A 57671-nucleotide genomic window follows, 5' to 3' on the forward strand; every position below is an offset into this window, starting at 1 on the left:
GTAGTAAAACCTTCTTTGGCAAAAGGAACGCGTGATTTTTCGCCTTCCGAAATGATCAAACGCAACTATATTTTCGATACACTGAAAACGGTATTCAGAAAATATGGCTATAATGAAATACAGACCCCTTCATTTGAGAATTTGACGACCCTTACCGGTAAATACGGCGACGAGGGCGATAAATTGATCTTTAAGATTCTTAATTCGGGTGACTACCTGACAAAAGCGCCCGACAGCCTGCTTCACGATAAAAATTCCAATAAGCTCATTCCGCATATAACAGAGAAAGCACTAAGATATGATCTTACAGTGCCCTTTGCACGCTATGTTGTGATGCACCAAAATGATATTACTTTACCGTTTAAGCGCTTTCAGGTGCAACCTGTGTGGCGTGCAGATCGTCCGCAGCGCGGAAGATACCGCGAGTTTTATCAATGTGATGTCGACGTGGTCGGGTCAGAAAGTTTATTGAATGAAGCTGAGTTTATTTTGATTTATCAAGAAGCCTTCGAACGGTTTGGACTGAAAGATTTTAATATCAAAATCAACAACCGAAAAATTCTTTCGGGTATTGCTGAAATCATCGGCAAACCGCAGCTGATTGTGGACATGACTGTCGCGATCGATAAATTGGATAAAATCGGGTTGGAAGGTGTCAACAAAGAGTTGTTGGAAAGAGGTTTTACAGAAGCAGATCTTGCTATTTTGAAACCTATAATTTTATTGGAAGGCTCAAATGATGAGAAACTTGCTTCCTTAAAAACGATCTTAGCAACTTCTGCTGTCGGCTTAAATGGTATTGCAGAGATTGAGGACGTGTTTGACTATGTGGCCAAATTAGGTGCTGAAGAAAAGTTGCTTCATCAAATCATAGATCTGGATATTACATTGGCTCGAGGTCTCAATTATTATACGGGCTGTATCTTTGAGGTCAAGACGAATGAAGTTGCCATGGGAAGTATTGGTGGAGGTGGTCGCTACGATGATCTTACAGGTATGTTTGGTTTGAAGGGACTGACCGGGGTCGGGGTTTCCTTTGGTGCGGACCGCATTTATGATGTGCTGGAAGAGCTGAACTTATTTCCTGCTGGGAAAGCTGATTCTACCAAGCTCCTGATCATCAATTTTGACAAACAGCTGGAAAGTTATACCCTGAGCTTACTCAACAAACTTCGCAAGGAAAATATCGCTTCGGAACTCTATGCTTCTCCTGTAAAATTGAAAAAGCAAATGGGCTATGCGGATGGGAAAGGTATTCCCTATGTATTATTAGTCGGTGAAGAGGAGGCTGCATCGGGGCAATTGTCATTAAAGGACATGGAAAGCGGGGAGCAGGTAAAGGTAACTGAAAGTGAGCTGATCCAAAAACTTCGATAGCAAACAGTTTGCATAAAATAGATTAAGCCAAATGATTATTAAGTCCTTTGGCTTTTTTATTTTCATAAGTTTTTGATTTATTTGATTGTGCCGTTCATTTATTTGTAATCAAATGCTATATACTTTAAATCAAATGTCTTAGAAGTGTCTTAAAGTATAAATAAAATTGATTTTTGGGCAAGGAAATTCGTCCAAAATTATTAGATTTGTAGTCTAGAATAGTAAGAAAATCAAAACTTTGAAATGAGTTCAACACCTATAACAAAAGAGACATATTTGGAGTGGTATAAGTCTATGTTACTTATGCGTAAGTTTGAAGAAAAAGCAGGTCAACTTTACGGACAGCAAAAGATTCGTGGTTTCTGTCACTTGTACATAGGACAAGAGGCTGTAGTCGCTGGAACGATGTCAGTAATCAAACCTGAGGATTCTCTAATCACTGCTTATCGTGATCACGCCCACGCTTTGGCTAAAGGCGTTTCTGCAAATGCTTGTATGGCTGAATTATATGGAAAGATCACTGGTTGTTCAAAAGGTAAAGGAGGTTCTATGCACTTCTTCTCTAAAGAGCACAAATTCATGGGTGGCCATGGTATTGTTGGTGGTCAGATTCCTTTAGGTGCTGGTATCGCATTTGCTGAAAAATATCTTGGTACAGATAATGTAAATATCTGTTATATGGGTGATGGAGCTGTGCGTCAAGGTGCATTCAATGAGACATTGAACATGGCGATGTTGTGGAAACTCCCGGTTATCTTTGTATGTGAAAACAACGGTTATGCCATGGGTACTTCTGTACAACGTACAACGAACATGCAGGATATTTACAAAATGGGCTTAGGTTTCGATATGCCTTCTGCTCCGGTTGATGGAATGGATGTGGTTGCTGTACACAATGCGATGGACGAAGCGGTTCAACGTGCTCGTGCGGGTGAAGGTCCAACATTCTTAGAAATTCGTACATACCGTTACAAAGGCCACTCGATGTCTGACCCGGCTAAATATCGTACGAAAGAAGAGCTAGAAGCATATAAAGACCGTGACCCATTGTTGTCGACTAAACATGCTATTTTAGAAAACAACTATGCGGATGACGCTTGGTTTGCAGAGGTTGAGGCTGATGTGAAAAAGGTCGTTGAAGAGTCTGTAAAATTTGCAGAGGAATCACCTTATCCAACTGCAGATGAATTGTACAAAGATGTATATGTACAACAAGACTATCCATTTATTTTAGATTAATACTCTTTAACTTGATAATATAATAAAGAATGGCTGAAGTAGTAAGAATGCCGAAAATGAGCGATACAATGACCGAAGGGGTCATCGCGAAATGGCACAAAAAAGTTGGTGATAAAGTAAATTCTGGTGATTTAGTAGCTGAGATTGAAACAGATAAAGCTACAATGGACTTTGAGTCTTACCAAGAAGGAACTCTTTTATATATTGGTCCTAAAGAAGGCGAAGCAGTAGCTATTGATGCTGTTATTGCTGTTTTAGGTGAGCCAGGTGAAGATTTTCAAGCATTGTTGAGCGGTGATGCGCCTGCTGCTGAAAAAGCACCGGAAAAAACAGAAGAAAAAAAAGCAGAAGAAGTTTCTGGTCCAGAATCTTCGGCTAGTACTGTAACTCCTGAGGAATTGGGATGTACGGTAATTACAATGCCTTTGTTAAGTGATACGATGAAAGAGGGTGTCATTGCGCAATGGAACTTCAAAGTTGGTGATACGATTAAATCTGACGATGCTATTGCTGATGTAGAAACTGATAAAGCGACAATGGAAGTTACAGCGTATGCTGATGGTACTTTATTATATGTTGGTCTTGAAGCTGGACAAGCGGCAAAGGTTAACGACATCATCGCGATCGTTGGTCCTGCAGGAACTGATATTACACCTTTGTTAAATCAAAAATCTGCACCTGCAAAGGCAGAAACTGCTGAAGCTCCTAAAGCTGACTCAGCTGCTGCTGTAACTGCCGCACCGGTAGCATCGACTTCAAGCGATGATTCTCGTGTGAAAGCTTCTCCTTTAGCACGTAAAATTGCGCAGGAGAAAGGTATCAACTTAAGTGATATCAAAGGTTCTGCAGATGGTGGCCGTATTGTGAAGAAAGACGTAGAATCATTTGTTCCTGTTGCTGCACAATCTGCGGAAACAAAAGCTGCAGCCGCTCCTGCAACAGAAGCAAAAGCAATCACTTTACCTACATTTGTTGGTGAAGAGCGTTATACTGAAAAACCAGTTAACCAAATGCGTAAAACTATTGCGCGTCGTCTAGCAGAGTCATTGTTTACAGCTCCACACTTCTATTTGACTGTATCAATTGACATGGACAATGCAATGGCTGCTCGTGCGCAGATCAATGAGGTTGCTCCAGTAAAAGTTTCTTTCAATGATATCGTTGTAAAAGCTGTTGCTGTTGCCTTGAAAAAACATCCTGCTGTAAACTCTTCATGGCAAGGCGATAAAATCCGTTTCAATGAACATACCAACATTGGTGTTGCAATGGCTGTTGAAGATGGTTTATTAGTTCCTGTTGTGCGTTTTGCAGATGGTAAATCATTGTCGCATATCTCTGCAGAGGTGAAAGACTTCGCTCAAAAAGCGAAGGCTAAAAAATTACAGCCTGCCGATTGGGAAGGATCTACATTTACAGTGTCCAACTTAGGTATGTTTGGAATTGACGAATTTACATCCATTATCAACTCACCAGATGGAGCAATCCTTTCTGTTGGTGCTATTCAAGCAGTTCCTGTTGTTAAAAACGGTGCTGTAGTTCCTGGTAATGTAATGAAAGTGACATTGGGTTGTGATCACCGCGTGGTCGATGGTGCAACTGGAGCTGCATTTTTGCAAACATTAAAATCTTTGGTTGAAAATCCAGTAAGATTATTAGCATAATCCTTTATTTGAGGAATTAAAAGCCACTTTAGTAATAAGGTGGCTTTTTTTATGGCCTTAATTGGTTAATCTTATGATAGGGAAAAGTTTTTTTACCTATAGTTTTCCATCGTTATCCATTTGTTTGAAGTAAGCCCAGGTTGTCCGTTGCTAGAGTGAAAGAGACTGCGCACATAAAAAAGGTAACATATCCGATGAATATCAATTATTGTGATAAAAAATTCGTTTTTTTATACTAAAATCTTCATTTTAGCATTATTATCAGTAGGCTGGTCCTTCTATTACGAGCTTCAATAATTTGATGTTGTTTAGAACAAAGGAAATAGGAGGTATTTATTGATAAACAATACATAAAACACAAAAATCCGGGAGACTTAGTATAGTGAAATTATTTTTTTTAAAGGGAATGGTCGCTCTTTTGATGGTATCTACAGTGGCTTGTAGTTCAAAAGAGAAAAAACAGAAGGAAGCAGCAATAGCGCAGGCAAAAGTAGATAGCACGAGACTCGTCTATAATCCAAATAATGCAGATCAGAAAATCGATGCTTTTATGAAAAACCTTCATTCAAAAGCTGCATTCAATGGGAACGTTCTTGTTGCTAAAGATGGGAAAATCTTATATCAGAATACATTCGGCTGGGCCAATTACTTAAAACGGGATAGTCTAAAAATAGATGACAAATTTGAACTCGCTTCAGTTTCTAAACCGTTAACAGCTGTCGGAATTTTGAAGTTAGTGGAGGCAGGAAAGCTACGTCTCGATCAAACGATCAATGACTTCTATCCGGATTTTCCTTATCCTGGTATTACCATAAAAATGTTATTGACACACCGCTCGGGATTACCTAATTACGTTTATTTTTCGGAGGAACATTGGCCTGATCGCAAGAAAGGAATGACAAATCAGGATGTGATGAAAATGCTGACCGAATTTAAGCCTAATCGCTATGGTGCGCCAGGAGGCCGTTTCTTTTACAATAATTCGAACTTTATGGTCTTAGGGGCCATTATTGAAAAGATATCAAAGCAAGATTATGCGACGTATATGAAAGATAGCGTATTCAATGTTGCCGGAATGACAAATACAGCCGCACTCTCTAAGGCCGTGTATGATAAAATTCCGACCAACGTTATCGGGCATGATAAGGTATGGCGAAGATCGGTGGTGCAAAATTTTCAGGATGGACCGCTTGGTGACAAAGGAATTTATAGTACAGTGCGTGACCTTTATCGTTTTGATCTGGCTTTGAGAGATGGACGATTGTTAAAGCAGTCAACATTGGATTCAGCATACCGAGGATATCCCGATGCCAAAAAGGGAATTTTTAGCTATGGTTATGGTTGGCGTACCTTTGAGCATGGTAATGATCATATCGTATACCATACAGGCTGGTGGCACGGTTTTAGACATATTTATGTAAGAGATTTAAAAAGAAACATTGTTATTGTTTTACTTTCTAATATGACCAATGGAAGCTTGGTCAAATTGGATGAGCTTTATAAAATCATGGGAATGCCCGTATTGCGTAAAAATGCCTATAGCACCCATGGTGATTTTATCATCGATGAGTAATTTCTGAGCGATGCTACCCGGAGCATTTAGATTATCTTTTTTATCGTAAACTAGAATGCAGAGAAGATAATCTAAATGCCTTGAGTGAGCGTGTAATAAGTAAATACAAAAGATATATAAAGGGATGAAAAAAACATTGATTTTGGGTGCTAGCACCAATCCATCACGTTATTCGAATAAAGCGGCAAATATGCTTCATAAACATGGGCATGCAATCGTCAATATTGGCTTGAGTGGAGGAGAAGCCGCTGGAGTTGCCATTGAAAAGAAAGGTGAGATCTATACAGATATTGATACGGTGACAATGTATCTTAGCGAGCCTAATCAGAAAGAATATTACGATTATATATTAGCGACGAAGCCAAAAAGAATAATATTTAATCCAGGGGCAGAGAATTCAGCATTGGAACAGCTCGCGATGGAGCATGGTATTAAGACAGAAAGAGCCTGCACTCTTGTTTTGTTGAGTACAGGGCAGTTTTAGATTTTGGATTTATGAAGCAACTCAACCGACAGATACTTCGTGATAAAATAATTTGTAAGTCCCACGGTATTGCTGTCAAGATTTAGGCTTGACACTTTTATGTCACAATGTTCCTTCAATATTGCCATGGTATAAGAATTGATGGCTTGCTGTATCGGAATCGTGATCAGTTCATTTGCTTTTGCAATTTTCCCCCCCAATACGATCAATTCGGGGTTGAGGAGCTGTATCAAGGATGCAAATGCTTTCCCTAGATTTGTCCCTAGTTTTGAAATCTGGTTTATTGCAAATTGATCACCTTTGTTTGCAGCTTCAATAATATGCGTTGGTGTTAAATGTTGTAATTCATCGGGTTGCAATTCGTTTAATTTAGTCAGCTCTCCTTTCTGGATTTCCTGTTTCGCATTGTTGACTAAAGCAATTCCGGAAGCTACGGTTTCCAAACAACCTCTTTTCCCACAGTAGCATAGTTCGCCATTATCGATAAAGGGCATATGTCCCACTTCGCCGGAGTAGCCATCACGTCCCAGATAGACTTCGCCATTGGACACGATTCCTAAACCAATCCCCCAATCCATTAGGATAATTAAACTGTTTTTTGTGTTTTTTGCCAATCCAAATTTCAATTCAGCATAAGCAGCGCCTTTGACGTCATTGAGAATGAAGACTGGTTTTTTATATATGCGCTCAAAATAATTTGTTATGGATTGATTGTCGTCATGTAAAAAAGTCTCGTTGGTACCTTCTTCAGCGTTGATTAGCCCAGGCATACCAATGATAATCCCTGTTAGGTTCTCGATATCAACTGATTTATCGATAAGATATTGATCAACGATTTGTGTGATAGCGGCTAGATTTTCTCCATTGCGAGATAATTCATTATCCAGCTCAACAGTTTCAGCAATAATGTTCTGGTTGTTGTCCATTATGCTCATCGTGATAGAGAAACGTTGGAGCTCAATCGAAAGCACCTGAAACAATCCATCACATAGCTTATATAAATTGGGTTTACGTCCGCCAATAGATTCTCCTTTGTCAAATTGACGGATAAAATCATCTTCCAGCAACTCTGCAATGAGGCTATTCACCGTAGGCAGGCTTAAATAGAGGTTTTTTACAATGTCATTTACCGATACAGATCCTAATTCGGCTATTAATTTTATAATGGAGATTTTATTGAACAGATTTTTCTTTTCAGGTTTACTCTCCAATTTTTTGTTAATCAGTAAGTTTACGGCTTTAGTCATAAAACATCATATTTTGAAATAGAATCCTCAGGGCTTTAATTTAGCAAAAGTTTTGGAATCATTTGGTTATTTTTCTCACTTGACAAACAAGTGGGCTAATTAGCAAAAAGGGGATAAGATTCCTTATCCCCTTTCTACGTATAAGTTAAGACTATTTGAGTTTTTTTACTCGAATATCTTTAAAGAATACTTCGGTACCGTGTCCAAGGAACCCGATATGACCAGAGGTTCGTTTAAGTCCAGGATGTTGTTTGCCATCCAAGGTTCCGTTTTTGCTTGCCTCGGCGATATCCGCATCAACAATAACAGCGCCATTTAGTGTAACTTTGATACGATTTCCTTTCACGACTATTTCCTCGGAGTTCCATTCACCTACAGGTTTTAAATGACCTTTTTTGGCAGGAACAACACCATAAATCGAACCGTGATATTGGTATTGCTTCAAGTCTTTATAAACATCTGCGCCATCATCAAGTACCTGGATTTCCATTGCCTCATATGCGGCGTCCCCCTCTAGAGGAGCCCTTATTCCCACACCATTGTTGGCACCAGGGGTCAATTTGAAGTCGAAGCGATAAATGAAGTCTGCGTATTCTTCTTTTGTGTAGAGGTTTCCACCAAATTTTGCATTTGGATACACCCAGATATAACCTTCGTCATTGATGACATAGGCTTGGTTTTCTGTCCACTTGTCGAGGTTTGTTCCATCAAAAAGTACTTCAAAACCTTCTTTTTTCTCTTGATCGCTCAATTTAAAGATTTGCTTTCTTGGGAATTCCTTGATAAAAAGATCTCTATAATAAACAACTGAACCATGCGCTTGTAACTCAATTTGTTCGGTAGGGAAAATGGATTGGTTTCTATCCCAATAGTTTTCAAGAGGAATATTATCAGTTACTAACTGTCCATTTAACCAAACCGTGACTTTATCGTCTACCATTTTGATTTTAAACGTATTCCATTCGCCGGTAGCATTGTCGGCAACCTTCAATGGTTTGCTTTCATTTTTCTGGTTGTTATATAATCCACCAGAGCCAACTTGGGCACCGACTCTTGTATTCGCAATATCCCAAATCTGTACTTGTGGAGTACCTCTCAAGTAAATACCGGCATCACCTTCTATACCACCATAGTTCTCCAATTTCCAATCTACAAGCATTTCAAAATCGCCATATTTTTTTACGGTAGCCAGGTTATCTCCTTTACCACTGAAGGTAATTTCGCCATTGGATGCTGTCCAGCCTTTGCGCATGATGTCATCGGCTTTAGCTTGTTCTGCTGCTAAAGTTTTCTCGTTCATCTTACTACGTTTGATCGGATCCGCTACCAAACCTTTCCAGCCACTTAGGTCTTTACCATTGAACATCGAAACGTAACCCTCTTTGATGGGCATTTCAGCGAGATAGCGAACAACGGCTTCTTTAAGGTATCCACTTTCACTACCCGACAATTTACCGATTACCTGTTCAAGAACCTCTCTGACCTTTTTTCCATAGAACTTGTTGTCCATTGCAATGTTCATTGCTACATTGGCAGCAGTTCCGCCCAGTTGTGCATCGTTCATTAAGTCGGCGGCAAAAACTAAAGACTGGTATGTTCCTGTAGGTTGTAACGCCGATAATGCTGCTTTTTTCTGATCTGCTGTTTTGGCAACGCTGAATGCATCTCTTAATAACAACGTTTTCTGTTCAGGCGTATTCGAAGAAGAAGAAATTGATTTAATTAATCCCCGGTATACCGTATTGAACAGATTATCGTCTTTTTCTGTTCGGGAAAGAGATACCAATTCTGGAAGTGCGTTGGAGGAAGACCAGCCAGCCAAAGATTCAATTGCTGCTGACCGTAGACTTGTATTATTATTGTTAAGGTATGCAGTTACAGCTTTCAATGACTGTGCGTCACCAAGCCCAGCAAAAATAGGGAAATATTTAGCGGTATTAGGCGCTGCTGATTTCGCTATATTAGCTGCTAGTTTTTCTGTTAATCCTTTTGAATTTGTGCTTGACTGAATCACATTGACAATGGCACGCTGCAATAGAACGGCAGATTTATTATCTGTCGTATTGTTTAGCCTATTGAATAGTTCTTCTAAATCCGACTCCTGGGCAACATTGGGAAGTGCTTTGTTGATCGCTTCTTCGACAGCAGGATTTGAACTCTTTATTGCTAATACAGCTTTGGATGATGCATTGTTGGAACGTTTACTTAAAATATCCAGTAATTGAATCTTTTTGTCGTCATCTACCGTGGCGAGCGCATTGTTGACATCGGTAACAACATTTGCATCTTTAGATGATAGGATCAACGCCTTTACCGAATTGTTGAACTGTTGATCTGTGTTGAGAGCCTGGATTAAAGTATTGGTTTCTTTTCCCTGTGATAGTGTATTTAGTGCACTTAATCCAGCTAATTTAGTTACTGGAGATTGTGTTTTATTTACTAACGCCTGGATTAGTTTTAAACTGCTTGCCGAACCATTGTGGGCTAAGTAGTTCAATACACTTTCTTGAACTTCAGGCGTACCCTTGCTTGCTAAAGCAAGCAAGCTTTTTGCGTCGCTGCCCTTTCCGTATTTTCCGAGTAATTGTAAAGCAATGTTACGGTAAGCACCATTATCGCTCTTAACTGCTGCTAATAAGTTCTTTTGTTGTTTCGCCGGGTCAAGAGTTGTCAATAATTTAAGCGATGCAATTTGACCGTTGATTGATTTGGCTTTTTGGGATTCTTGGAAAAATTTGTTCAGAAACTTGATTGCATCTTGATCATGCTTATTGTCGATCAATGCTTGGGCATAGTCGATACCAAGACCAACCGCATCAAATTTGTCGTAGCTGTAACCTGCAGCAGTTAGTTTTTCTTGGAATAGCGATTCAGAAGCTGTGCCACCTATTTTGCTTAATGCGATTAATGCTGTCCGTTGAAAACCGTCCGAATTATATTTTTTGGTCAATCCCAAAATAGCATTTTCAGCATTTTTATCCTTTAAATCTCCGAGTGCAGTAACTAAGGCAATAGCAGTTTTCTCTGTCGTTGACGCAGCTAAAGCTTTTTCTAATGCTGCTGTCGACTCAGGGGTACGAATAGATACCAGAGTTCTCGCTGCAGCATCGGCAAGATAATCGTTTGCCAAGCAAGTTGCGACAGCGGGTATAGCGGTATTATCTGCACATTGACGTAATAGGCGTAGGGCAAAGACCTGATTTGTTGGTTCACTCAATTGCGAGATGGATTTTGCCAAACCTTCAACAAAAACTCTTTTTTGCTGTTCTTTACCTGGTTGATTTACATAGAATGAATAGCTGTTTGCTGCAAATTCTATCGGAGCATTATTGCTTCCCGGTGCTTTAAGTCCCTTGAGGAAAGTGACAACGTCGTCAGACGAAAAACCTTCCAACTCATGCATGGCAAGCAAAAATTTTTCTTTTTCTTCGGCAGGCTGCTGTGCCAATACGTCTGCTATTTTGGTTGCAGTCGTTCTATTTTGTGGTTGCTGCGCGTAAGTTGCACTAGATATAAGAAGCAATACAGTCAGCGAATTGAATATTCTTTTCATTGGGATTTCTTTTTAAATAGACCAAGGGCCTCTCATTGGTTGGTGAATCAATCTATTTGCGGCGTCATCATTAATAAATAGCTCGTTTTGAGAGTCGTATTTTAATGATCTGTTTAGTCGCAATGCTGCTAATCCCATGTTGACCAAAGTACAAGAACGGTGTCCATTGATTTCATTCAGTGCAAACTTTTCTCTTGTGCGCACGGATTCCAGGAAGTCAGTAATCTGTGGTGCTGGTTCAGGGTACTGTGCAAGTTTCCTTTCCAAATCTGGTATATCTGATTGAAACCCTCGATATAATTTACCTTTTGGACCTTCAATATAAGCTGCCTTTTCATCTTTCGCTTCACCGTCTAGAATGATCTGACAACCATCGGCATAGGTAAATGTAATTCGTCTCCATGTGCCCACAGCATCCGGATGTTGCTGCGGAGCATCCACGTCGACAGTAACAGGACTTTCGTTGTCTTTACCTAAGAAGTATTGAACAGGATCCATATAGTGTTGTCCCATATCTCCTAAGCCGCCGCCATCATAATCCCAATATCCTCTAAAGGTCGTATGTACACGGTGCTTATTATAAGGTTTGTATGGTGCTGGACCTAACCAAAAATCGTAGTCAAGTTCCGCTGGTACTTTCTCTTCTGGTAAGTTTTCCTTTCCTACCCAATAGAATTTCCAGTCAAAGCCCGTATGTTTGCTTATTGTCACTTTCAACGGCCAACCCAACATCCCTGTATCAACCAATTTTTTGATTTTGCTTACGGGAACATTCATTCCATAAAAATCATCCTTAAAACGAAACCAGGTATTTAAACGAAAGATATTACCATGCTGTGCAATGGCTTCTTTCACTTTTTTACCTTCACCGATAGTGCGTGTCATCGGTTTTTCACACCAGATATCTTTTCCTGCTTTTGCCGCTTCAATGGACATCAGTCCATGCCAATGTGGGGGAGTAGCAATATGTACGATATCTACTTCCGGAGATTTAATCAACTCCCTAAAGTCATGGTATTCCTTCACACCACCGCCTAAGTCTGCTTGTGCTGCCGCCAGATGGGTTTTGTCCACATCACAAATAGCTACTGTTTTAGTTCCGGCGTAGCCAAAGTGCCCACGGCCCATATTGCCGACACCAATTACACCTTTGGTTAGATGGTCGCTCGGAGCAAGATAGCCCTGTCCTCCGAGTACAAAGCGTGGTACAATAGAAAATGCCGCAGCACCGACCACGGATTTTTTTATGAAATCACGCCTTGATGAATTCTGTTCTTTCATTTTGGTTGGATTAGTTGTTTTATAATTGATCCACTATTAGGCTGTTAAAAATAACGGCATTGGATATTTAATCTTAAAAATAGATAAAAAACTGATAAATGTAAACTGATAACTAAAATTTTACGTATTGTTTATTTGTGTTTTATTAAAAAATAACAAAAGAATACTGTTGAATTCATTTCTTTCATATATAGCCACCCCATTATTACCTATGCTTTGTTGTTTTATCTGCTAAATTGTTACATTTCAGTAGTGTAGCTATTCGATGTGATGGACAGATAAGAGCTTGAATCTAGATTTTTCTCAATCGTTTTCGTAAAAGGTGCTTGATTTCAGTCGAATAATCCAGCATCTTTATGGTCGCTCTGATAGCATTTAATCCTAAAGATGAATCTAAGAATACTATTTTTTCTCATTTGCGCGCTATTCCAGTCAATTTCTGGATCAGCACAATTTAGAATTCCCACACTGGGTCATACCATTTATGAAGGTGTATTTACCGGAAATGGTCTATTGGGAACAATGACTTATTTAGCCGATAAGAATTCCATGCGTGTTGATATTGGACGAACTGATGTGTATGATCATCGCGCGAATTCGACCGACAAATTGTTTGATCAGGCGCGTATGTCGTTAGGTCATTTTGAAATGGAATTTGAAAGCCCGATTGTACAGGCACAAGGAGAAATTTATTTAAAAGATGCTTATGCAGAGGCGAAAGTCAGCACGGATAAGGGCATGATGAGAATTCGGACGACTACCTTATCGAATGACAATATTATCTTGCTAGAGGTATTTAAAAAAGATTTTAAGGGAAATTACCAGCTTACTTGGAAACCCGACGAAGCCATCAGTCCAAGGATGGGATTCAGCTATGCGCAAAAACCGAAAAATTATCCAGCGAACCCAAAAGGCAGTTTTGGGACACAGGGCGGAACAAAATATTTTGACCAGCCTCTTCTAGCCGGGGGAGGGTATGTAACGGCTTATTGGAGCAAATCTGATAAAGACGTGGATACCTATTTAATTACTGTAGATTATAGCCAGCATGGGACCGCTTATGTCAAAAAGGCGATCAATTATGTTCAGAACTTTAATAAGCGAAAGTTAACGAAAGGATTGGCATCCCATCGCAAATGGTGGACCAATTATTTTAAGGCATCGACCCTAGAATTGCCAGATACGGTTTACCAGCAGTTTTATGATATGCAGTTGTATAAGCTTGCCAGTGCAACAAGGTCAGGTAAACCCGCTATGGATTTACAGGGGCCATGGACGAGTCCAACTCCTTGGCCAGCTTACTGGCTTAATCTTAATATGCAACTTGCCTATTCACCAGTATTCAAAGCTAACCAACTCGGTATCGCAAATTCTTTCATCCAGATGATTGATCGAAATAAAGATAAGCTAAAACAAAATGTTCCGGAACCTTATCGTTACAATAGTTTGGCTGTAGGCCGCTCCTCGGGACCATCTTTATGGAGCCCCGTTCTTTTGGCTAAGAATGTATCACTTGAAGGAGCTTCCGATGGTGAAAAAGAATTGGGAAATCTAGTCTGGCTCTTGCATAGCTATTATCAGTATTACCGAGCGACCCTGTCGCAAGACATATATAATCGCTTGTTCCCGCTGCTGAAGGAAGCGATAAATTATCATTTGCACTTATTGGAAAAGGATCAACAGGGGAAATACCATATCGGGGTAAAAACCTATTCACCAGAGTATCCTAAGGGCTACGCTTATGATACAAACTATGACCTTTCCATTTTAAGATGGGGGCTCAAGACACTTATTGAGCTGGATCAAGAAGGAGGCGGTAAGGATAAACTTCATGCTGTATGGAAAGACGTATTGGCCAACTTGATCGATTATCCGCAAGATACCGATGGCTTTATGATCGCAAAAGACCTTCCTTACGGCGAGTCGCATCGTCACTATTCGCATCTCATGATGATTTATCCGTTTTACGACATAAACTGGGATCAGGCAAATAACCAAGCGCTTATTGAACGTTCTATTGCACATTGGCAGAGCAAAAAGCAATGGTTGCAGGGCTATTCATTTACGGGTGCTGCCTCGATGTATGCCATGATGGGGAGAGGAGATGCGGCTTTGGCATCGCTGGATGTTTTATTACAGAAATATATTAAACCCAATACGCTATATGCCGAAAGCGGTCCGGTGATAGAAACCCCGCTCGCAGCGATGGCGAGTATTCAAGAATTGTGTATGCAGTATTGGAATGGCGTATTACGCGTGTTTCCTGCTATTCCTCATAAATGGGAGAATGTGTCCTTTTCCAATTTTTTGGCGGATGGTGGAAATCTCGTATCGGCACAGCGGAAAAATGGAAAAACGATCAGCATCCAGATCAAAAGTCAATATGGCGGTCGTCTACGATTAAAAGCTGGCATTGGGGCACCAGAGGTGAAGATACAGGGAAAAGGCACATTTGATATAGCGCAAGACGGAATGATTGATCTGCAGCTCGATAAGGGAGCAGTCGCTTTGATCAACACACATTAATAACCGAGATTAAAGAGAGGAAGGCAGGAAAAGCTGGATAGGCAGATGCTGTGAACCAACGCTCCATATTAAAATGGAGAAAAGAGCTGATTATTTAACGATAGAATTGACGCGCTTATGTGCTGACCAAATAAAAATAAACGAATAAAAAATAATGAAATTAAAACAACTTTCTGTGTTATTATTGGCCGTTTTGGGCACTTCGACTGCCGTTCAGGCCCAAACAGCAAAACCGAATCTATCCAAAGAGTTTATTCAGCAACAGTTAGATGCTGCAGCGAAGCAAATAAAAGTCCTGGCGAATGAAACGCCGGCAGAAAAGTTTCCAAAAACTTTCGAAAATGGAAAAGAGGTCTTTTCTTCATCGAGCTGGTGGTGTTCGGGCTTCTATCCGGGGACATTGCTGTATTTATATGAAGGCACCAAGGATGAGGGATTATTAAAGAAAGCAACCGAGAAATTGACGTATCTCGAGAAAGAAAAGAACAACAAGGGTACGCATGATTTAGGGTTTATGTTATTCTGTAGTTTTGGAAACGCGCTTCGTCTCACGGGCGATACGCAAAAGTATGAGCCAATACTCAGCACCGGTGCAAATTCTCTAGCATCTCGCTATAGTCCCGTTACTAAAACGATCCGTTCTTGGGATCACGGATCATGGCAGTATCCCGTAATCATTGATAACATGATGAATTTGGAATTTTTGACACAGGTATCTAAAATGACTGGAGATAAAAAATTCTATAATATTGCGGTAGCTCATGCCGAAACAACCTTGAAAAACCACTTCAGAAAAGATTATAGTTCTTACCATGTGATCGATTATGATAAGAACACAGGTAAGGCTATTGGAAAAAAAACACATCAGGGTGCATTTGATGAATCAGCATGGTCAAGAGGGCAGGGATGGGCACTCTATGGTTATACCATGATGTATCGTGAAACCAAGAAGAAAGAATTTTTGAAGCAGGCACAGCAAATCGCAAAATATATCTTAAGTAACCCAAATATGCCTGCTGATCTGGTTCCTTACTGGGATTTTGATAAAGATAAAATTGCGCAGTCGGACAAAATGTATCCAAATAAGGACCTGCGGGATGTGTCGGCGGCGGCATTGTATGCATCGGCCTTATTAGAACTTTCGCAATACACAAAAGGAAGTGAGGCTGTGAACTATTTTAACAAAGCAGAAATTATTCTTAAAAACCTGTCGAAGGCGCCTTATCTTGCTCCTTATGGTCAGAATGGCGGTTACATTTTACAACATAGTGTTGGAGCGTTGCCATTGAATTCCGAAATCGATGTGCCTTTGACTTATGCAGATTATTACTATGTTGAAGCCCTGGTGCGTTATCAACGCCTATTGTCAGGAGAGCCTATGATCAAAGAGATCGCGAAATAGGACCATCAAAGAAAAAGGGTGTCGATGATAAATTAACTCGATTTAAGTACACAGGCACGGATCAAAAAAAAGAGATGTTATGGACATCTCTTTTTTTTTATGGAACAGGATGTGGGTTATCTTCAAATATCGCTAAGTTTCAGTGGTCTGGCTAGCATTCGCCGTTTGTTCTGACGGATTGTATCCGAATTGTTTTTTAAATTCCTTACTAAAATATTTTCTATCGGAAAATCCCACAGCATAGGCGATTTCACTGATGTTCATGTCAGAATTCAGTAGTTCTTTTGCTTTGTTTAACCTATACGTTTTTACATAATTATTGAGCGATAAATTGGATATGGCCTTCAGCTTGCGATAGAGAATTGGAGCACTCATTCCCATTGTACGGGCTATAAAATTAACATCAAAGCCATCTGACTGGATATTTTCTTCGATCAACTGATTTAGGGATGAGATGAATTGCGCATCAAGTTCATTGTCGAATGAAGTTGTTTTGACTTGAAATCCTTTACTCTTTTTCTGGCTGATAGCCAAGAGATTTTGAGCAGAAAGGAAGAGCTGTTTATTATCGAAGGGTTTTGTTAAATAGATGTTTGCGCCATGCTCTAAGGCCAACGTTTGGGAATCGCTATCGGTTACAGCAGTCAGCAAGATGAATGGTATATGGCTGGTCGTCATATTTGTTTTAATGGCTTGGCATAGCTGAGCACCGTCCATGTAAGGCATCATCAGATCTGAAATAATCAGATCAGGGATATATTCCAATGCTTTAGAAAGGGCTTCCTCACCATTGACAGCAGTAATAATGCTGAAGCTCTCCCCAAATAGGCTAACAACGGCTGCTAATAATTCTTTATTGTCTTCTACAATTAAGATAGTTTGTTGCAAGGAGGTGTCGAATGTGCTGGAGCCTTGTATGTTAATGTCTTCTATTTCCTTTGCAAGGAGATCTATCGCTTGCGGCTCTATTTTCTCGCCAGCTTTTTTCGGTAAGGTTACCGTAAATACCGTCCATTTCCCTTTTTCATCTTCCTGTGAGAAACAACGAATATCTCCCTTGTGCTGCTGTACAATTTGTTTGGTCAGTGCCAATCCAATGCCTGTGCCGATGGCATCATTACCTTGCTCTTCACGATAGTATTCTTCAAATATTTTGAACTGATTGTCTGTGGCAATACCGATGCCGTTATCAACTATGTTTATGGAAAATGAGTCATCGCTTTCGATCAGCTCCAGGTAAACTGTACCATGTTCTGGTGTGTACTTGACCGCATTTGACAAGAGGTTAAACATGACTTTATCAAATTGTACAGTATCTATGGATTGTAGCCCTACGGCATCCAGCTGCCGGATATAGTAATTGAGGTGTTTTGCTTTGGCAAGGTCATTTAATAGGTAAAATGTATCTTCTATATATTCCCGAAAAGAGATGTCTGTTTTCTTCAGAACGAAGTGCTTGTCATCGAACTTTTTGAAGTCGAGCAGTTCGTTTATGACACCTAGGAGTTTACTGGCATTCTTTTTTATTCGTTTTACTTTGTTTTGGGTGGCGGAAAGATTGGCTGTTTCGGAAATAATTTCATCCAATGGAGCTGTTATCAAGGTCAGCGGTGTGCGAATTTCGTGGGATATCTGTGTGAAGAACTTTATTTTCTTTTCCTGTTCCCGTTCTGAATTAATCAGCATCTCACGTTCGACGACAAATTTAATGACCAGATGTACACCCAGGGTAAACAAAACTGCATAGAATAGATAGGCGCACCAGGTCCTCCAAAAGGGAGGTTTAATATCGATATTGATCCGCAGGGGTATGCTGCTCCAGATACCATCGTTGTTACTGGCAAATATGGTCAAGGTATGCATACCTGTAGGAATATTGGTATATCGTATTGAAGGAGTACTAGTTTCAATCCAATCTTTGTCAAAACCTTCAAGCTTGTATCGGTATTTATTCTTTTGCGGTTTGATGAAATTGGAACTGGAAAAATTGATCGTAACAAAGTTTTCGTCATGTCGGAGTTTGAGCTGATAACTGTTGGGATCTATCGTTTTCTGAATTCGTCCGTAGTTTAATGGGGCCTCTTCGAGAAATATATTTCGGAAGAGTACCTCGGGGATAGTCTGATTGAAAATTATTTTTTGGGTATTCAGGGCAACTACACCATTTAGTGTCGTGACGAATAGTGTTCCTGCTTTGCTGGCAAAGACTTTGGCACCAAGTAGATTTTTGACCGGTAAACCGTCATATTGATTCAGGAGGTAACGCTGTTTTGTTTTGGGATTGTAGCATATTAATCCATTTTTACTGGTAAGCCATACCTGATTGTTCACAATGATGGGCCAGCCTAAGGAATTGTTTGGAAAACGTGATACTTTGGTAAGCTTATCGCGCTGATCAAGATGATAGAGGTATTCTTTTGACGTCAGCCAGATGTCCCCATTCGGATGCACATAAAATCCACCCAGGGCTAATGTATCGAGCTGTTTAATTGGCTGTATGTCTGATTCATTCGGTTTTTTGCGAAAAAGTGTCCCGCCTCTAAGAAAATAGGTCTGCTGTTTATGATCGGCCTGGATATCATCAATTGTACCTGTTTTTAATGCAGCATGATACGTTGCAGGTTTTCCAGGCTCCACGATATAGAGCCCTTTGTTGGTTCCAAGGTAAATACGGTGTGTCGGATCGACGTAAATGCTGTAGATGTTGTTTTTGAGATTTAGGAGTTCTTTTTCGAGGTAAAAATGCTGTGCATTTCCAGATTGCGCATCGATAATGGAATAGCCGCCGCCATATTGCGCCGCGTAGATTTTATTATCGCGAACATAGAGGTCCTTGATCAGGTTTGACTGGGTTAAGTTTGATAAAGGTGAAGTTACTCCAGATATTTTGTCAATTTTGTTGATTCCTTCTTCTTCTGTTCCGATCCAAAACGCATTTTCTGACTCGGCGAAACTGCCGGTGATATCGCTACTGAGGCTGAGAGCAGTACGCGAACGTGTTGAGTAATGCTGTATGGGGATGAGATCGGGGTAGATGGCATTGATTCCTCCAAAATAGGTTCCTATCCAAGTGATCTGTTGTCGATCTATGAAGATATCATAGATGGAATTTTGACTCAATGAGTTTTTGACGGAGGTATTGTGTTTATAGTTTAGGAAATGTGACGAGCCGTTAAAGATGGAGAGTCCTTTTAGTGTACCGATCAAGAGGTCTCCTTGTTTGGTTGGGACTATTTTTCTGATGTTATTGCTGAGTAGGTTGCTGTTTGATTCTGTTAAGTTATTCCATTTTTTATCAATGAAGTTGTATTGGAATATTCCATGCAATTTTGTGCCAACCCACAAGATACCTTTATGGAGATAAAGAGCACTGAAAATACGCTCCTTTAATGGAAGCGGAGGAAACATCAGATTTTGGATATGGGACATCTGATTATTTTGCCATGAAAAAGACTCGATGCCCTTGTAACTTGCTATTGTATAGGTATTGGGGCTGGTTTGGATGATCGATTGCACCCGGGGGCGGTCAAGAATTTTTTTGAGATTGTAGGTTCCAGCAGTCGGGATGGCCTGATAAAGCCCCTTGTCAGTGCATAGAAATATCTGGTTTGATAAAAATTGGATGTCGGTGATGACAATTTTTTCCTGAAAAGGTTTTCCTTGTTTAAATACAGCTTTACGTTTGTTGATGTCGAAGATGAATAGTTGGGTTGCCGTAGCGATGAAAAGATGATTTTTTGCGTTGATGCCAATCTTATTAATATAATCTACCTTTTTAAAGACGGTATCCTGTACCAAAATATTGGTGATATTCTGGGAGTCATATACAAATAGGTTGGCGCCACCGCCGAACCAAAGTTTACCCTGTTTATCCTGCGCAATTGTTAATACCGCCTGTTTATCCAATACGTTCTCCTGGCTTAGCGTCTCAAACTTAAGATCCTGGGCATGACAAAGGGAAATGATGGATATCAACAGCAGAAATTGTCGCAATAAAATAGGCAGTATGTTCATGGTTATAGGGTATTTGGATCAAATTTAAGATTTTACCCCCAAATATTTATGAATTTCACCCCCCTTAATTTGCGTATAGACCCATCTTTGGCTTATTAAACAACCAATTTTTATTAGAAAACTAATTTTCCTAAAGTATGGCAAAGTTTTACAAAGTTGGACTGTCTGCTATGATGATGTTTACTGTGGGTGCGAGTATGGCACAGCAGAAAATTTCGATTACGGGGCGGATTACAGACAGTCAAGGTGCACCTTTAGCGGGTGTAACGATTCGAGAAAAGGGTGGAAGTGCTTCTACTTCTACAAACGCTACTGGTACCTATTCATTGTCCGTGAGTTCTAGTGCGACAATTGTTATTTCCTATATCGGCTATCAAAACCAAGAAGTTAGTGTCAATGGGCGGAATGTTGTCAATGTGACTATGGATGGAACGAGTTCGGTTATTGACGAGGTTGTTGTTGTGGGGTATGGACAACAAAAGAAGGCTAAATTGCTCGGTTCGGTTGCTACAATTGATTCAAAACAACTCGAAAGTAGGGCGGTTACTAATGTTTCTTCCGCTCTTTCAGGTCTAGCGGCAGGTGTTCAAGTTAAGGTTGGTAATGGCAAGCCTGGTAGTGATGGTGCAACAATACGTGTCCGAGGAACAGGTACGATGAACAATAATGATGCACTCGTTATCATAGATGGTATCCAAGGAACTATGGACGCTGTAAATCCGGAGGATATTGAAAATATATCAGTATTAAAGGATGCTTCCTCAGCAGCGATATATGGGGCTCGTGCAGCAAATGGAGTTATTCTAATAACAACAAAAAAAGGGAGATCTGGACAGGCTCCTCAGATAACTTATTCTGGTTTATTTTCTAGAACTACGCCGAGTGTGAAGCCAGTTTTTCAAAGTGATTATTTGAAACATATGAAGTTATTTCAAGAAGCTGCGGAAAATATCGGTGATAAAAGTCCCTATACACAGAGTGCAATTGATGCATGGACTGCTGCTAATGCAGACCCAAATGGAATGACAGCAGCTGGGATTCCAAACTATGTAGCCTTTCCAAATACCAATTGGGGCGATTGGATCTACGATAATGGTTGGCTTAAAAATCATAATATCGGGGTCCTAGGAGGAAGCGAAAAAATTCGATATAATCTGTCCGGAAGAATTCAAGATAATCCTGGTATTATGCATAATACTGGTATGAAACGTTACGAAGGGAGGGTGAATCTCGAGACTGATATTACTAATTTCTTGACAGTCGGCACCCAGACATTTGTCGTTAAAGAGGAACGCTCAATGGCTTCGGATGAGAATCTTTATAATTTTTTGAGACAAACCACTCCAGGGATATACCCCATGTATGATGGGAAATTCGGAGGTGCAGTGCTTAGCTCTGGGGAATCTTCTCAATTGAACAACTTGATGTTGTATCTCTACGATAATAAAGGGAGTAATGAACGCACTCAATTGAACTCAACTTTATTCGCTAATATTAAACTTTTGAAAGGGTTAACCTTTGAGACTAAGTTTAATTACCAGAGTCGTTTTGATGAAGTAAAAAGTTGGTCAACCCCTTCTGATCGCTGGGATTTTTCTACAATGACTCTTGTAACATCGCCTATCAATCTCGCTCAAATGACCACGGGACAATCTTATAGGAAAATTTATAGAAAATCGTTTGATAATGTTTTACGTTATAATACTGTAATTGATAAGCATTCGATTAGTGCATTAGTTGGTCATAATGAATTTTATTATAACGATTCTGGGTTTAATGCATCTACAAAAGGTTTGATAGATGCTACGATAACCAATATTGGTACTGGCACTGAAATGAATAGTATTGGTGGATTTGAATCAGACAATTCAATGCGTTCTTTTTTTGGTCGTGTAAGTTATGATTATGACGCAAAATATTTAGCGGAGTTCAGCTTACGCCGTGACGGAGCCTCAAAATTTGGCCTTGGTAAAAAGTATGGTACGTTCCCTTCTGTTTCTGTCGGGTACGTATTGTCCAAGGAGCCATTTATGGAAGCCGTGAATCCTTATGTGCAGGATATTAAAATTCGCGGATCATGGGGTAAATTAGGGAATGATGGTGGAGATGATCTGAATGTCTATGGTTGGCAAGGTGTATATGGCTCGGTGGGTTATTCATTTAATGGAGCTCAGGCTAATGGATTAAGACTATCACGTTTTGGTAATGATTTATTACAGTGGGAAGATTCTGAGAATAAAGAGTTGGGGTTAGAATTCGCGACATTAAATCGCCGGGCGTTCATCGAGATGAATGTTTACGATCGTAAAACCTCCAATATTATTCGTACGGCGAAGATGCCTCTTACTGCGGGAACAGCAAGTCCACCATTTTTCAATCAAGCTTCAATGCGTAATAGAGGTATTGAGTTTAATCTAAATTGGAGAGACAAAATTGGTGATTTTCACTATAATATTGGTGGAAATTTTGCATACAATAAAAATGAGGTCACCAAATTTGAAGGTAAGCTGGTACAAGGGATGGTGGATGATGGATCCGGTAAAATGGTTTGGCAGACTAATTTGGGGGATGTATCCACAGGGGGAGTCAATCGGAGGTTAGAAGGTTATCGCCTTGACGAATTCTACCTACGTCAAGTTTATAAAGGCGATGGTAGCTATTTCAATGCCGATGGATCAGTAAACATCAATGGGGGACCTACTACAGGAATGATCCGTACCGATAAGGACTATGAATGGGTAAAAGCAATGAAAGCCGGCGGGTATTCGTTCTTGAATTCATCTCAGCAAATAGGAGATAGTTACGGTACGACAAAGATGTACTATGGGGACCTAATTTATGCAGATTTAAATGGAGATGGTGTATATGGTAACACTGCCGACCAATATTTTACCGGAACCTCAACAAGTCCAAAATATATCTATGGTTTTAATTTAGGTTTCTCCTATAAGGGTTTTGATATGTCTATGATCTGGGCCGGAGAAGCAGGCGGGCAATATTATTGGTCAGATATTGGTTATAACAACAATGTGTTGATATTAGGCAATCAAGTCACAACAAGGATATATGACAATCACTATTTCTATAATCCCGCTGTACCAGATGATCCACGTACCAATCAAAATGGTTATTTCCCTAGGTTAAAATACGGAACAAATGCCGAAAATATAAATAATCAGGCAAGCGACTATTGGTTGTACAACGCAAATTTTCTGAAGCTTAGAAATCTTCAAGTTGGCTATACATTTAAGAAGAGTATGACAGAAAAGTTCAAAGTGCGCAGTTTAAGAGTGTTTTTCACTGGTGAAAATCTATTGATGTTTACAGATTTCCCAGGTTTGGATCCCGAAGTTGGCGCAGGCGCTAAGTATCCAACAATGAAGCAATTTGCATTTGGTTTGAATATTGGATTCTAAAATAGATACATCATGGAAAATAATAAAAGAAAATATAATTTGTGGAGTAAGAAACTAATGTTGGTAATTACTCTTGGTACAACAGCTTTGCTTTCTTCTTGCCAGAAGGATTTATTGGATACAGTTCCTAAAACGCAAGTGTTAACAAATAATATGTGGTTAACCGAGAACCTTACCGACCAAGGGGTTAATGGAGTGTACCAAGCCTTGCGTCTTGGTCAGACGCTATATGTTTATGATTCCTATGTTACACTTCAAGGTCGTGATAATTCAACTTTGATGAACGCAACAGCAACCAGTTCTTCGGGTATTTTCTCCTCCACTTGGCAAAGTCTTTATGAAGGTGTTCACCGGAGTAACAATGCGATCTACGGGATCACTAACGTTTCGCCTGTTGGTGCAGAGAAAAAAGCAAGATTGCTTGCTGAGGTGAAATTCTTACGAGCGTTTTATTATTATCGTTTAAATCAGCTTTATAAAGGAGTTCCTATATATACAGAGCCAATTGAGTGGAATAAAGTTGATAAACAAAGGAGCTCAGAACAAGAAGTTTGGAGCCTTGTTATCAAAGACCTTACAGATTGTATCAATGAGCCACAGTTGCCTGGACGCTATGAAAGAGGGAATTCAAATTTTGGTAAGATATCTAAGTCGGCAGCTTATGCTTTGCGCGGTAAAGTCTATATGTATACCCAAGAATGGGCTAAAGCGATTGCCGATTTTGAACAGGTCAAAAATTTAGGTCATACTTTATTCAACAGTTATTCCGATCTTTTTAAAGGGAGTAATGAACAAAGTCCCGAGATTATATTTAGTATTCAGAATATTGCCCTTGCCGGATATGGTTCTGACTATCAATTTAGATTTGGCTCGAGGTCTGCTTTTGGATCAAATTGGAATACTTATCTCGTGCATCCAGATGCGGTAGATAGATATCAAAGAAAAGATGGTGCTAAATTTAACTGGGATGACTACATACCTGGGTATAATTCAATGGCTCCTAAAAAAAGAGAGGTATTTTTCTTGCGGAATAATTTGACTGCAACGGAAATTACAAATATGGAGAAAAAAGGGCTCGATATGTCATTGTATTTACCAACAGGCAACGAGCAACGCATTTTGAAGGCATATACAGATCGTGATCCGAGGTTAGCTAGTAATGTAATTCTGCCATATTCAACATTTATTGGAGCAAATGGAGCTACAGATCAAACGTTTACCTCGAGGTGGCCTTATAGACAGGAATTCGGAGGAGTATTTGATTTACGCACAGACATTGTACCTAATTTTTATTACTACCCCCGTAAGTTTGTCTACGAAGGAGCCAATCCGGGTATCCCAAACAGAGAAGCTGGAGCATATGATTACATTGTCATACGGTATGCGGATATCCTTTTGTTATGGGCAGAGGCACTAAATGAATCAAAGAAACCTGGTGATGCTGTGCTAAAAGTAAATGAAGTAAGAAAGCGTGCAGGGGTTGGCGAGTTAGCTTTAGGGTTAGGTGAACAGGATCTCAGGAAGGAAATCCGTGAAGAACGCAGACGCGAATTGATGTGTGAAGGTGTTATTTATTTTGACGAGTTGCGCTGGAAAACGTTGAAAGAAACATCTTTTTATACTGGAAATGGTATTAAAGAGGTATGGGGAGGAGTTATTTCAGGCTATGATTGGCGAGGAGATCAATTATATACTTGGCCTATTCCTCAAATTGAAAGAGAACAGAATACTGGTCTGACACAAAATAGTGGCTGGGATGATTAAAAAATAAGTGTAATTTTTTATTTCACGTAAAAAAGTTGTTATCAATCGCTCATGCAATCGTTTGCTAGAGCGATTGATTTATTTAGGTTTGTTTTTTTAGGTTAAATTAAAGATTTTTAATGTTTTTGTGCAGCATTATCAAGCTCACATTAATTTATAAACCATTATCGAATGAAGAGAAGATTCCTATTAAAACTGTTAGGCGGAGCTGGAGTTGGCGCATTAACTGCGTCTCTACCAATAGAAGCAGAGGCAAGCAGTTTGGACAATAAGACAAGCGTTAACGAAAACGATCGCGCCTATTGGGTATCTGTCTTACATAAGATGGCTGCTCCAATATTAAGTAATATCAGCAAGCAACAATGGCGTAAAAATATGCCGATGGAGGTAAGTCCGACTTTTGATAATAGGGATCCTGGAGTCGGATACCTAGAAGCTTTTGGTCGCTTGTTGGCGGGAATGGCACCTTGGTTGGCACTGCCGGATGACGTTACTGAGGAAGGAAAATTGCGAAAAAAATTACGCGATCAAGCATTACTCGGTATACAGTATGGTGTAGATCCTAAATCACCGGATTATTTTACCTGGCGAGGTCCTTCGTCTCAAACACTCGTGGACGCAGCGCATCTTGCACTGGCCTTTTTGAGGGCCCCCCAAGCTTTATGGCAACCTTTGGACCAAACCACTAAGCAAAGAGTCATTGAAGAGTTTAAACTACTGCGCAGGATTAAGCCGAATGAAAGTAATTGGTTGTTGTTTGCTGCAATGACAGAAACATTTCTTTACAGCATAGGGGAGGAATGTGCACGGGAAAAGATCGATTACGCGGTCAATAAATTTGATCAGGAATGGTATGTAGGAGACGGTTGGTATAGTGATGGCGCCCATTTTAGTTTTGATCACTACAACGGGTATGTGATCCATTGTATGCAGGTTGAGTCGCTGCGTCATAATATCCCAGCAGGTGGAAAATACAAAGAGATGTATGAACGGGCATACAAACGGATGCAGCGCTATGCGCACCATTTAGAGCGCATGATTTCGCCGGAAGGTCATTATGTCGTTGTTGGCCGTTCCTCAACCTATAAGAATGCCGCTTTTCAGCCACTAGCAACAGTAGCTCTAGAAAATAAGTTGCCCGAAGATATCTCGAAGGGTCAGGTCAGGGCTGCGTTGACCACTATACTTCGACATATTTATATTGACAAAACCTTTGCGCCATCTGGATGGCTGCGTATGGGCGTGGTGGGTGATAAACAATCCAATCTTGCAGATTACTATACAAATGCAGGGTCTATGTATGTGGCCTCCTTGTCGTTTTTGCCATTGGGACTACCAGCAAACGATGAGTTCTGGACCTGCGCTCCACAACCATGGACCTCCCAAAAATGCTGGAATGCCGAGCAATTTCCCAAAGATTATTATGTAAGTTATTAAACGAAAAAGAATAAAAAGCAAAGATTAAGGATTGGATAAAATGAAGATACAGCACTATATTACGGGAGCTTTAATGATCGGGCTAGGGATGCAGGGAATTTCCTGTTCTAGTCAGCGAAACCTAAGAGCAGTGAAACTGAAACTGGGACTTGACAAAGAATTTGTCCGTACCAATTTGGAAGATGCACATAAACAAATCGCCTATCTTTCGGCATCGATCAATGAATCGGATATGCCGACGACGTATAAAGATGGTAAATATGTGAATTGGGGGTCAAGTTGGTGGTGTTCGGGATTTTATCCCGGTACAGTGTTATACTTATACGAGTATACCAAGGACGAAAAACTTTTGACGGAAGCAAAAAGCAAATTAAAAGAACTCGAAAAGGAAAAGAACAACAGGGGAACACATGATTTGGGCTTTATGTTGTACTGCAGCTTTGGTAATGCATTACGCTTGACGGGAGATTCGGCTGCTTACAAGGAGATTTTAAGTACTGGAGCAGCGTCGTTGGCAACACGTTTCCACGAAGCACCCAAAACTATCCGTTCATGGGACGGTGGAAAAAACTGGGATGGGCAGCCTTGGACCTATCCGGTAATCATCGACAATATGATGAACCTGGAGTTTTTGACGGAAGTTTCCAAGATGACAGGTGATAAGCGCTATCGTGATATCGCTATAACGCATGCCAATACAACGATGGTCAATCACTATCGAAAAGATTACAGTTCATACCATGTCGTGGATTACAATCCAAAAGATGGACGTATTATTTCGAGAAAGACTGCCCAAGGTGCTTTTGACGAGTCTGCATGGGCTAGGGGACAGTCGTGGGGGCTTTATGGCTATACGATGATGTACCGCGAGACCGGCGACAAGAAATATCTGGAGCAAGCGCGGCATATTGCGCAGTTTTATCTGAATCATCCCAACCTTCCAAAAGATCTAATTCCCTATTGGGATATGGACCAAAACAAGCTTACACCGGACAGTAAATATTATAGCCAAAAAGACCTTCGTGATGTGTCGACAGCTTCGGTGACAGCTTCGGCTTTGCTGGAATTGGCACAATACACAATAGGTAGTGAAAGCCAGCTGTACATTTCTAAAGCTGAACAAATGCTGCGGTCGCTTTCTGCTAAACCCTACAAAGCAGACTATAAAGAAGCAGGTGGATATATCTTGAAGCATAGCGTGGGTTCAATTCCACATAAAACAGAGGTAGATGTGCCTTTAACCTATGCCGATTACTATTATGTAGAGGCCTTGGTGCGGTATGACCGATTGCTCCGTGGAGAAAAGGTAATCAAACCATAACGAGCGGACTCTTGGGTTTTCAACAAAGTTGTTAACATTTTGTGGAAAAAGTGAAGTGCGTCTGTACTTCACTTTTTTTTAAGTGTCTGATCTTATTGGCCAGAAAAGCCTTCAGTTTGTTTTCATTGCTGTTGGTGTTTGCGAAGTCATGAAGGTTTTGTTTATCAGGGTTGCGCTGTATTAGATCGTTTCGCTAGGCTAATTTCTACGACTACATAAGTTAATAATTGGTTAACATCGGTTCTTATATTAGCAGGGGAATTACAGGGGAATAACTAGGGGTTAACAGGGGGTTAGCAGGGGTATTACCCCTGTTAACCCCCTGCTATATCCTTGTAATAATAGTGTTACCCCGTTTTTAATAGGTAACTTGATATTAACTTAGTGGTCAGTTAGCTATCGTCAATTATAAACAGAAGGAGAAGCTTTATGGCAATTTTAAAAAATGGTCCGAACGGCCCTATTGTTGGGAAATTTGGTTCGGTGAGTGCTTATCTATTGAATGGCCAAAATATCATACGTGGCGGCAAAAGAAAACGAACGTCCCCGCCCAGTGAGGCCGAACTGTTAAATAGGGAAAAACAGAAAATTGCTGGTAAGTTTGCTGCATGGAATAAGAGAATTCTTGAATTTGGCTATCAATATCTAGCGAAAAAAGAAAGTCGTGTAGGGGCTTTCCAATTGGCACAGCGCCACATTTTTAAAGAGACTCTTGAATTGGATGCCGAGAATAAGCCATTCGTTAATCTTGAAAAACTCGTGCTGTTTTCGGGTCCGCTCAATACGTTATCCAACTGTCAAGTAAGCCTGGATGGCGATCGAATTGATCTTAGCTGGACTGTAGATGATCAATATAAAAGCAGTATATATAAAATCAATCTGGGACTCATAGGCCTCGATACCGAGTCGCATTTGAGAACCTCCATTGCCAATATAAATCAGGGCTCCTGTTCATTACAATTGGAGGGAATAAGCAAGAAAATAGGTGATTACCATGTTTATGTCGGCATATGGGATACACTCGAAGGGGACTTTTCGAATTCTATTTATTGTGGGGTTATATAATCAATACATACTTGTCTGGTCAGATGAATATCTTCGTGAAGATATTCATCTGGCAATGGATAGATGCTCTGTTTGTCGCTGGTCTCCACTATAACATAATCAAGTGTTACCTTACGAGATAATCAAGGGATCGGCGATTGAAGGGATTAGAATTCAAATGATATGTTGACTTTGCCTCCCAACCCTTTTTCAACGAAATCAAATAATGTTTTTAGTGTAATGCTACCACCGTTATTTTCAATTTTCGATAAATATTCACGTTTTTTGTCAATTAGTTCGGTAAGTTCGGATTGGGTAATATTTCTTTCTTCACGTGCTTTTTTAAGGAGCAGGCCTATTTTAAAAGATTCAAAATCTCTATCCAATTCGTCTCTTCTGTGGGGCCTACTTTTCCGTAAACATCATCTTTAATATTTTTCCAATTCTTAGTTTCCATTTTCTCTACCTTTTTGTTCGTAATATTCAGCCATGATATTTAATGCTTTGTCGACCTGATTCTTTGGCGTTTTTTGTGTTTTCTTTTGAAACCCATTCATTAAGACAACGAGTTTATCCCCGTCAGAAAAGCAAAATACACGCTATGTATTGGATGCAAGCTGAATTCTTGCTTCATACAATCCGTCGGTTCCTGTTAAATGTTTTAAATAATTACTCGGAACCCGTTCGAGCGTTTCAATGGCCTCAATTATTTTAAAAATTTTGTCCTGTACCTTTTGGGGTTGATCCAAAAGGAAGCATAATGGTAATTTAAAAGTTACTTTTTGTCAAGTCTTTTATGCGTTTGTTTTGGTGTATGTTCCCGTACTTTAAATGACTTCCTTTTCGTTTTTTACTCCTCGGTTTTAAGGTCAATATATTTTTTGTCGTACCTTTATCCCTATGACCGATATTCAGAAGAGATTTGACCGTATACTCGCTATTTATATGCATCTGCAAGCCAAACCTGTTGTGACAGCTGCAGCGTTGGCAGAACGATATGAAGTGAGTCAGCGTACCATTTATAGAGATATTCGCTCCCTGATGCAGGCAGGCGTACCTATTTATGGTGAAGCGGGAAGCGGTTATTCTTTGGTGGAGGGATATAAGATGCCACCTTTGCAATTTACAAGGGAAGAGGCATTGAGTTTTGTCGCAGCAGAGAAATTAGTTGAAAAATATACGGACCGGAATCTTGCTCATCATTTTACCACGGCATTGCTGAAAATGAAAGCTATATTACGGGGCAACGAAAAAGAACAGGTAGCCTTAGTTGGGGATAACTTTCTGGTGCGCGGTGGGCGACATCAATTCAATGAGAAGTTAACCCATGGCACCAATATTCTGATCGAAAGCATCGCAGCAAAGAAATGTGTTGAAATCTATTATTCCAAACCTTCCGATAAAACTCCAGAAAGGCGTGAAATCGAAGCTGTGGGTATTTTTGTAGAGAGCAAGTTTTGGTATGTACTTGCTTTTTGTAGATTGCGACAAGATTATAGGCAATTCCGCTTGGATAGAATAAACAATATTAGAATACTTGCTGAAGATTTTGGAAAAGAGCATCCCGAACTATCTTTCTTTCTGAGTAAGCGACATGAAGTGCCGACAACCAAAGTGGTGGTGCAAGTGGATAAAGAAATGGCTAGGTATATGGAGTGGGATCGTCACTATTTTGGTTTCCAAGAAGAAATTGTTACCGATAACTATGTGGAAATGCATTTTGACTGCATAAATATGGAGAATGGGTTTGCGCGCTGGTATCTCATGTTTGCGGATAAAGGTCGCATAATTGAACCCCAATCGCTAAAAGATGTTGTAAGACGTTTGCTTTCGGCTGCTTTCGAGCAAGTTTAGCTGTACATGAAGGAATCAGGATTCTTTACCATAATAAAGAAAAAACTTGTTCGGCTGAAAGGGAGGGACCGAACAAGTTAAACTGTAAATTGTACTAAAAAGTTTTTGATCCATGTTAGAAGAAAACTTCCGTTGTCTGTATCAGTTATTCACCCCTTTCCCAAAAAAATGGTGGTTGGATGCCCAATAAGCGTAAATAGACAAAAGCCTGACCACGATGGTGGATCTCGTTGTCAATAAAATAAAATATGCTATGGATAATGGGGGATTTGTATTGTCCAAATAAATTGAACTCTTCGGCAAAGCGTTCTTCTGGAATTTGATTGAACAGTTCACTGATCTGAGGAGTAGCTTCATCCCAGGCCTGCAGTAATTGTGCTTTGGTCGAATAGCTGAGATTCTCGTTGAGTTCGCCGCTTTTGTTATTGACAATTTCCTGGAGACCTGGAACAGCAATACCCAGTAGCTCCTTAATCATATCTGCAAAAGTGCGCATGCCTTCTACCTTGTAATTGAACAATCCTTCTTCTGGAAATTTTTCAATAGTCTGTCTTGTTAGGTTTCTATGGCCTAGCCAATGTTGAAGTAGCTCGTTCTTCGAAATGATTTCTGTTTTCATGATTTTCGTATTTAAAGTTTTAGTAAGCGATACATCACCTGCTGTGTTGTATGACAGTTCAAAATTAACGCGACTTATGACAGCTGTATGGCAGTATTGATTTGGGTACTAATTTTATTTTTTTGGTGGCATTGTTCGATGTAAGGAATGTTGAAAGGGCAAATCGTAAAAATAGGGGAGTGGTTTTAAAAAGAAGTAGAAAATAAAAAAAAATAATTCACTAATTATTTGACAGTTATAAAAATGTTTGTAACTTTGCAGTCCCTTAATGGGAATAGTATGTCTTGAGCGAAGCCCTACTGCTTCGAAGGACTTTTAATTAATTAATTTACAACATGTCAGGTATTATTGGAAAAAAAGTAGGAATGACGAGCCTGTTTAACGCTGATGGGAAAAATATTCCTTGTACAGTGATTCAGGCCGGGCCGTGCGTGGTTACGCAGATACGTACGGAAGAAAAGGATGGCTACTCGGCAATTCAACTTGGTTTCGACGAAGCTAAGGAGAAAAACACGACAGCTCCTTTGAAAGGGCACTTTGCGAAAGCAAACACAACGCCTAAGCGTAAGTTGGTAGAGTTTAAAACTTTCCCAGATGCAAAACAACTTGGTGACGTAGTTGACGTTACTCTTTTTGAAGAAGGTGAGTACGTAGATGTAGTTGGTACTTCAAAAGGTAAAGGTTTCCAAGGTGTAATGAAACGTCATGGATTTGGTGGTGTAGGTGGTGCGACTCACGGTCAGCACAACAGATTACGTGCTCCAGGTTCATTAGGTGCTTCATCATGGCCTTCACGCGTATTCAAAGGTATGCGCATGGCTGGTCGTACAGGTGGTGACAGAGTTAAAGTTCAAAACTTACAGGTGTTGAAAGTTTACGCTGAGCAAAACCTTATCGTTGTTAGTGGTTCCATTCCAGGAGCTAAAGGTTCTTATGTAATCGTAGACAAATAGTAGAGATGGAAGTTAAAGTTTTAAATTTATCAGGTAAAGAAACAGGTGCCAAGGTGCAACTTCCTGAGTCGGTATTTGGGTTAGAGCCTAACGATCATGCGATCTATTTGGATGTGAAACAATACTTAGCGAACCAACGCCAAGGAACTCACAAATCTAAACAACGTAACGAAATCGCGGGTTCTACTCGTAAATTACACAAACAAAAAGGTACTGGTGGTGCTCGTGCGGGTTCTATCAAATCTCCATTGTTTAATGGTGGTGGTCGTGTATTCGGTCCTCAACCTCGTGACTACTCGTTCAAATTGAACAAAAAATTGAAACAAGTAGCACGTAAATCAGCGTTATCTTACAAAGCAAAAGATAATAACATTGTGGTATTGGATGAAGTAAAATTCGATGCTATCAAAACTAAAAACTATGTTGCTTTAATAAATGCGTTGAACGTAGCTGATGAGAAAACATTGTTGGTATTGCCAGCTTACGATGAGATTGTTTATAAATCAAGCAGAAACTTGAAAAAAGCAAAAGTTATTGTTGCAGCTGATTTAAATACATATGATGTATTGAACGCAACAAAATTATTGTTGACTACAGATTCTGTTAAAACTTTGGAGGAAGCATTAGCTAAGTAATATGGAAATTATTAAAAAACCTATCTTGACTGAGAAAGCTTCTTTGTTAACGGAAAAATTAAACCGTTACGCTTTCAAAGTAGATCACAGAGCAAACAAAATCCAGATTAAAGCAGCTGTTGAGGCTATGTTTGGTGTTACAGTTCTTGCTGTAAACACTGCAGTAGTAGCTGGTAAAGCAAAAAGCCGTTACACAAAAGCAGGTTTCGTATCTGGTAGAGCTCCTAAGTATAAAAAGGCTGTCATTACGATTAAAGACGGCGAAACTATTGACTTTTACAGTACTATATAATACAAAATGGCAGTTAAAAGATTCAAACCGGTAACCCCTGGTACTCGTTTTAGAGTAGGCGCTGACTACTCTGATGTTACTACAAACGTTCCTGAAAAATCGTTAGTAGTAAAAATCAACAAGAAATCAGGCGGTCGTAATAACTCCGGTAAAATGACTATGCGTTATCTCGGTGGGGGACATAAAAAAGTATACCGATTAATTGATTTCAAACGCGATAAAAAAGATATCCCTGCAAAAGTAGCTACTATCGAGTACGATCCAAATCGTACTGCTCGTATTGCCTTGTTGCATTACGCAGATGGTGAAAAACGTTACATCCTTGCTCCAGCTGGTTTAGTAGTTGGTCAAACTGTAATCGCAGGTGATAAAGTTGCCCCAGAAGTTGGTAATACATTACCATTAGCAAACATTCCATTGGGTTCTATCATCCACAACATTGAATTAAATCCTGGTCAAGGTGGTTCAATTGCTCGTTCGGCTGGTACTTATGCTCAATTGTCTGCTCGTGATGGTAAATATGCCATCATCAAATTGCCTTCGAGCGAAACACGTATGATCTTATTGACTTGTGTTGCTACAATTGGTTCAGTATCGAACCATGAAAGATCTAACCAAGTGTTAGGTAAAGCAGGTCGCAAACGTTGGTTAGGTCGTCGTCCAAGAGTTCGTGGTGTTGCGATGAACCCAGTAGATCACCCTATGGGTGGTGGTGAAGGCCGTACTTCAGGAGGTCACCCACGCTCACGTACAGGTGTATTAGCTAAAGGCTTCAAAACACGTTACAAGAAGAAAACATCGAATCGTTACATCATTGAGAGAAGGAAAAAATAATGGCTCGTTCAATTAAAAAAGGTCCTTATATCGATCACAACTTAGAAAGAAAAGTTCTTTCTATGAATGAAACTAACAAAAAGTCAGTTATCAAAACATGGTCTCGTAGATCAATGATTTCACCTGATTTTGTTGGCCATACCTTCGCAGTGCACAACGGGAATAAATTTATCCCTGTTTATGTAACAGAGAATATGGTAGGTCACAAGCTTGGTGAATTCGCGCCTACGCGTACATTCAGAGGCCACGCAGAAAAGAAAAAATAATAGGTAATGGAAGCAACAAAAAAACTTAAAAAGTCTGTCTTAATTAGACAACGTAAAGAGCAAGAGAAAGCTCAACAAGGAGGAGCTTCGGATGCCAAATTATTGAACTGCCCGACTTCGCCTCGTAAGATGCGTTTGGTGGTAGACTTAATTCGCGGTCAACGTGTTGAAAATGCAATTTACATTTTGAAACACTCAAGTAAAGAAGCTGCTGCTCGTGTAGAAAAATTATTATTATCTGCAATCAAAAACTGGGAAGCCAAAAACGAAGGTAAATCAGTGGAAGAAAGCGAACTATATGTAAAAGAAGTATCAGTAGGTGGTGGTCGTCAATTGAAAAGATTGCGTCCGGCTCCTCAAGGTCGCGGATACAGAGTTCGTAAACGTTCAAATCACGTTACGTTGGTAGTTGATAGCAAATTAAACGTTGAACAAAACTAATTTATTGAGAAATGGGACAAAAAGCAAATCCAATAGGTAGCAGATTAGGAATCATCAAAGGTTGGGATTCTAACTGGTTCGGAGGTAAAAACTATTCCGATAAATTAGTTGAAGACGAAAAAATCAGAAAATATCTTTCTGTTCGTATTGCAAAAGGTGGTGTAGCTAAAGTTGTTATCGAAAGAACTTTAAAACGTATCACTGTTACAATTCACACTGCTCGTCCAGGTATCGTTATCGGTAAAGGTGGTCAAGAAGTTGACAAGATCAAAGAAGAGTTGAAAAAACTGACTAAAAAGGATGTTCAAATCAACATTTTCGAGATCAAACGCCCTGAGTTAGATGCTAAGTTAGTAGCTGAAGGTGTCGCTAAACAATTAGAGGCGCGTATTTCATTCCGTCGTGCAATGAAAACTTCAATCGCTTCTACCATGCGTATGGGTGCAGAAGGTATCAAAATCATGTGTTCTGGTCGTTTAGGCGGTGCTGAAATGGCGCGTACTGAACAATACAAAGAAGGAAGAACTCCTTTACACACATTGCGTGCTGATATCGACTACGCTTTAGCTGAAGCATTGACTACATACGGTAAAATTGGTATCAAAGTTTGGATCTGTAAAGGTGAGGTTTACGGTAAACGTGACTTATCTCCAAACATTGGTCAAGCATCTGGTGTAAAATCACGTGGCAACCACGAAGGTGGTGGCGAACGTCGTGACAACCGTAACAACAAAGGTGGTCGCGGTGGAAACAACCGTGGTGGAAACAACCGTGGTGGAAGCAACCGTGGTCCGAAAAAAGATTAATAGTTATTTAGATTACAACAAAAACCTGCTGAAAAAGCAGATTTAAAAAGTATACGAACATGTTACAGCCAAAAAGAACGAAGTTCAGAAAGATGCAGAAAGGCCGCATGAAAGGTAACGCTTCTCGTGGAGCGGAGTTAGCTTTCGGTTCTTTCGGTATCAAAACAATGGAGCAAGCATGGATCACTAGTCGTCAAATCGAGGCAGCTCGTATTGCGGTTACACGTTATATGAAACGTGAAGGTCAAGTTTGGATTCGTATTTTCCCTGACAAACCTGTTACGAAAAAACCTGCAGAGGTACGTATGGGTAAAGGTAAGGGTGCTCCAGAATACTGGGTAGCAGTAGTACGCCCAGGCCGTATGTTATTTGAAGCAGAAGGTGTGCCTTTGGAAATTGCCAAAGAAGCTTTACGCCTTGCAGCTCAAAAACTTCCGGTTCAAACTAAGTTTGTGATTCGTAGAGACTACGTTGAAGCATAAAAATCTTGGTAATGTCATCATTTAAGCGTTAGGGCCGTTACCCCTAACGCTATATATAAAGCGATGATAACCCAAATAACAACTGAAAAAACATGAAAAATTCAGAAATTTTAGAATTATCTAATGAGGACTTAAAAGCTCGTCTTGTAGAAGAGAAAACAGCCCTTACAAAATTGAAATTTGCACATGCTGTTTCAGCTATTGAGAACCCTAACGTGATCAAAGCAGCACGCAAAACTATCGCTCGTATCAGTACAGAGATCAGTGCACGCAAAGCTGCAGCTAAAAATGAAACAGCCTCTGAGGCGTAAAATTTAAAGTCGAAATGGAAAGAAATTTAAGAAAAACAAGAATCGGCTTAGTAGTTAGCAACAAGATGGACAAGTCTATCGTGGTATCAGTGGAACGTAAAGTGAAACACCCGATCTATGGTAAGTTCGTTAAAAAAACTACTAAATTTAAAGCTCATGACGAAACTAATACCTGCGGTATCGGCGATACGGTATTAATTATGGAAACTCGTCCGCTGAGTAAAACAAAAAACTGGAGATTAGTAGAAATTATAGAAAGAGCTAAATAACATGGTACAACAAGAATCAAGACTTAATGTAGCTGACAATAGCGGTGCTAAACAAGTTTTAGTAATCCGTGTATTGGGCGGTACGCGTAAGCGTTATGCATCAATCGGAGATAAGATTGTTGTATCGGTGAAAAGCGCTATGCCTTCAGGAAACGTGAAAAAAGGTTCCGTTTCTAAAGCAGTAGTTGTTAGAACGAAAAAGGAAATCCGTCGTAAAGATGGTTCATACATCCGCTTCGATGATAACGCAGCTGTATTATTAAATAATAATGATGAACCACGTGGTACACGTATCTTTGGCCCTGTTGCTAGAGAGTTGCGTGAGAAACAGTTCATGAAAATTGTATCATTAGCACCGGAGGTTTTATAATTATGGCACAGAAAACAAAAACAACTACGCACAAAATCAAAATTAAAAAAGGTGATTTAGTGAAAGTTATCGCTGGTAACTCTAAAGGTGTTCAAGGAAAAGTATTAACTGTTTTAGTGGATAAAAATAGAGCTATCGTTGAGGGCGCTAACATCGTAAAAAAACACACTAAACCAAGTGCAGCTAATCCTAATGGTGGTATCATTGAGAAAGAAGCTGGTATTCACATCTCTAATTTAGCTGTTATCGATCCTAAAACAGGTGCAACTACACGTGTAGGTCGTAAGTTAAATACAGATGGTAAATTAGTTCGTTACGCTAAAAAATCAGGGGAGGAAATTAAATAATGACTTACGTACCAAGATTAAAAGTGAAATATGCGGAGGAAATCCGTAAAGCACTTCAAGAAAAATTTCAGTATAAAAGTATTATGCAGGTTCCTAAACTTGAGAAAATCGTTGTTTCACAAGGCGTAGGAGCTGCAACAGCTGACAAAAAATTAATCGATAACGCTATCGCTGAGTTGACTTTAATCACAGGTCAACAAGCCGTTGCTACAAAATCGAAAAAAGATATTTCAAACTTTAAATTACGTAAAGGTATGCCTGTAGGGGCACGTGTTACTTTGCGTGACAACAATATGTTTGAATTCTTGGATCGTTTGGTAGCAGTATCGCTTCCACGTATTCGTGACTTCCGCGGTATCAACGATAAAGGCTTTGACGGACGTGGTAACTATAACTTAGGTATCACTGAGCAAATCATTTTCCCTGAGATCAACATTGATAAAATCAACAAGATCCAAGGTATGGACATCACTTTCGTGACTTCTGCTCAAAATGATGTTGAGGCTTTAGAATTGTTGAAACAATTCGGTTTACCATTTAAAAATCAAAATACTAATAACAATGGCTAAAGAAGGATTAAAAGCACGCGAAGTAAAACGCGCTAAATTGGTAGCTAAATATGCGGCAAAACGTGCAGAATTAAAAGCTGCTGGCGATTACGTTGCATTAGATAAATTGCCTAAAAATGCTTCTCCAGTACGTTTACACAATCGTTGTAAATTGACTGGCCGTCCTAAAGGATATATGCGTCAATTCGGTATCTCTCGTGTAACATTCCGTGAGATGGCTTTAGATGGCAAAATCCCAGGGGTGAAAAAAGCTTCTTGGTAATTAAAAAAAAATACTTAATTTTGCCCGGGCAATTCAACTGAGGATTGCCGGGGTTTTTGCATTTTAAAATTGTTTAACAGATAGAAGGTCCCATACCAATGGTTGGGAGGGAAACCGCTGTCACAAATTTTCATATATAATGACTACAGATCCAATTGCGGATTACCTTACACGAGTAAGGAATGCCATCAAGGCCAACCACAGGGTTGTTGAAATTCCTGCATCGAACCTAAAAAAAGAGATCACTAAAGTTCTTTTTGACAAAGGTTACATTGCTAATTACAAATTCGATGAGAATGGCGTACAGGGTACGATCAAAATCGCATTGAAATATAATCCAATTAGCAAAATTCCGGCTATTCGTACGTTGACACGTGTGAGTAAACCTGGTTTAAGAAAGTATGCAAGCGTTGATACTATGCCTCGTGTTTTGAACGGTTTAGGTATTGCTATCTTGTCAACATCGAAAGGTGTAATGACAGATAAGGAAGCTAGACTTCAAAATGTTGGTGGTGAAGTTTTATGTTACGTTTATTAATCTAGGTAAAAGCACAAAGAAATGTCAAGAATTGGAAAAGCGCCTATCGCTATCCCTGCTGGGGTAACTGTTACTATTTCGGACAAAAACTTAGTTTCAGTAAAAGGTCCTAAAGGCGAATTAACACAACAAGTTGACCGTGACATCACGATTGCTCAAGAAGAGGGTAATATCGTTGTAACACGTCCAACTGATCAAAAGAAACACAAAGCATTACACGGTCTATACCGTTCCCTGTTGGCTAACATGGTTTACGGTGTGACTGAAGGTTACAAAACTACGCAAGAGTTAGTCGGTGTAGGTTACCGTGCTTCAAGTACTGGTAATGTATTAGAGTTAACTTTAGGTTTCTCTCACCAGATTGTTTTTGTATTGCCAAACGAGGTTAAAGTATCAACTACTGCTGACAAAGGTAAAAACCCTACAATCACTTTAGAGTGTGCTGACAAACAATTGATCGGTCAGGTAGCGGCTAAAATCCGTGGCTTCCGTAAACCAGAACCTTACAAAGGAAAAGGTGTCAAGTTTGCAGGTGAAGTATTGAGAAGAAAAGCAGGTAAATCAGCTAAAAAATAATAATCATGGCAGGACAAAAAGCATCTCGTAGAGAGAGAATCAAAAAAGGAATCAGAAAAAACCTTGCTGGAACGTCTGAACGTCCACGTTTATCGGTTTTTAGAAGTAACAAAGGTATCTATGCGCAAATCATTGATGACAATGCAGGTAAAACATTAGTTGCTGCATCTAGTTTGTCAAAAGAGTTTGTTGCATCTGGTAACAAGGTTGATCAATCTAAAGCTGTAGGTAAATTGGTGGCTGAAAAAGCATTAGCAGCAGGTATTAATAAAGTAGTTTTTGACCGTAATGGGTACTTATACCATGGCCGTATCAAATCTTTGGCTGAAGGTGCTCGCGAAGGCGGTTTAGACTTTTAATCATAGAAAGAAATGGCATTAAGCAATATAAAAAGAGTAAAATCAAGCGAAATTGAATTAAAAGATCGCTTAGTAAGTATCCAACGTGTAGCTAAAGTTACTAAAGGTGGTCGTACTTTCAGCTTCTCTGCAATTGTTGTAGTAGGTGATGAAAACGGTATCGTTGGTTACGGTTTAGGTAAAGCTAAAGAGGTAACTGAAGCAATCACGAAAGGTATCGATGACGCAAAGAAAAATTTGGTAAAAGTTCCTATTATCAAAGGTACTGTTCCGCACGAGCAATATGGTAAATATTCTGGTGGTTCAGTTTTGGTTAAACCAGCAATTGCAGGTACGGGAGTTTTAGCCGGTGGTGCAATGCGTGCAGTATTGGAGTCTGCTGGTATCAAAGACGTATTGGCTAAGTCATTAGGTTCGTCTAACCCACACAACGTGGTCAAAGCAACTGTAACAGCTTTAGCAAACATGCGTGATGCATATACAGTAGCACAACACCGCGGTGTCGATTTAAATAAAGTATTTAACGGTTAATTATCATGGCAAAAATCAAAATCACCCAGATAAAGAGCGTTATCGACAGAAGCGAGCGCCAAAAGAAAACTATTGAGGCATTGGGTTTGAAAAGAATCAACCACTCAGTAGAAGTTGAAGCTACTCCATCAATTATTGGAATGGTACGTAAAGTAAACCATTTAGTAGCTATCGAAACTATTTAATATTAGCATATGGAAGAGGTCTTTGGGCTTCTTCCATTACTTGTTATTAATAATCATTATTTTTTAATCGCTAGTACCTGTTTAGTGAGAGCGAAGGGCTAGCACAATTTAGTTTAAAAATGAACTTAAGTAATTTAAAACCTGCAAAAGGTGCAGTAAAAAGTAGCAAACGTATTGGCCGTGGTACTGGTTCTGGTCGTGGTGGTACTTCAACACGTGGTCACAAAGGTGCTGGTTCTCGTTCAGGTCACTCTACGAAAATCGGTTTCGAAGGTGGTCAAATGCCTTTGCAACGTCGTGTGCCTAAATTTGGTTTCAAAAACATCAACCGTGTTGAGTATAATGGTGTAAACTTAGATACTTTACAAGCGTTGATCGAGAAATACAATTTAACAGCTGTAGATTTCGACGCATTGAAAGCTCATGGTTTAGTGTCTAAAAATGACAAAGTTAAAATCTTGGGTCGCGGTGAGTTGAAAGCTAAAGTTGAAGTAACAGCGCACGCGTTTACTGCTTCTGCTCAAAAAGCTATTGAAGCTGCAGGCGGTTCTATCGTTAAAATTTAATAAATGAAGAAACTAATCACAACCTTAACCAATATTTGGAAAATCGATGATTTACGTACGCGTATTCTAAATACCTTACTTTTTCTTTTGATTTACCGTATTGGATGTCACGTGGTATTACCAGGTGTAAATCCTCATGCTTTGGCTTCTGGTCAAAAAGAGGGTTTATTGGGCTTACTGGATATGTTTGCGGGGGGATCATTCTCTCGTTCGGCTATCTTTGCTTTAGGGGTAATGCCATATATCTCGGCATCCATTGTTGTTCAATTGCTGGGCATCGCGGTTCCTTACTTCCAAAAGATGCAGAAGGAGGGGGAAAGTGGTCGTCAAAAAATGAATCAAATTACTCGCTATTTAACTTTAGGGATTACTTTGCTTCAAGCTTTTGCTTATGTACGTACTCAAATCGAGCCAAGTGCTAAGACAATAGCTGACCCATTATTCACTATTCTAACTGCTATAGTTTTGACAGGCGGTACTTTATTTGTGATGTGGTTAGGAGAGAAAATTACGGATAAAGGTATCGGTAATGGTATTTCTTTGATCATCATGACTGGTATTATCGCTCAATTGCCAAGTGGTATCACTGCGGAATGGGTTTCTAGAATGGCGAAAGGTGGTGGTGGTCCAATTCCATTGTTGCTTGAATTTGTGGCTTTGTTCTTTGTTGTGATCTTTACGATCTTGATCGTACAAGGTGTTCGTAAGATCCCTGTACAATACGCGAAGAAAATCGTTGGAAACAAGCAAGTCGGTGGAGTACGTCAGTATATACCGTTAAAGGTAAATGCTGCAGGTGTAATGCCTATCATTTTTGCACAGGCAATCATGTTTGTGCCAATGAGTTTAGGACAGTTCTTCCCAAATCTTCAGTCGGAATTTTTGACTTCGTTGAGTAACTATACTTCTGTAGCATACAACGTCACATTTGCGGTGTTAATTATCGCATTTACGTTTTTCTATACAGCGATTATGGTGAACCCACAACAGATGTCGGACGACATGAAGAAGAACGGAGGTTTTGTACCAGGTATTAAACCGGGATTGGAAACTAGTAATTTTATAGACCGCGTAATATCAAATATTACATTTCCAGGTGCAATTTTCTTAGCGATCATTGCTATTCTACCTGCTATTGCAAGTTTGTTTGGTATTAATAATCAATTTGCGCACTTCTACGGTGGTACGTCATTATTGATTTTAGTAGGTGTGGTGTTGGATACTTTGCAACAGATCGAATCTCATTTATTGATGCGTCATTACGATGGGTTAATGAAAACAGGTCGTATTAAAGGTCGTTCGGCCGCGTCTGTTGAGGGAATGGATCATTCGGCAATTTAATTTCTTTAGATGTCTAAAGTATTTTATAAGTCAGCAGAAGATATAGAGCAATTGCGAAAGTCAGCAGATGTGCTTTCGCAATTGCTTGGTGAAATCGCAAAAGTGATTAAACCTGGGGTAAAGACTATATCTCTTGATAAATTAGCTTATGAGTATATTCATGATAATGGCGGTACGCCTGCGTTCTTAAATTATCAAGGATTTCCATATTCTTTGTGTATATCTGTCAACGATCAAATTGTACACGGCTTTCCTAGTGATTATGAAATTAAAGATGGAGATCTTGTTTCGGTCGATGGTGGTGTCAATCTGAACGGTTTTATCAGTGATTCAGCATACACCTTTGGTGTAGGTGAAATATCTGAAGAAGCACAGTTGTTATTGGATGTAACAAAGGAATCATTGTACAAAGGTGTTGAACAGGCGGTGGCTGGTAAACGTGTTGGGGATATTTCTTCAGCTGTTCAGGAGTATGTGAGCAAATTCGGATTCGGAATTGTTCGTGAACTGGTTGGACACGGAGTTGGTTATCACTTACATGAAAAACCTGAGGTTCCCAATTATGGAAAACGAGGTGCTGGTCCTAAATTGGAAGAAGGTTTGGTTATTTGTATCGAACCGATGATCAATGCAGGGCGTGCGGGTGTTCGTTTTTGGGATGATGGTTGGACAGTAAGTACAGTGGATGGGAAATTATCGGCGCACTTCGAACAGATGGTTGCAATCCGAAAAGGAGAACCAGATGTGTTGCTGACATTCGAACATGTAGAGAAAGTTTTGAACAAAAAGTAGTTGGTTTTCAATTATTTTTATTTATCTTTGCACTCCTGTTCGCAGGCTTTTAAATTAAATTTAATCGAGAATATATGGCTAAACAAGCCTCAATAGAACAAGACGGTATAATTAGAGAGGCACTTTCTAATGCTATGTTTAGGGTAGAGTTGGAAAATGGACATGAAATCATTGCCCATATTTCTGGTAAAATGCGCATGCACTATATCAAAATTTTACCTGGTGATAAAGTTAAATTGGAAATGTCTCCGTATGATTTGACTAAAGGAAGGATTACTTATCGCTATAAATAGCCGTAAGTCCTTGTATTAGCGCAAGCTTTTGAAAAAATAAATATCATGAAAGTAAGAGCATCAATAAAAAAACGTAGCGCGGACTGTAAGATCATCCGTCGTAAAGGTAAAGTTTTTGTAATCAACAAAAAGAACCCAAAGTTTAAACAACGTCAGGGTTAATTCATTAAAAAAATAATAGCTTAATATTATATGGCAAGGATAGCAGGTATTGATTTACCTAAAAACAAAAGAGGTGTGATCGGCCTTACCTATATTTTTGGTATCGGTCGTACAAGAGCTGAATATATCTTGGAAAAAGCTGGTATCAGCGAAGATGTGAAGGTACAAGAGTGGAATGATGAGCAATTGGCAGCAATTCGTACCATCATTAACGACGAATTGAAAGTTGAAGGTGCATTGCGTTCTGAAATTCAATTAAACATCAAACGTTTAATGGATATCGGTTGTTACCGTGGATTGCGTCACCGTAAACACTTACCAGTTCGTGGTCAACGTACTAAAAACAACTCACGTACTCGTAAAGGTAAACGTAAGACAGTTGCAAACAAGAAAAAAGCTACTAAATAATAAATAAGAAATGGCTAAAACTAAAAAAGCTGCAAAAAAGCGTATCGTTGTTATCGAACCTGTAGGTCAGGCTCACATTAACGCAACGTTTAACAATATCATTGTAACTTTGACGAATAATCAAGGTCAAACTATTTCTTGGTCTAGTGCTGGTAAAATGGGTTTCCGTGGTTCTAAAAAGAACACGCCATATGCTGCTGGTCAGGCTGCACAAGACTGTGGAAAAGTTGCTCACGATTTGGGTTTACGTAAAGTTGAAGTGTTTGTTAAAGGACCTGGTGCTGGTCGTGAATCGGCAATCAGAACATTGCAAACAGTAGGAATCGATGTGACTACTATCAAAGATATCACTCCACTTCCTCACAACGGTTGTCGTCCTCCAAAACGCAGAAGAGTTTAATTAATTTAAAGATAAGATTCATCGGCTATAGGCTGATAGATACTTTAATTGTAAAAGAAAATGGCTAGATATACAGGACCTAAGTCCAAAATTGCCCGTAAATTTAGAGAGCCGATCTTCGGCCCAGATAAAGCGTTAGAAAAGAAAAATTACCCTCCTGGACAACATGGAGCTTCTAAACGCAGAGGTAAACAATCTGAATATGCTATTCAGTTGTTAGAAAAGCAAAAAGCAAAATACACTTACGGTGTATTGGAGCGTCAGTTCTCAAACTTATTTGTTAAAGCTGCCTCTAAACAAGGTATTACAGGTGAGATCTTCTTGAAATTGTTAGAAGCTCGCTTGGATAACGTAGTTTACCGTTTAGGTATCGCTACTTCTCGTGCCGCTGCTCGTCAGTTGGTATCCCACAAACACGTTACTGTTAACGGCGAAGTTGTTAACATTCCATCATATAGCTTGCGTCCAGGTGACGTTGTAGCAGTTCGTGAACGTTCTCAAACACTTGAAGCCATCACAAATTCAGTTGCAGGTCGTACTGTAAATAAATTTTCTTGGTTAGAGTGGAATGCGAAAGAATTGACAGGTACTTTCTTAAGCTATCCAGAAAGAGCTGACATTCCTGAAAACATTAAAGAGAACTTAATCGTTGAGTTATACTCTAAATAATAAATAAAATAGAAGAATGCATAGTCCAATTTTTGGGGTATGCATCTTCTATTGTATTACAATTATTATTACAAATAAAACATTAAAAGAAAATAAATGGCAATTTTAGCATTTCAAAGACCGGATAAAGTTATCATGCAAAAATCTACGGATTTTGATGGTACGTTTGAATTTCGTCCATTGGAGCCTGGTTTTGGTGTAACCATTGGTAATGCTTTGCGCCGTATTCTATTGTCCTCTTTAGAAGGATATGCAATTACGTCGATAAGGTTTTCTGGCGTTTCGCACGAATTTTCAACGATCAAAGGTGTTGTTGAAGACGTAACTGAAATTATCTTGAACTTGAAACAAATTCGTTTCAAAAAAACAGGTGAGATTGGCGACAACGAAAAGGTATTTGTAGTAATCAATGGTCAAGAACAATTCTTAGCTGGTGATATCACAAAATTCTCTAATAACTTTACGGTCTTAAACCCAGACATGGTAATCTGTAACATGGATAATTCAGTGACAATTGAATTGGAATTGAGTATTGCCAAAGGTCGTGGATACGTAAATGCTGATGAGAATAAAGTTGTGGATGCTCCAGTAGGTGTTATCGCAATCGATTCGATCTTTACTCCGATCAAGAATGTTAAATATACCATTGAGAATTACCGTGTAGAGCAAAAGACTGACTACGAGAAATTGTTGTTGGATATCTCTACTGATGGCTCAATTCACCCCGAAGAAGCTTTGAAAGAAGCTGCTAAGATCTTAATTCAACACTTTATTCTATTCTCTGATGAGAATATGCTTCTTGAGTCTCAAACGAAAGAAGAAACTAAAGTTGTTGATGAAGAAATCTTACATATGCGTAAGATTCTGAAAACAGAATTAGTAGATCTTGATCTTTCAGTTCGTGCATTGAACTGTTTGAAAGCTGCAGATATTCGCACATTGGCTGAGTTAGTAACTTACGACGTAGCTGATATGTTGAAATTCAGAAACTTCGGTAAAAAATCGTTAAGTGAAATCCAAGAGTTGGTTAAATCGAAAGGTTTATCATTCGGAATGAACTTGGCGAAATACAAATTAGACGAAGAATAATAATTTATTAAGCGACCACTAGTCGTAATTCCTTTTGGCTGTCTGAATAGGTGAACATCACCTATTTGAACTATACAAAAACGGTACGGTTAGTATAATAAAATCAAAATGAGACACGGAAAAAAAGTAAATCACTTAGGCCGTACGGATAGCCATAGAAAAGCAATGTTGGCTAACATGGCAACATCATTAATCCTACACAAACGTATTACAACTACTTTGGCTAAAGCTAAAGCGTTACGTACGTATGTTGAGCCTTTGATTACTAAATCTAAAAACGACACAACACACTCTCGTCGTACAGTATTCGCTTATTTGAAAGATAAAGACGCAGTTTCTATCTTATTCCGCGAAATTTCTGAAAAAGTAGCTAACCGTCCAGGTGGTTATACGCGTATCATCAAAATGGAAAACCGTTTAGGTGATAACGCGGAAATGGCTTTCATCGAACTAGTTGACTACAACGAAATCTACGGTAAAAAAGCTGCTGCTGCTGAGAAAAAAGCGACGCGTCGTCGTGGTGGTGCTAAGAAAGCTGCTGCTGCCGAAACTGAAGCTCCTGCAGAAGTTAAAGCTGAAGTAGAAGGTGAAGAAAAAGTAGACGGAGAATAGTACTCTTCTGATCTAGCATAAAAAAAGTCCTCTTTTTAAGAGGACTTTTTTTATTTTATGACCATTCCTACCGTTATAACTAATATATTTGTAATGCTAAAATCTGATAGCTTTTTCTATTACTAGCTATTTCGTTTATCAATCTATAATTCATTAAGATGAAACCATTTGATGTTTATCCCATTAATCCCATTAACATAGTAAAAGCTAATGGATCAACGGTGTGGGATGCCGAAGGAAATGCTTACTTGGACTTGTATGGTGGTCATGCTGTGATATCGATCGGACACACGCACCCACATTATGTACAACGTATAACAGAGCAATTGAACCGCATTGGGTTCTATTCTAATTCTGTTGAAATTCCAATTCAGCGTGAACTTGCCCGATTGTTGGGGGAAGTGTCGGGAAAGGTTGATTATGACTTATTTCTTTGTAATTCGGGTGCAGAAGCGAATGAAAATGCATTGAAATTAGCTTCCTTTTATAACAAAAGAAAGAAGGTTATTGCATTTTCAAAAGCATTTCATGGACGCACATCATTAGCTGTTGCCGCAACAGACAATCCGAGTATCGTGGCTCCTGTAAACGAGACGGACAACATTGTTTTTCTTCCTTTTAATGATGAAGAGGCTTTAACCAGCGCTTTCGCATCTTATGGTGAGGAAATTTCATCCGTTATTGTAGAGAGCATTCAGGGAGTTGGCGGTATTAGGGAGGCTTCGGTTTCTTTTCTTCGTTTGATTCGGTCTCTTTGTGATCAATATAATGCAGTTTTCATTGCAGACGAAGTACAATGTGGCTACGGCAGAACGGGCTTGTTCTACGCCCAGGATTATTCCGGTGTTGAAGCTGATATTTATACCATGGCAAAAGGTATGGGCAATGGATTTCCAATCGGAGCAATCAGCATATCGCCCAAATTTAAAGCTACCTACGGCAGTTTGGGTACTACCTTCGGGGGGAATCATCTTGCATGTGCGGCAGCTTTGGCTGTTTTGGAGGTCATCCAACAAGATCAGCTTATGGAAAATGCTGCACAAGTCGGCACCTATCTTATCAATGAGTTGAAGCAAATAGAGGAAATTATTGAAGTTAGGGGCAGGGGATTAATGATCGGTATAGAACTGCCCGAATCTTTGGCGCATGTGAAGAAAGATCTCTTACTAAAGAACCGTATCTTTACGGGAGAGGCTAAGCCATTTGTGATTCGCTTATTACCTGCCCTGAATATGACGAAAGAGCATGCGGATCAGTTTTTATCTGCATTAAAGGAGCATGTAAAGGCCGTAACGGTTGCGTAAACCCCTAAAGGCTGTCAAATTGGCCAATGGCTGTTTCAGCTTGTTGAAATTTGATTGCGCTGTATTAGTTAAAATATATACTGAGTGTGACGCGCTTATTTATTGCCGTTGAAGATGCACTCGAATAAATAGATATAGATGAAAAAGTTTTTCTCTGTTAAGGATGTTTCCAGTGTAGCGGACGTTGTTCAAGAAGCGTTAAATTTGAAAGCTGCACCATATGACAATCAGGACCTTGGTCAACACAAAACGCTGGGACTTGTATTTTTGAATCCCAGTTTACGTACACGTTTGAGCACACAAAAAGCGGCGATGAATCTGGGCATGAATGTGATGGTTATGAATATGGATAAAGATGGTTGGGCTCTTGAAACACAGGATGGTGTTGTGATGAACGGGACAACTGTTGAACATATTCGTGAAGCCGCTGCTGTTATGGGCGAGTATTGTGATATTTTGGGACTACGTTCTTTTCCAAAATTGAAGGATCGTGAAGAAGATTATAGTGAGGACCTGTTCAACAAATTCATTAAGTACTGTGGTGTTCCCGTTGTTTCCTTGGAGAGTGCAACACGCCATCCATTGCAGAGTTTGACAGATATAATTACCATCACTGAGTACAAGAAAATTGAAAAGCCGAAAGTGGTATTGGCTTGGGCTCCGCATGTGAAGGCATTACCTCAGGCAGTGCCTAATTCTTTTGCGGAATGGATGTGCAAAGCACAAGAGGAGGGATTGGTGGATTTTACGATAGCTCAGCCTATGGGATATGAATTAAGTGAAGAGTTCACAGCTGGTGCAACCATATCCAATAATCTCGAGGAAAGTTTAAAAGATGCTGATTTTGTCTATGTGAAAAACTGGTCTTCTTATCAGGAATATGGCGAAGTATATGGTGTTGATGAAGATTGGATGATGGATAACAAAAAGCTCAAGCTGACAAACGATGCCAAAGTCATGCACTGTTTGCCAGTACGAAGAGATCTCGAACTATCTTCTGAAATTTTGGATGGGCCAAACTCACTCGTGATTAAAGAAGCCAGCAACCGTGTATGGGCTGCTCAGGTTGTTTTGAAACGTATGTTAGAGGATTTGGTATAGTACAATCCTATTGATTTTTGAAAAACTATTTTTATTGGGAAAAGTTGCGTAATGGCTAATAGTGTATTAAATATTATTAAAATTGGCGGGAATATTATTGATGATGAACGCCAATTGGATTCTTTTTTAGAAAAGTTCTCCGCATTATCGGGGAAAAAGATTCTTGTACATGGCGGGGGTAAAATTGCAACTCGTTTGGCTAGTGAACTGGGCATTGAAGCCCAAATGGTTGAAGGGCGCCGTGTGACAAATGAGGAAATGTTACGCATTGTAACAATGGTATACGCCGGATTGACAAACAAGACAATCGTCGCTAAGTTGCAAAACTTGAAATGCGACGCTGTCGGATTAACCGGAGCTGATGGGGATGTCATTAAAGCGATAAAGCGTCCTGTAAAGGACATCGATTATGGTTTTGTAGGTGATTTGTTACATGACTCTGTAAATACCTTGGCCATCAAAAAGTTTTTGGAAGCAGGTTTTGTTCCTGTGTTTTCAGCTATTACACATAATGGCCTTGGACAATTGCTCAATACCAACGCGGATACAATAGCTTCTTCATTGGCGGTGTCTTTGGCTTCATTATATGAAACTTCTTTGGTTTATTGTTTCGAGAAGAACGGCGTTTTACGGGATGTAACAGATGAGAATTCGGTAATCCCAACGATTAAGTCAGAAGAGTTTGAACATCTTAAGGAATCCGGCGTAGTGAACGACGGGATGATCCCTAAGTTGCAAAATGCATTCAATGCTATAAATAAAGGTGTTCAAGAGGTCTATATTGGAAATGCTAATAATTTGCATTTGTTTCAACAAGGACAATTTGGCACTTGCTTGACATTAAAATAAAAATCTAACCTAAACCCAACGATCGCTATGAAAAAGGTCACCATTATCGGAAGCGGTAATATCGGTCTTTCCTTGGCAAAAGGACTTGTAAAAAGTGAATTTGCCCATGCTTCCGATATTACCTTGACGAGGAGAAATTTGAATGCACTGGCCGAAGAGGCGCGCCAAGGCTTCTCAATAAGTAATGATAATAAGCTCGCTGTAAAGGGGGCTGATATTGTTGTTTTCGCAATCTTACCTCAACAACTAAAAAAGGTATTGGTGGAAGTGGCTCCTGTAATTGAAAAGACCAATCAGATTTTTGTCTCTATTGTGTCGGGAGTTTCTTGTGCCGATTTAAAAGCAGAGTTGGGTGCAGATGCCACAGTGATACGAGCAATGCCCAATACGGCAATTGCAATAGCGCAATCAATGACGTGTATCGCCAGCGACAATGCTTCAGACGACAGTTTGAAGGACGTTGAGAAAATGTTTGAAACTGTTGGTTCAGTCGTTGTTATTAATGAGGACCTAATGACATCGGCGACGGCATTGTGTGCTTGCGGTATCGCATTCTTTCTACGTGCGATCCGTGCTGCTTCACAAGGTGGGGTTGAAATCGGGTTTCATGCGCATGATGCATTAAAGATGGCGGTTCAAACTGCAAAAGGCGCTGCTGATTTGTTATTGCATACCAATGCTCATCCAGAAGGAGAGATTGATAAGGTAACATCACCAAAGGGCTGTACAATAGCGGGACTGAACGAAATGGAACATAATGGTTTTAGTTCTGCTTTTATAAAAGGAATTAAACTGTCTGCGGATAAAGCAGGAGGACTATACCATGAAGGATAAACAGGGCTTATTTGAAGATGCTCTGGCCCTTTTAAAACAATTAATTGGACTGTCGTCTTTAAGTAAAGAGGAAGAGTTCACAGCGGATTTAATTGATCGCTTCTTTCAGGAGCGTGACATCAAAACACATCGAAAAGGTAATAATGTCTGGGTATATAACGCTCATTATGATAGCACCAAACCTACGATATTACTCAACTCCCATCACGATACAGTAAAACCAAATACAGGTTATACAAGAGATCCTTTGGCGGCGACTGTAGAGGAAGGTAAATTGTACGGATTGGGGAGCAATGATGCTGGAGGCTGTTTGGTTTCACTGATCGCCACGTTTTTGTATTTTTACCAGCAGACGGACTTGAAGTATAATTTCTGTCTTGTCGCTAGTGCCGAAGAAGAGATCTCAGGTAAGAACGGTGTAGAATCTGTTTTGGATGATATCGGTTCAATTGATTTTGCAATTGTGGGTGAACCTACATTATTGGATTTGGCAATTGCAGAAAAGGGACTGATGGTGTTGGATTGTACAGCATTAGGGACGGCTGGACATGCCGCACGTAATGAGGGCGATAATGCAATCTACAAAGCGATCAAGGATATTGAATGGTTTCAAAATTATACATTTGAAAGGACTTCGTCAACCTTAGGTCCCATTAAGATGTCGGTGACAGTAATTCAGGCGGGATCGCAACATAATGTGGTGCCGGCTACTTGTAACTTTGTTGTCGATGTCAGAACCACAGATGCTTATTCGAATGAAGAGACGTTGGATATTATCAAGTCTCATGTAAAATCAGAGGTCACAGCGAGATCGACGCGTCTGAAGTCTTCTTCTATTCCTGAAACGCATCCAATTGTCAAAGCAGGTGTTGCACTGGGGCGTAAGGTATATGGATCGCCGACAATGAGTGATCAGGCTCTTATTCCTGTCCCTTCCCTTAAGTTGGGGCCAGGTGATAGTGCGCGGTCGCATATGGCGGATGAGTTTATCTATATTGATGAAATTAGAGCAGGGATTGATCTCTATATCGCCATGTTGGAAAAGATAGTATAAAAAAAGCTTCCATTTTTATGGAAGCTTTTTTATACTAGACTAAGCTGATTTGACGTTTGATACTCTCCTCGAGAGAGATGATCGTCTCGGTACGTTGAATCCCAGGTACGGATTGAATGTCTTCATTCAATACTTTTCTGAGGTGAACTGTATCTCTACAGATGATTTTTGCAAAAATACTGTATTGGCCAGTACAATAATGTAATTCGACCACTTCTTTGATTTCTTTCAATTTATCTACCGCATCTGCATATTGTGAACCTTTTTCAAGATAGATACCCAAAAAGGCGGTGATATCAAATCCGACTTTTTGAGGATTGATAATTAGATTTGACCCTCTAATGATACCTAATTCTTCCATCTTCTTCATTCTAACGTGAATTGTACCACCTGATACAATTAGCTTTTTTGCTATTTCTGTATAAGGAATAGAGGCATCGTTCATTAGAATAGACAAGATTTGGATATCCAAATTGTCTAGATCATAGTTTGCATATTGATTTTCCATTAACAATGGTTTTTGTGTTCATTAATTGGCCGTTGCATCAAAATCGGACCAATAGCTAAAATAATTAAATTTATTTCAAAATTACTAAGAATTTTCGGTTTATAGATGTAAATTTAATAAAAAATACTTATTCATATTGATAATGTTATATGTTTTTGATTGAAAGTGATTATAATTGTTTCATGGTGATCTTATTATAGGTTAAGTGATTGTTTTCATGTTTGATATCAGAATTATGATAAATTAATTTAGTATTGCCTTTTTTAGAAGTAGGAAATGCAGTTGGCCTATTAACAATCTAATCAGTTCGTATTTAGCGGTTGATAGGTTAAAAATGTAGCCAACCGTGTGATGTTTGAGTAAACGAAAAATCAAATACGGAATAGCGATGGAAGAAGTTCAAGATGTAAAGATTTCGAAAAAGAAGCCGATTTTTGAAGTAGGGGAAGGACTTCATAAATACCTTAAGCTGTATCAGCGAGACGAAAAGTTGCCTATAGGATATAAGGATCTATTGAATTTTACGGAGACAGTGCCTGTTATGGATAAATTTGGCAACGATACTTTTTGGGAGACTCCACTGTATCCGCAATATCTTATTGACCAATTGTATGACGGGTTGAAGGTGATTTATGCTAAATTGAAAGCATCAGGTAATACGCGAATCGTCCAGCACAAATATATTGATCGTGTCGAGTACTGCGGCTTTGGCAATACGAAACCCTTTCGTATTCGTATCGTGAACCGTTTAAATGATGTGTATGATTATTTTTACATCAAGCAGGCCGATGCATCAAGAATATATGGACTGGAGTTGGAAGAAATATTGTCGCCCAATCAGGTGAATTATATGGTAGACCATGATACCTTGGTTGAGGAACATATTGTTGGAATTCCAGGAGACACTTTTTCGAAAACACGTATGTTCTCGCCTGATTATAATCTGACCCGGATTTCTAAGGAATTTGTCAAGTTTAATGAGCGATGTATTATTACGTTGTTGGGGGATATGCGGGCATACAATTTCGTGATGCAGATTACACCAGATTTTGATGATTTCCAGTTTCGAATTCGGGCAATAGATTTTGACCAGCAGTTTTATGAGGGAAATCCGAAGGTATATATGCCGCAATTTTTTAAGGAGAATCTTCCCTATGTCAAACTAGCGATGGAACATCTCAATGAAAAAACAGTACTGCAATACCAACAAGAGGAGCGTTCCTCTATTGTGCATAGAGTTCGGAGCGAAAGACATCGGATCGCTGATCTGAGGGATGCCTCGCAAACGCAGGTGCTCTCGACCCAAGAGAATATCAAACAGTTACGTGAGGGCTATGCTGAATTTTATCAGAACAACTCTTATCTCAAGTGTAAAACGATGACGGATATTGTGGAATTGAATGTGAAGAATGTGATTCGTCAGGTTCAAATGTAATTACTTGATTCGATCCTTGTTGTCTTTGATAAAGGCGGACCATCCCGTGTACGATTTACTGTTGCCTGATACTGCGTTTTTCTGAAACGAGTGGCAGACAGCAATTGCCAATCCGTCGGTGGCATCTAAAAATTGTGGTGTTTCCTCAAATTTTAATAGATTTTTTAGCATAGCGGAAACCTGCTCCTTTGTCGCATTTCCATTTCCTGTAACGGATTGTTTTATCTTTCTTGGAGAATATTCGAAGATTGGAATATCTTGTGCTAATGCCGCCGCCATCGCAACACCTTGCGCTCGTCCTAATTTGAGCATGACCTGTATGTTTTTGCCATAAAATGGTGATTCAAGGGCTACGCAGTCGGGATTATATTCCTGCATTAAAGCCGAAGTTTTTTTGAAAATACGTTGTAGTTTTAGGGCATGATCGTCTAAATGTCCCATTTTGATGACCCCCATTGAGATCAAGGATATGTTATTGCCGACTTCTTTGATGATACCATATCCGAGCACAACGGTACCGGGGTCGATCCCTAAAATTATTCTTTCTTTCGCCTTTTCCTTCTGCATATACAATATTACAAATTTTGCGTTTTATTCGCGGATTGCATTCGACAAAACTTAATCATTTGGCTAAAATTTAGTAACATTGCTCTCTAATTATCGAAAGTTGACAGGAAGACAAAAAAAATACATCAGTCTTTTATTGAAGATATTGGTTTTCGCTCTGGCGACCTGGTATATTGCCGTGAAAGTATCTGATAAAAGTAATATTGAGAAGTTTAAAACCCTAGTAGCAGGTTTAGAACAACATTCTGTTGTTTGGACCCTGGTTCTGATCGTGGTGTTAATGCTTGTAAATTGGTTGCTTGAAGTCGTTAAATGGCAGTATCTTGCCTCTAAACTGGAGCGTATTTCATTTTGGCGGGCCTTCCAATCCGTTTTTTGCGGACTTACCTGGGCTATTTTTACTCCCAATAGGATTGGAGAGTATGGTGGACGCGTTCTTTTTTTACAGCCTCAACATCGCGCAAAAGGAGCCGTGGCGATGGGCGTTGGATTGTTTGCACAATTGGTGCTCACAAGCGTTGCGGGATCATTAAGTATCGCTTGGTTTATCTGTAAATTTCTCTCAACTCCTTTAACCGTACAATTTGGTGTATGGCTACTTGCAATTATTTATGCCGGAGGATTTGTCATCTTATATTTCAATGTAAAATGGATCGATTTATTGGTCGGCAGAATTAAGTTTTTGAAACGGATTAAGCCTTTCTTTGAAGTATTGGAACATTATTCAATGCGCGAGCTCCGTATTGTTCTTTTAAATTCTTTGGCGCGATTTGTCATTTTTACTTCTCAGTATATCATCTTGATGAAGCTAACGCTACCTGAGTTACCGCTTTTATCCATGGTTCTGATGATTTTTATCCTGTTTTTTGTGCAGGCAGCGCTACCTACATTGGATATTTTTGATTTCAGTGTTAGAAGTTTCGTTGCAAGCAATCTATATAGTTATATTACCACACAGGAAATTGCTGTAATGGCTATTGTTTCCTGCATTTGGTTCGTCAATTTGATTCTTCCAGCTATATTTGGTTCTATTTTTGTTTTTAAGATAAATTTTTTCGGTGATACAAATTCTTAACTATTTATTGATCATTTTTGCCTGCGTATATGTAATTCTAGTTTTATGGATGCGCAGAGGCTGGTTCTTGCTTTCGGAGCCTAACAATACTGTTAGGCCAACAATGACCGTATCTGTCATTATCGCAGCGCGGAATGAGGAGTTAAATATTAGGCGCACCATTGAATCGATACTAGGGCAAAATTATCCTAGAGAGCTCCTGGAGTTAATTATTATCGATGACCATTCGGACGATAGTACGTCTTTGATTGTGAAAGAATATGAAGAAAAAGGTGTCAAGCTGATTCAATTGAACGAAAATGGCCGTTTGAATTCCTACAAGAAATTAGCGATTTCAAGAGCGATAGATTGCTGTCATGGCGAAATTATTATCACTACAGATGCAGACTGCCGCATGGGGTCGAACTGGCTAACGACAGTTATCAGTACATTTGAGAAAGAAGGTGCCTATCTACAATCTTCTCCAGTAGTGTATTCAGAAGAAAAGAGTTTTTTTGAACGACTGCAGACCTTGGAATTTTTGTATTTGATAGGTTTGGGTGCTGCAGGTATTGGTAATAAAAAACCAACGACATGTAATGGTGCGAATTTGGCCTATCGAAAGGATATTTTTAAACAAATGGGCGGATTTAAAGGGATTGATGAGCTTGCATCCGGAGATGATGAACTTTTTTTACATAAGGTAGCAGAACAATATCCCGATCGTATAACCTTTTGTAAATCACAAGATGCCGTTGTTTATACAGATGCAAAACCAGATTTGAAATCATTCATTAGTCAGCGTAGACGCTGGGCTTCAAAAAGTACCAAATATAAAAATAAAGGTGTCATCGCATTGGGGATTTCCATTTGGTTTTTCAACTTATTGATATTGGTTGCTGCAGTTCTTGCGCTCTGTGGTGTGAAATTTGTTGCTTGGGTAGTACTGTTCGCGTTGTTATTGAAGATGACTGTCGAATTTCTTTTTATTCAACCTTTAACCAGGTTCGCAAGCAGAAATGAACTCTTATGGTATCTTCCTTTATTAAGCCTGGCTCATATCCTTTATCTAGCTTATATCGGCATATTGGGTAATGTTGGGAAGTATGACTGGAAAGGAAGGCAGGTCAAGTAGCTTACTGCAATTTTTCGACCTTTAGTTTTATAGCTTCCTCAGCTAATTTAACGATCTCTTCAATATTCTTGCCCTCCGTATCCAAAGGATTTAGAACCTCCCAGGTCATATGAAGAAATGGGGTTAATGGATACATCCCATATTGTACCATTTCATATGATCCTGTGATGGCGATAGGAACAACGAGTGCGTTCGGATTCTTCTTTAGTAATGTGGCAATTCCGCCAACATGAAAGGCCTTCATTTTTCCGGTTTTCGATCTTGTTCCCTCTGGAAAAATAAACGCGGACCAGTTTTTGGTTTTCATATTATTGGCAAGCTTCAATATCTCAGCAATAGACTGTTTGGGGTCATTGCGATCTATATTTGCGGCACCACCATGTTTTAAGTTAAAGGAGATGCTAGGTATACCGCTGGCAAGTTCAATTTTAGAAATAAATTTTCCATGAAACCTGCGTAAAAAATAGATCATTGGCGGAATATCAAAGGTGCTTTGGTGATTGGCTACAAAGACAATGGGTTGCCCTGTTGGAATATTTTTATTGTCGATAAACGTCACCCGATTAAATAGTGTGTAATAGCAGGCAACGAGACAGGCATTTAATATATCCACACTCTTTTTGTGTGCATTATATCCACCCAGCTTTAAACATAACCACT

The 57671-nt window shown here is 39.5% G+C and carries 59 protein-coding genes and 1 pseudogene (2 of these 60 only partly in view); 50 read left to right on the forward strand and 10 right to left on the reverse strand.

Annotation, left to right across the window (positions count from 1 at the left end):
* From hisS to AAW12_RS17065, 5 genes are all read left to right on the forward strand, one after another.
* On the forward strand, window positions 1-1377 hold the 3' portion of the coding sequence (gene hisS, locus AAW12_RS17045; RefSeq protein WP_046674849.1) for a histidine--tRNA ligase. 6 nt of this gene lie to the left of the window's left edge; only the last 1377 of its 1383 coding nucleotides appear in the window; the start codon falls outside the window, past its left edge; the stop codon is at window positions 1375-1377.
* Window positions 1378-1620: 243 nt separating this feature from the next.
* On the forward strand, window positions 1621-2616 hold the full coding sequence (gene pdhA, locus AAW12_RS17050; RefSeq protein ID WP_046674850.1) for a pyruvate dehydrogenase (acetyl-transferring) E1 component subunit alpha: 996 nt from the start codon (window positions 1621-1623) through the stop codon (window positions 2614-2616).
* Between the two features lie 29 nt (window positions 2617-2645).
* Window positions 2646-4277: a pyruvate dehydrogenase complex dihydrolipoamide acetyltransferase gene (locus AAW12_RS17055; protein WP_046674851.1), complete on the forward strand. Its 1632-nt coding sequence runs from the start codon at window positions 2646-2648 to the stop codon at window positions 4275-4277.
* 382 nt (window positions 4278-4659) lie between these two features.
* Window positions 4660-5850, forward strand: coding sequence for a serine hydrolase domain-containing protein (locus tag AAW12_RS17060; protein WP_046674852.1), 1191 nt, complete (start codon window positions 4660-4662; stop codon window positions 5848-5850).
* Window positions 5851-5974: 124 nt separating this feature from the next.
* The gene (locus AAW12_RS17065; protein WP_046674853.1) at window positions 5975-6334 is read left to right on the forward strand and encodes a CoA-binding protein; all 360 of its coding nucleotides are present in this window, start codon (window positions 5975-5977) and stop codon (window positions 6332-6334) included.
* Here the strand turns inward: AAW12_RS17065 and AAW12_RS17070 are convergent.
* The 3 genes from AAW12_RS17070 to AAW12_RS17080 form a co-directional block, all read right to left on the reverse strand.
* Complete coding sequence (locus AAW12_RS17070) at window positions 6331-7581, reverse strand: ROK family transcriptional regulator (protein WP_046674854.1); 1251 nt, start codon at window positions 7579-7581, stop codon at window positions 6331-6333. The two genes, AAW12_RS17065 and AAW12_RS17070, sit on opposite strands and share 4 nt — an antisense overlap.
* A 151-nt stretch (window positions 7582-7732) precedes the next feature.
* A complete protein-coding gene (locus AAW12_RS17075; protein WP_046674855.1) occupies window positions 7733-11134 on the reverse strand; it encodes a family 16 glycoside hydrolase in 3402 nt (1133 codons plus the stop codon).
* Window positions 11135-11146: 12 nt separating this feature from the next.
* Window positions 11147-12415 (reverse strand): Gfo/Idh/MocA family oxidoreductase, encoded by a 1269-nt coding sequence (locus tag AAW12_RS17080; protein WP_046674856.1) that lies wholly within the window; start codon window positions 12413-12415, stop codon window positions 11147-11149.
* A gap of 387 nt (window positions 12416-12802) precedes the next feature.
* On the opposite strand from AAW12_RS17080, the gene AAW12_RS17085 reads away from it, so the two are divergent.
* Both AAW12_RS17085 and AAW12_RS17090 read left to right on the forward strand, forming a co-directional pair.
* Complete coding sequence (locus AAW12_RS17085) at window positions 12803-14941, forward strand: glycosyl hydrolase family 95 catalytic domain-containing protein (RefSeq protein WP_053003770.1); 2139 nt, start codon at window positions 12803-12805, stop codon at window positions 14939-14941.
* A 154-nt stretch (window positions 14942-15095) separates the two neighbouring features.
* Window positions 15096-16343, forward strand: coding sequence for a glycoside hydrolase family 88 protein (locus AAW12_RS17090; RefSeq protein ID WP_046674857.1), 1248 nt, complete (start codon window positions 15096-15098; stop codon window positions 16341-16343).
* 132 nt (window positions 16344-16475) lie between these two features.
* Here AAW12_RS17090 and AAW12_RS17095 read toward each other — a convergent pair whose 3' ends face one another.
* The gene (locus tag AAW12_RS17095; RefSeq protein WP_046674858.1) at window positions 16476-20357 is read right to left on the reverse strand and encodes a hybrid sensor histidine kinase/response regulator transcription factor; all 3882 of its coding nucleotides are present in this window, start codon (window positions 20355-20357) and stop codon (window positions 16476-16478) included.
* A gap of 137 nt (window positions 20358-20494) precedes the next feature.
* On the opposite strand from AAW12_RS17095, the gene AAW12_RS17100 reads away from it, so the two are divergent.
* The 5 genes from AAW12_RS17100 (at window position 20495) to AAW12_RS17120 (ending at window position 29360) form a co-directional block, all read left to right on the forward strand.
* Complete coding sequence (locus AAW12_RS17100) at window positions 20495-23773, forward strand: SusC/RagA family TonB-linked outer membrane protein (protein ID WP_046674859.1); 3279 nt, start codon at window positions 20495-20497, stop codon at window positions 23771-23773.
* A 12-nt stretch (window positions 23774-23785) separates the two neighbouring features.
* On the forward strand, window positions 23786-25537 hold the full coding sequence (locus tag AAW12_RS17105; RefSeq protein WP_046674860.1) for a RagB/SusD family nutrient uptake outer membrane protein: 1752 nt from the start codon (window positions 23786-23788) through the stop codon (window positions 25535-25537).
* A 171-nt stretch (window positions 25538-25708) separates the two neighbouring features.
* Complete coding sequence (locus tag AAW12_RS17110) at window positions 25709-26974, forward strand: DUF2264 domain-containing protein (RefSeq protein WP_053003771.1); 1266 nt, start codon at window positions 25709-25711, stop codon at window positions 26972-26974.
* A gap of 40 nt (window positions 26975-27014) precedes the next feature.
* Window positions 27015-28295 carry a glycoside hydrolase family 88 protein gene (locus AAW12_RS17115; protein ID WP_084823220.1) on the forward strand — a complete coding sequence of 427 codons (1281 nt, stop codon included), beginning with the start codon at window positions 27015-27017 and terminating at the stop codon, window positions 28293-28295.
* 429 nt (window positions 28296-28724) lie between these two features.
* A complete protein-coding gene (locus AAW12_RS17120) occupies window positions 28725-29360 on the forward strand; it encodes a hypothetical protein (RefSeq protein ID WP_046674861.1) in 636 nt (211 codons plus the stop codon).
* Window positions 29361-29506: 146 nt separating this feature from the next.
* Here the strand turns inward: AAW12_RS17120 and AAW12_RS17125 are convergent, their stop codons facing one another.
* The gene (locus tag AAW12_RS17125) at window positions 29507-29725 is read right to left on the reverse strand and encodes a helix-turn-helix domain-containing protein (RefSeq protein ID WP_197084075.1); all 219 of its coding nucleotides are present in this window, start codon (window positions 29723-29725) and stop codon (window positions 29507-29509) included.
* 60 nt (window positions 29726-29785) lie between these two features.
* Window positions 29786-29926, reverse strand: a pseudogene (locus AAW12_RS26675) (type II toxin-antitoxin system RelE/ParE family toxin); the annotation flags it as partial.
* Between the two features lie 313 nt (window positions 29927-30239).
* On the opposite strand from AAW12_RS26675, the gene AAW12_RS17135 reads away from it, so the two are divergent.
* Window positions 30240-31193, forward strand: coding sequence for a helix-turn-helix transcriptional regulator (locus AAW12_RS17135; RefSeq protein ID WP_046674862.1), 954 nt, complete (start codon window positions 30240-30242; stop codon window positions 31191-31193).
* Window positions 31194-31338: 145 nt separating this feature from the next.
* On the opposite strand, the gene AAW12_RS17140 is transcribed toward AAW12_RS17135, so the two are convergent.
* Window positions 31339-31812, reverse strand: a complete 474-nt coding sequence (locus AAW12_RS17140; protein ID WP_046674863.1) for a DinB family protein — start codon at window positions 31810-31812, stop codon at window positions 31339-31341.
* Window positions 31813-32147: 335 nt separating this feature from the next.
* Here AAW12_RS17140 and rplC point away from each other — a divergent pair, with 335 nt between their 5' ends.
* The 34 genes from rplC (at window position 32148) to AAW12_RS17305 (ending at window position 52312) form a co-directional block, all read left to right on the forward strand.
* Window positions 32148-32765, forward strand: a complete 618-nt coding sequence (gene rplC / locus AAW12_RS17145) for a 50S ribosomal protein L3 (protein ID WP_046674864.1) — start codon at window positions 32148-32150, stop codon at window positions 32763-32765.
* 5 nt (window positions 32766-32770) lie between these two features.
* Window positions 32771-33400, forward strand: coding sequence for a 50S ribosomal protein L4 (gene rplD / locus AAW12_RS17150; protein WP_046674865.1), 630 nt, complete (start codon window positions 32771-32773; stop codon window positions 33398-33400).
* Window position 33401: 1 nt separating this feature from the next.
* Window positions 33402-33692 (forward strand): 50S ribosomal protein L23, encoded by a 291-nt coding sequence (rplW, locus tag AAW12_RS17155; protein WP_046674866.1) that lies wholly within the window; start codon window positions 33402-33404, stop codon window positions 33690-33692.
* 6 nt (window positions 33693-33698) lie between these two features.
* Window positions 33699-34526 (forward strand): 50S ribosomal protein L2, encoded by an 828-nt coding sequence (gene rplB, locus AAW12_RS17160; protein ID WP_046674867.1) that lies wholly within the window; start codon window positions 33699-33701, stop codon window positions 34524-34526.
* Window positions 34526-34792 (forward strand): 30S ribosomal protein S19, encoded by a 267-nt coding sequence (gene rpsS / locus AAW12_RS17165; RefSeq protein WP_002997495.1) that lies wholly within the window; start codon window positions 34526-34528, stop codon window positions 34790-34792. The genes rplB and rpsS overlap by 1 nt, the downstream gene beginning before the upstream one ends.
* 6 nt (window positions 34793-34798) lie before the next feature.
* Entirely contained in the window at window positions 34799-35233 is a 435-nt protein-coding gene (gene rplV / locus AAW12_RS17170) for a 50S ribosomal protein L22 (protein ID WP_046674868.1), read from the forward strand.
* Between the two features lie 11 nt (window positions 35234-35244).
* Window positions 35245-36039, forward strand: a complete 795-nt coding sequence (gene rpsC, locus AAW12_RS17175) for a 30S ribosomal protein S3 (RefSeq protein ID WP_046674869.1) — start codon at window positions 35245-35247, stop codon at window positions 36037-36039.
* 59 nt (window positions 36040-36098) lie between these two features.
* Complete coding sequence (gene rplP, locus AAW12_RS17180; RefSeq protein ID WP_046674870.1) at window positions 36099-36521, forward strand: 50S ribosomal protein L16; 423 nt, start codon at window positions 36099-36101, stop codon at window positions 36519-36521.
* Window positions 36522-36613: 92 nt separating this feature from the next.
* On the forward strand, window positions 36614-36832 hold the full coding sequence (gene rpmC, locus AAW12_RS17185; protein WP_046674871.1) for a 50S ribosomal protein L29: 219 nt from the start codon (window positions 36614-36616) through the stop codon (window positions 36830-36832).
* Window positions 36833-36846: 14 nt separating this feature from the next.
* Complete coding sequence (rpsQ, locus tag AAW12_RS17190; RefSeq protein WP_046674872.1) at window positions 36847-37101, forward strand: 30S ribosomal protein S17; 255 nt, start codon at window positions 36847-36849, stop codon at window positions 37099-37101.
* Between the two features lies 1 nt (window position 37102).
* The gene (gene rplN, locus AAW12_RS17195; protein WP_046674873.1) at window positions 37103-37471 is read left to right on the forward strand and encodes a 50S ribosomal protein L14; all 369 of its coding nucleotides are present in this window, start codon (window positions 37103-37105) and stop codon (window positions 37469-37471) included.
* A gap of 2 nt (window positions 37472-37473) precedes the next feature.
* Window positions 37474-37818, forward strand: a complete 345-nt coding sequence (gene rplX, locus AAW12_RS17200; RefSeq protein WP_046674874.1) for a 50S ribosomal protein L24 — start codon at window positions 37474-37476, stop codon at window positions 37816-37818.
* On the forward strand, window positions 37818-38387 hold the full coding sequence (rplE, locus tag AAW12_RS17205) for a 50S ribosomal protein L5 (protein WP_046674875.1): 570 nt from the start codon (window positions 37818-37820) through the stop codon (window positions 38385-38387). The genes rplX and rplE overlap by 1 nt, the downstream gene beginning before the upstream one ends.
* Window positions 38380-38649, forward strand: a complete 270-nt coding sequence (gene rpsN / locus AAW12_RS17210; protein WP_028071569.1) for a 30S ribosomal protein S14 — start codon at window positions 38380-38382, stop codon at window positions 38647-38649. Before rplE ends, rpsN begins: the two co-directional genes overlap by 8 nt.
* Window positions 38650-38785: 136 nt before the next feature.
* Entirely contained in the window at window positions 38786-39187 is a 402-nt protein-coding gene (rpsH, locus tag AAW12_RS17215) for a 30S ribosomal protein S8 (protein WP_223584601.1), read from the forward strand.
* A 21-nt stretch (window positions 39188-39208) separates the two neighbouring features.
* The gene (gene rplF, locus AAW12_RS17220) at window positions 39209-39763 is read left to right on the forward strand and encodes a 50S ribosomal protein L6 (protein ID WP_046674877.1); all 555 of its coding nucleotides are present in this window, start codon (window positions 39209-39211) and stop codon (window positions 39761-39763) included.
* Window positions 39760-40122, forward strand: coding sequence for a 50S ribosomal protein L18 (gene rplR, locus AAW12_RS17225; protein WP_172462327.1), 363 nt, complete (start codon window positions 39760-39762; stop codon window positions 40120-40122). The genes rplF and rplR overlap by 4 nt, the downstream gene beginning before the upstream one ends.
* Before the next feature lie 12 nt (window positions 40123-40134).
* Window positions 40135-40653 (forward strand): 30S ribosomal protein S5, encoded by a 519-nt coding sequence (gene rpsE, locus AAW12_RS17230; RefSeq protein ID WP_046674879.1) that lies wholly within the window; start codon window positions 40135-40137, stop codon window positions 40651-40653.
* Between the two features lie 5 nt (window positions 40654-40658).
* Complete coding sequence (gene rpmD, locus AAW12_RS17235; RefSeq protein ID WP_046674880.1) at window positions 40659-40838, forward strand: 50S ribosomal protein L30; 180 nt, start codon at window positions 40659-40661, stop codon at window positions 40836-40838.
* A gap of 119 nt (window positions 40839-40957) precedes the next feature.
* Window positions 40958-41404 (forward strand): 50S ribosomal protein L15, encoded by a 447-nt coding sequence (gene rplO, locus AAW12_RS17240; RefSeq protein WP_046674881.1) that lies wholly within the window; start codon window positions 40958-40960, stop codon window positions 41402-41404.
* 3 nt (window positions 41405-41407) lie between these two features.
* Entirely contained in the window at window positions 41408-42745 is a 1338-nt protein-coding gene (secY, locus tag AAW12_RS17245; protein ID WP_046674882.1) for a preprotein translocase subunit SecY, read from the forward strand.
* A 9-nt stretch (window positions 42746-42754) separates the two neighbouring features.
* Entirely contained in the window at window positions 42755-43537 is a 783-nt protein-coding gene (map, locus tag AAW12_RS17250) for a type I methionyl aminopeptidase (protein WP_046674883.1), read from the forward strand.
* 74 nt (window positions 43538-43611) lie between these two features.
* Entirely contained in the window at window positions 43612-43830 is a 219-nt protein-coding gene (infA, locus tag AAW12_RS17255; protein WP_002997456.1) for a translation initiation factor IF-1, read from the forward strand.
* Between the two features lie 45 nt (window positions 43831-43875).
* Window positions 43876-43992: a type B 50S ribosomal protein L36 gene (ykgO, locus tag AAW12_RS26080; RefSeq protein WP_013665024.1), complete on the forward strand. Its 117-nt coding sequence runs from the start codon at window positions 43876-43878 to the stop codon at window positions 43990-43992.
* 30 nt (window positions 43993-44022) lie between these two features.
* The gene (rpsM, locus tag AAW12_RS17260) at window positions 44023-44400 is read left to right on the forward strand and encodes a 30S ribosomal protein S13 (protein ID WP_046674884.1); all 378 of its coding nucleotides are present in this window, start codon (window positions 44023-44025) and stop codon (window positions 44398-44400) included.
* A gap of 10 nt (window positions 44401-44410) precedes the next feature.
* Window positions 44411-44800 carry a 30S ribosomal protein S11 gene (gene rpsK, locus AAW12_RS17265; protein ID WP_046674885.1) on the forward strand — a complete coding sequence of 130 codons (390 nt, stop codon included), beginning with the start codon at window positions 44411-44413 and terminating at the stop codon, window positions 44798-44800.
* Between the two features lie 60 nt (window positions 44801-44860).
* Window positions 44861-45469, forward strand: a complete 609-nt coding sequence (rpsD, locus tag AAW12_RS17270) for a 30S ribosomal protein S4 (protein WP_046674886.1) — start codon at window positions 44861-44863, stop codon at window positions 45467-45469.
* A gap of 96 nt (window positions 45470-45565) precedes the next feature.
* The gene (locus tag AAW12_RS17275) at window positions 45566-46558 is read left to right on the forward strand and encodes a DNA-directed RNA polymerase subunit alpha (RefSeq protein WP_046674887.1); all 993 of its coding nucleotides are present in this window, start codon (window positions 45566-45568) and stop codon (window positions 46556-46558) included.
* A 108-nt stretch (window positions 46559-46666) separates the two neighbouring features.
* Window positions 46667-47170 (forward strand): 50S ribosomal protein L17, encoded by a 504-nt coding sequence (gene rplQ, locus AAW12_RS17280; RefSeq protein ID WP_046674888.1) that lies wholly within the window; start codon window positions 46667-46669, stop codon window positions 47168-47170.
* A 158-nt stretch (window positions 47171-47328) separates the two neighbouring features.
* Entirely contained in the window at window positions 47329-48474 is a 1146-nt protein-coding gene (locus AAW12_RS17285; RefSeq protein WP_046674889.1) for an aspartate aminotransferase family protein, read from the forward strand.
* Between the two features lie 138 nt (window positions 48475-48612).
* Window positions 48613-49575: an acetylornithine carbamoyltransferase gene (locus AAW12_RS17290; RefSeq protein WP_046674890.1), complete on the forward strand. Its 963-nt coding sequence runs from the start codon at window positions 48613-48615 to the stop codon at window positions 49573-49575.
* 51 nt (window positions 49576-49626) lie between these two features.
* Window positions 49627-50424 carry an acetylglutamate kinase gene (gene argB / locus AAW12_RS17295; protein WP_046674891.1) on the forward strand — a complete coding sequence of 266 codons (798 nt, stop codon included), beginning with the start codon at window positions 49627-49629 and terminating at the stop codon, window positions 50422-50424.
* Between the two features lie 27 nt (window positions 50425-50451).
* Window positions 50452-51258 (forward strand): pyrroline-5-carboxylate reductase, encoded by an 807-nt coding sequence (proC, locus tag AAW12_RS17300; RefSeq protein ID WP_046674892.1) that lies wholly within the window; start codon window positions 50452-50454, stop codon window positions 51256-51258.
* Window positions 51248-52312, forward strand: a complete 1065-nt coding sequence (locus AAW12_RS17305) for a M20 family metallo-hydrolase (RefSeq protein WP_046674893.1) — start codon at window positions 51248-51250, stop codon at window positions 52310-52312. Before proC ends, AAW12_RS17305 begins: the two co-directional genes overlap by 11 nt.
* A 34-nt stretch (window positions 52313-52346) precedes the next feature.
* Here the strand turns inward: AAW12_RS17305 and AAW12_RS17310 are convergent, their stop codons facing one another.
* On the reverse strand, window positions 52347-52820 hold the full coding sequence (locus AAW12_RS17310) for an Lrp/AsnC ligand binding domain-containing protein (protein ID WP_046674894.1): 474 nt from the start codon (window positions 52818-52820) through the stop codon (window positions 52347-52349).
* 388 nt (window positions 52821-53208) lie between these two features.
* Between AAW12_RS17310 and AAW12_RS17315 the strand changes: the two genes are divergently transcribed.
* Window positions 53209-54255 carry a hypothetical protein gene (locus AAW12_RS17315; RefSeq protein ID WP_046674895.1) on the forward strand — a complete coding sequence of 349 codons (1047 nt, stop codon included), beginning with the start codon at window positions 53209-53211 and terminating at the stop codon, window positions 54253-54255.
* Here the strand turns inward: AAW12_RS17315 and ruvC are convergent, their stop codons facing one another.
* The gene (gene ruvC, locus AAW12_RS17320) at window positions 54256-54822 is read right to left on the reverse strand and encodes a crossover junction endodeoxyribonuclease RuvC (protein ID WP_046674896.1); all 567 of its coding nucleotides are present in this window, start codon (window positions 54820-54822) and stop codon (window positions 54256-54258) included.
* Window positions 54823-54922: 100 nt separating this feature from the next.
* Here ruvC and AAW12_RS17325 point away from each other — a divergent pair, with 100 nt between their 5' ends.
* A complete protein-coding gene (locus AAW12_RS17325) occupies window positions 54923-55897 on the forward strand; it encodes a lysylphosphatidylglycerol synthase domain-containing protein (protein WP_046674897.1) in 975 nt (324 codons plus the stop codon).
* Window positions 55881-57011 carry a glycosyltransferase gene (locus AAW12_RS17330; protein WP_046674898.1) on the forward strand — a complete coding sequence of 377 codons (1131 nt, stop codon included), beginning with the start codon at window positions 55881-55883 and terminating at the stop codon, window positions 57009-57011. The genes AAW12_RS17325 and AAW12_RS17330 overlap by 17 nt, the downstream gene beginning before the upstream one ends.
* 1 nt (window position 57012) lies before the next feature.
* On the opposite strand, the gene AAW12_RS17335 is transcribed toward AAW12_RS17330, so the two are convergent.
* Window positions 57013-57671 carry the 3' portion of a lysophospholipid acyltransferase family protein gene (locus tag AAW12_RS17335; protein WP_046674899.1) on the reverse strand. Its footprint extends 82 nt past the window's final position, so 659 of the gene's 741 nt are visible here — the last part of the coding sequence; the start codon falls outside the window, past its right edge — the gene reads right to left on this strand; its stop codon occupies window positions 57013-57015.

The sequence above is a fragment of the Sphingobacterium sp. Ag1 genome, from assembly GCF_000988325.1.
Taxonomy (GTDB): domain Bacteria; phylum Bacteroidota; class Bacteroidia; order Sphingobacteriales; family Sphingobacteriaceae; genus Sphingobacterium.

Bases quoted from the DNA above. Each gene is read 5' to 3' on its own strand.
- AAW12_RS17105 (WP_046674860.1), top strand. From the start codon at position 23,786: ATGGAAAATAATAAAAGAAAATATAATTTGTGGAGTAAGAAACTAATG.
- rpsQ (WP_046674872.1), top strand. From the start codon at position 36,847: ATGGAAAGAAATTTAAGAAAAACAAGAATCGGCTTAGTAGTTAGCAAC.
- rplQ (WP_046674888.1), top strand. From the start codon at position 46,667: ATGAGACACGGAAAAAAAGTAAATCACTTAGGCCGTACGGATAGCCAT.
- AAW12_RS17275 (WP_046674887.1), top strand. From the start codon at position 45,566: ATGGCAATTTTAGCATTTCAAAGACCGGATAAAGTTATCATGCAAAAA.
- rplB (WP_046674867.1), top strand. From the start codon at position 33,699: ATGGCAGTTAAAAGATTCAAACCGGTAACCCCTGGTACTCGTTTTAGA.
- rplW (WP_046674866.1), top strand. From the start codon at position 33,402: ATGGAAATTATTAAAAAACCTATCTTGACTGAGAAAGCTTCTTTGTTA.
- AAW12_RS17075 (WP_046674855.1), bottom strand. From the start codon at position 11,134: ATGAAAAGAATATTCAATTCGCTGACTGTATTGCTTCTTATATCTAGT.
- AAW12_RS17110 (WP_053003771.1), top strand. From the start codon at position 25,709: ATGAAGAGAAGATTCCTATTAAAACTGTTAGGCGGAGCTGGAGTTGGC.
- rplP (WP_046674870.1), top strand. From the start codon at position 36,099: ATGTTACAGCCAAAAAGAACGAAGTTCAGAAAGATGCAGAAAGGCCGC.
- rplF (WP_046674877.1), top strand. From the start codon at position 39,209: ATGTCAAGAATTGGAAAAGCGCCTATCGCTATCCCTGCTGGGGTAACT.
- AAW12_RS17315 (WP_046674895.1), top strand. From the start codon at position 53,209: ATGGAAGAAGTTCAAGATGTAAAGATTTCGAAAAAGAAGCCGATTTTT.
- ykgO (WP_013665024.1), top strand. From the start codon at position 43,876: ATGAAAGTAAGAGCATCAATAAAAAAACGTAGCGCGGACTGTAAGATC.
- rplC (WP_046674864.1), top strand. From the start codon at position 32,148: ATGTCAGGTATTATTGGAAAAAAAGTAGGAATGACGAGCCTGTTTAAC.
- AAW12_RS17085 (WP_053003770.1), top strand. From the start codon at position 12,803: ATGAATCTAAGAATACTATTTTTTCTCATTTGCGCGCTATTCCAGTCA.
- rplX (WP_046674874.1), top strand. From the start codon at position 37,474: ATGGCACAGAAAACAAAAACAACTACGCACAAAATCAAAATTAAAAAA.
- infA (WP_002997456.1), top strand. From the start codon at position 43,612: ATGGCTAAACAAGCCTCAATAGAACAAGACGGTATAATTAGAGAGGCA.
- AAW12_RS17100 (WP_046674859.1), top strand. From the start codon at position 20,495: ATGGCAAAGTTTTACAAAGTTGGACTGTCTGCTATGATGATGTTTACT.
- rplO (WP_046674881.1), top strand. From the start codon at position 40,958: ATGAACTTAAGTAATTTAAAACCTGCAAAAGGTGCAGTAAAAAGTAGC.
- AAW12_RS17115 (WP_084823220.1), top strand. From the start codon at position 27,015: ATGAAGATACAGCACTATATTACGGGAGCTTTAATGATCGGGCTAGGG.
- rpsE (WP_046674879.1), top strand. From the start codon at position 40,135: ATGGCATTAAGCAATATAAAAAGAGTAAAATCAAGCGAAATTGAATTA.
- rplN (WP_046674873.1), top strand. From the start codon at position 37,103: ATGGTACAACAAGAATCAAGACTTAATGTAGCTGACAATAGCGGTGCT.
- secY (WP_046674882.1), top strand. From the start codon at position 41,408: ATGAAGAAACTAATCACAACCTTAACCAATATTTGGAAAATCGATGAT.
- rplE (WP_046674875.1), top strand. From the start codon at position 37,818: ATGACTTACGTACCAAGATTAAAAGTGAAATATGCGGAGGAAATCCGT.
- AAW12_RS17095 (WP_046674858.1), bottom strand. From the start codon at position 20,357: ATGAACATACTGCCTATTTTATTGCGACAATTTCTGCTGTTGATATCC.
- AAW12_RS17140 (WP_046674863.1), bottom strand. From the start codon at position 31,812: ATGAAAACAGAAATCATTTCGAAGAACGAGCTACTTCAACATTGGCTA.
- rplV (WP_046674868.1), top strand. From the start codon at position 34,799: ATGGAAGCAACAAAAAAACTTAAAAAGTCTGTCTTAATTAGACAACGT.
- argB (WP_046674891.1), top strand. From the start codon at position 49,627: ATGGCTAATAGTGTATTAAATATTATTAAAATTGGCGGGAATATTATT.
- AAW12_RS17055 (WP_046674851.1), top strand. From the start codon at position 2,646: ATGGCTGAAGTAGTAAGAATGCCGAAAATGAGCGATACAATGACCGAA.
- rpsC (WP_046674869.1), top strand. From the start codon at position 35,245: ATGGGACAAAAAGCAAATCCAATAGGTAGCAGATTAGGAATCATCAAA.
- AAW12_RS17065 (WP_046674853.1), top strand. From the start codon at position 5,975: ATGAAAAAAACATTGATTTTGGGTGCTAGCACCAATCCATCACGTTAT.
- rplD (WP_046674865.1), top strand. From the start codon at position 32,771: ATGGAAGTTAAAGTTTTAAATTTATCAGGTAAAGAAACAGGTGCCAAG.
- proC (WP_046674892.1), top strand. From the start codon at position 50,452: ATGAAAAAGGTCACCATTATCGGAAGCGGTAATATCGGTCTTTCCTTG.
- rpsM (WP_046674884.1), top strand. From the start codon at position 44,023: ATGGCAAGGATAGCAGGTATTGATTTACCTAAAAACAAAAGAGGTGTG.
- AAW12_RS17305 (WP_046674893.1), top strand. From the start codon at position 51,248: ATGAAGGATAAACAGGGCTTATTTGAAGATGCTCTGGCCCTTTTAAAA.
- AAW12_RS17135 (WP_046674862.1), top strand. From the start codon at position 30,240: ATGACCGATATTCAGAAGAGATTTGACCGTATACTCGCTATTTATATG.
- AAW12_RS17285 (WP_046674889.1), top strand. From the start codon at position 47,329: ATGAAACCATTTGATGTTTATCCCATTAATCCCATTAACATAGTAAAA.
- AAW12_RS17090 (WP_046674857.1), top strand. From the start codon at position 15,096: ATGAAATTAAAACAACTTTCTGTGTTATTATTGGCCGTTTTGGGCACT.
- rpsN (WP_028071569.1), top strand. From the start codon at position 38,380: ATGGCTAAAGAAGGATTAAAAGCACGCGAAGTAAAACGCGCTAAATTG.
- AAW12_RS17120 (WP_046674861.1), top strand. From the start codon at position 28,725: ATGGCAATTTTAAAAAATGGTCCGAACGGCCCTATTGTTGGGAAATTT.
- AAW12_RS17070 (WP_046674854.1), bottom strand. From the start codon at position 7,581: ATGACTAAAGCCGTAAACTTACTGATTAACAAAAAATTGGAGAGTAAA.
- map (WP_046674883.1), top strand. From the start codon at position 42,755: ATGTCTAAAGTATTTTATAAGTCAGCAGAAGATATAGAGCAATTGCGA.
- rpsK (WP_046674885.1), top strand. From the start codon at position 44,411: ATGGCTAAAACTAAAAAAGCTGCAAAAAAGCGTATCGTTGTTATCGAA.
- pdhA (WP_046674850.1), top strand. From the start codon at position 1,621: ATGAGTTCAACACCTATAACAAAAGAGACATATTTGGAGTGGTATAAG.
- AAW12_RS17310 (WP_046674894.1), bottom strand. From the start codon at position 52,820: ATGGAAAATCAATATGCAAACTATGATCTAGACAATTTGGATATCCAA.
- rpmC (WP_046674871.1), top strand. From the start codon at position 36,614: ATGAAAAATTCAGAAATTTTAGAATTATCTAATGAGGACTTAAAAGCT.
- rpsD (WP_046674886.1), top strand. From the start codon at position 44,861: ATGGCTAGATATACAGGACCTAAGTCCAAAATTGCCCGTAAATTTAGA.
- rpmD (WP_046674880.1), top strand. From the start codon at position 40,659: ATGGCAAAAATCAAAATCACCCAGATAAAGAGCGTTATCGACAGAAGC.
- rpsS (WP_002997495.1), top strand. From the start codon at position 34,526: ATGGCTCGTTCAATTAAAAAAGGTCCTTATATCGATCACAACTTAGAA.
- ruvC (WP_046674896.1), bottom strand. From the start codon at position 54,822: ATGCAGAAGGAAAAGGCGAAAGAAAGAATAATTTTAGGGATCGACCCC.
- AAW12_RS17080 (WP_046674856.1), bottom strand. From the start codon at position 12,415: ATGAAAGAACAGAATTCATCAAGGCGTGATTTCATAAAAAAATCCGTG.
- AAW12_RS17290 (WP_046674890.1), top strand. From the start codon at position 48,613: ATGAAAAAGTTTTTCTCTGTTAAGGATGTTTCCAGTGTAGCGGACGTT.